The organism is Curtobacterium sp. NPDC086286 (assembly GCF_044746255.1).
Classification (GTDB): Bacteria; Actinomycetota; Actinomycetes; order Actinomycetales; family Microbacteriaceae; genus Curtobacterium.
This window is the reverse complement of the sequence record NZ_JBIVBW010000009.1, coordinates 1-55,813: the sequence shown is the minus strand read 5'-3', so window position 1 is coordinate 55,813 and position 55,813 is coordinate 1. Positions and strand designations below refer to the sequence as shown.

58 protein-coding genes (1 of these 58 cut by a window edge) are annotated in these 55,813 nt (G+C 72.0%); 34 read left to right on the top strand and 24 right to left on the bottom strand.

The annotated features are described in order from the left end of the window. From ACIPKM_RS16135 to ACIPKM_RS16115, 5 genes are all read right to left on the bottom strand, one after another. A protein-coding gene (locus tag ACIPKM_RS16135; RefSeq protein WP_402737109.1) for an NAD(P)/FAD-dependent oxidoreductase crosses the window boundary here: on the bottom strand, positions 1-142 show its 5' end (the start). Its footprint begins 1,052 nt before the window's first position; 142 of the gene's 1,194 nt are visible here — the first part of the coding sequence; its start codon is at positions 140-142; its stop codon lies off the left edge, out of view. An 8-nt stretch (positions 143-150) separates the two neighbouring features. Further along, a complete protein-coding gene (locus ACIPKM_RS16130) occupies positions 151-951 on the bottom strand; it encodes an SDR family NAD(P)-dependent oxidoreductase (RefSeq protein WP_402737108.1) in 801 nt (266 codons plus the stop codon). A gap of 10 nt (positions 952-961) precedes the next feature. Beyond that, positions 962-1,468, bottom strand: coding sequence for a Dps family protein (locus tag ACIPKM_RS16125; protein WP_070417172.1), 507 nt, complete (start codon positions 1,466-1,468; stop codon positions 962-964). Between the two features lie 92 nt (positions 1,469-1,560). Beyond that, the gene (locus ACIPKM_RS16120; RefSeq protein WP_070417171.1) at positions 1,561-2,073 is read right to left on the bottom strand and encodes a MarR family winged helix-turn-helix transcriptional regulator; all 513 of its coding nucleotides are present in this window, start codon (positions 2,071-2,073) and stop codon (positions 1,561-1,563) included. Positions 2,074-2,211: 138 nt separating this feature from the next. Next, positions 2,212-2,769 carry an NAD(P)H-dependent oxidoreductase gene (locus tag ACIPKM_RS16115; protein ID WP_309888339.1) on the bottom strand — a complete coding sequence of 186 codons (558 nt, stop codon included), beginning with the start codon at positions 2,767-2,769 and terminating at the stop codon, positions 2,212-2,214. Between the two features lie 103 nt (positions 2,770-2,872). Here ACIPKM_RS16115 and ACIPKM_RS16110 point away from each other — a divergent pair, with 103 nt between their 5' ends. From ACIPKM_RS16110 to ACIPKM_RS16080, 7 genes are all read left to right on the top strand, one after another. Continuing rightward, the gene (locus ACIPKM_RS16110; RefSeq protein ID WP_402737107.1) at positions 2,873-4,510 is read left to right on the top strand and encodes an alpha-amylase family glycosyl hydrolase; all 1,638 of its coding nucleotides are present in this window, start codon (positions 2,873-2,875) and stop codon (positions 4,508-4,510) included. Positions 4,511-4,608: 98 nt separating this feature from the next. Beyond that, positions 4,609-6,579, top strand: a complete 1,971-nt coding sequence (locus tag ACIPKM_RS16105) for a hypothetical protein (RefSeq protein WP_402737106.1) — start codon at positions 4,609-4,611, stop codon at positions 6,577-6,579. Positions 6,580-6,697: 118 nt separating this feature from the next. Beyond that, entirely contained in the window at positions 6,698-7,339 is a 642-nt protein-coding gene (locus ACIPKM_RS16100; protein ID WP_402737105.1) for a DUF308 domain-containing protein, read from the top strand. After that, entirely contained in the window at positions 7,336-7,599 is a 264-nt protein-coding gene (locus ACIPKM_RS16095; protein ID WP_070417166.1) for a hypothetical protein, read from the top strand. Before ACIPKM_RS16100 ends, ACIPKM_RS16095 begins: the two co-directional genes overlap by 4 nt. Then, complete coding sequence (locus ACIPKM_RS16090; protein WP_402737104.1) at positions 7,571-9,067, top strand: DHA2 family efflux MFS transporter permease subunit; 1,497 nt, start codon at positions 7,571-7,573, stop codon at positions 9,065-9,067. Before ACIPKM_RS16095 ends, ACIPKM_RS16090 begins: the two co-directional genes overlap by 29 nt. Before the next feature lie 104 nt (positions 9,068-9,171). Next, complete coding sequence (locus ACIPKM_RS16085; protein WP_083403343.1) at positions 9,172-9,711, top strand: RNA polymerase sigma factor; 540 nt, start codon at positions 9,172-9,174, stop codon at positions 9,709-9,711. Then, positions 9,701-10,477 (top strand): hypothetical protein, encoded by a 777-nt coding sequence (locus ACIPKM_RS16080; protein WP_139201927.1) that lies wholly within the window; start codon positions 9,701-9,703, stop codon positions 10,475-10,477. The genes ACIPKM_RS16085 and ACIPKM_RS16080 overlap by 11 nt, the downstream gene beginning before the upstream one ends. Positions 10,478-10,550: 73 nt before the next feature. On the opposite strand, the gene ACIPKM_RS16075 is transcribed toward ACIPKM_RS16080, so the two are convergent. Next, positions 10,551-11,480 carry a LysR family transcriptional regulator gene (locus ACIPKM_RS16075; RefSeq protein ID WP_175475792.1) on the bottom strand — a complete coding sequence of 310 codons (930 nt, stop codon included), beginning with the start codon at positions 11,478-11,480 and terminating at the stop codon, positions 10,551-10,553. Positions 11,481-11,528: 48 nt separating this feature from the next. Here ACIPKM_RS16075 and ACIPKM_RS16070 point away from each other — a divergent pair, with 48 nt between their 5' ends. Together ACIPKM_RS16070 and ACIPKM_RS16065 are read left to right on the top strand one after the other, a co-directional pair. After that, positions 11,529-12,803 carry an MFS transporter gene (locus ACIPKM_RS16070; RefSeq protein ID WP_071295547.1) on the top strand — a complete coding sequence of 425 codons (1,275 nt, stop codon included), beginning with the start codon at positions 11,529-11,531 and terminating at the stop codon, positions 12,801-12,803. Positions 12,804-12,975: 172 nt separating this feature from the next. Then, positions 12,976-13,587 carry a hypothetical protein gene (locus ACIPKM_RS16065; protein WP_071295546.1) on the top strand — a complete coding sequence of 204 codons (612 nt, stop codon included), beginning with the start codon at positions 12,976-12,978 and terminating at the stop codon, positions 13,585-13,587. Between the two features lie 37 nt (positions 13,588-13,624). On the opposite strand, the gene ACIPKM_RS16060 is transcribed toward ACIPKM_RS16065, so the two are convergent. Further along, entirely contained in the window at positions 13,625-14,545 is a 921-nt protein-coding gene (locus tag ACIPKM_RS16060; protein WP_402737103.1) for a cation diffusion facilitator family transporter, read from the bottom strand. 47 nt (positions 14,546-14,592) lie between these two features. Here ACIPKM_RS16060 and ACIPKM_RS16055 point away from each other — a divergent pair, with 47 nt between their 5' ends. Together ACIPKM_RS16055 and ACIPKM_RS16050 are read left to right on the top strand one after the other, a co-directional pair. Further along, positions 14,593-15,258: a DUF4166 domain-containing protein gene (locus tag ACIPKM_RS16055; protein WP_402737102.1), complete on the top strand. Its 666-nt coding sequence runs from the start codon at positions 14,593-14,595 to the stop codon at positions 15,256-15,258. Between the two features lies 1 nt (position 15,259). Next, the gene (locus ACIPKM_RS16050) at positions 15,260-16,237 is read left to right on the top strand and encodes an epimerase (protein WP_402737101.1); all 978 of its coding nucleotides are present in this window, start codon (positions 15,260-15,262) and stop codon (positions 16,235-16,237) included. Here the strand turns inward: ACIPKM_RS16050 and ACIPKM_RS16045 are convergent. Then, positions 16,206-17,303 carry an EamA family transporter gene (locus tag ACIPKM_RS16045; RefSeq protein WP_402737100.1) on the bottom strand — a complete coding sequence of 366 codons (1,098 nt, stop codon included), beginning with the start codon at positions 17,301-17,303 and terminating at the stop codon, positions 16,206-16,208. The two genes, ACIPKM_RS16050 and ACIPKM_RS16045, sit on opposite strands and share 32 nt — an antisense overlap. 72 nt (positions 17,304-17,375) lie before the next feature. Between ACIPKM_RS16045 and ACIPKM_RS16040 the strand changes: the two genes are divergently transcribed. After that, positions 17,376-18,290 carry a LysR family transcriptional regulator gene (locus ACIPKM_RS16040; RefSeq protein ID WP_402737099.1) on the top strand — a complete coding sequence of 305 codons (915 nt, stop codon included), beginning with the start codon at positions 17,376-17,378 and terminating at the stop codon, positions 18,288-18,290. 141 nt (positions 18,291-18,431) lie between these two features. On the opposite strand, the gene purB is transcribed toward ACIPKM_RS16040, so the two are convergent. The 3 genes from purB to ACIPKM_RS16025 all read right to left on the bottom strand — a co-directional run bounded on the left by purB (position 18,432) and on the right by ACIPKM_RS16025 (position 20,844). Beyond that, positions 18,432-19,817: an adenylosuccinate lyase gene (gene purB / locus ACIPKM_RS16035; RefSeq protein WP_402737098.1), complete on the bottom strand. Its 1,386-nt coding sequence runs from the start codon at positions 19,815-19,817 to the stop codon at positions 18,432-18,434. Then, complete coding sequence (locus ACIPKM_RS16030; protein WP_070419277.1) at positions 19,814-20,326, bottom strand: low molecular weight protein-tyrosine-phosphatase; 513 nt, start codon at positions 20,324-20,326, stop codon at positions 19,814-19,816. The genes purB and ACIPKM_RS16030 overlap by 4 nt, the downstream gene beginning before the upstream one ends. 119 nt (positions 20,327-20,445) lie before the next feature. Continuing rightward, positions 20,446-20,844: a phage holin family protein gene (locus ACIPKM_RS16025; protein WP_229086539.1), complete on the bottom strand. Its 399-nt coding sequence runs from the start codon at positions 20,842-20,844 to the stop codon at positions 20,446-20,448. A 50-nt stretch (positions 20,845-20,894) separates the two neighbouring features. Here ACIPKM_RS16025 and ACIPKM_RS16020 point away from each other — a divergent pair, with 50 nt between their 5' ends. From ACIPKM_RS16020 to ACIPKM_RS16005, 4 genes are all read left to right on the top strand, one after another. Next, complete coding sequence (locus tag ACIPKM_RS16020) at positions 20,895-21,974, top strand: histidinol-phosphate transaminase (RefSeq protein ID WP_071295538.1); 1,080 nt, start codon at positions 20,895-20,897, stop codon at positions 21,972-21,974. A gap of 23 nt (positions 21,975-21,997) precedes the next feature. Continuing rightward, complete coding sequence (locus ACIPKM_RS16015; protein ID WP_071295537.1) at positions 21,998-23,134, top strand: thiamine pyrophosphate-dependent dehydrogenase E1 component subunit alpha; 1,137 nt, start codon at positions 21,998-22,000, stop codon at positions 23,132-23,134. An 86-nt stretch (positions 23,135-23,220) separates the two neighbouring features. After that, positions 23,221-24,180: an alpha-ketoacid dehydrogenase subunit beta gene (locus tag ACIPKM_RS16010; RefSeq protein WP_070419276.1), complete on the top strand. Its 960-nt coding sequence runs from the start codon at positions 23,221-23,223 to the stop codon at positions 24,178-24,180. Positions 24,181-24,221: 41 nt separating this feature from the next. Next, positions 24,222-25,814: a dihydrolipoamide acetyltransferase family protein gene (locus ACIPKM_RS16005; RefSeq protein WP_071295536.1), complete on the top strand. Its 1,593-nt coding sequence runs from the start codon at positions 24,222-24,224 to the stop codon at positions 25,812-25,814. Here the strand turns inward: ACIPKM_RS16005 and ACIPKM_RS16000 are convergent. Beyond that, a complete protein-coding gene (locus ACIPKM_RS16000) occupies positions 25,811-26,641 on the bottom strand; it encodes a hypothetical protein (protein WP_402737097.1) in 831 nt (276 codons plus the stop codon). The two genes, ACIPKM_RS16005 and ACIPKM_RS16000, sit on opposite strands and share 4 nt — an antisense overlap. Then, positions 26,638-27,696: a type IV toxin-antitoxin system AbiEi family antitoxin gene (locus tag ACIPKM_RS15995; protein ID WP_402737096.1), complete on the bottom strand. Its 1,059-nt coding sequence runs from the start codon at positions 27,694-27,696 to the stop codon at positions 26,638-26,640. The genes ACIPKM_RS16000 and ACIPKM_RS15995 overlap by 4 nt, the downstream gene beginning before the upstream one ends. Before the next feature lie 113 nt (positions 27,697-27,809). Here ACIPKM_RS15995 and ACIPKM_RS15990 point away from each other — a divergent pair, with 113 nt between their 5' ends. Next, positions 27,810-28,385, top strand: a complete 576-nt coding sequence (locus tag ACIPKM_RS15990; protein WP_402737095.1) for a GNAT family N-acetyltransferase — start codon at positions 27,810-27,812, stop codon at positions 28,383-28,385. Between the two features lie 15 nt (positions 28,386-28,400). Here the strand turns inward: ACIPKM_RS15990 and ACIPKM_RS15985 are convergent, their stop codons facing one another. The 8 genes from ACIPKM_RS15985 to ACIPKM_RS15950 form a co-directional block, all read right to left on the bottom strand. Further along, complete coding sequence (locus ACIPKM_RS15985; protein ID WP_402737094.1) at positions 28,401-29,039, bottom strand: ABC transporter ATP-binding protein; 639 nt, start codon at positions 29,037-29,039, stop codon at positions 28,401-28,403. Next, positions 29,039-31,063: a hypothetical protein gene (locus ACIPKM_RS15980; RefSeq protein ID WP_402737093.1), complete on the bottom strand. Its 2,025-nt coding sequence runs from the start codon at positions 31,061-31,063 to the stop codon at positions 29,039-29,041. Before ACIPKM_RS15980 ends, ACIPKM_RS15985 begins: the two co-directional genes overlap by 1 nt. A gap of 25 nt (positions 31,064-31,088) precedes the next feature. Then, positions 31,089-31,481 (bottom strand): lactococcin 972 family bacteriocin, encoded by a 393-nt coding sequence (locus ACIPKM_RS15975; RefSeq protein ID WP_402737092.1) that lies wholly within the window; start codon positions 31,479-31,481, stop codon positions 31,089-31,091. 80 nt (positions 31,482-31,561) lie between these two features. Continuing rightward, a complete protein-coding gene (locus tag ACIPKM_RS15970; protein ID WP_402737091.1) occupies positions 31,562-31,729 on the bottom strand; it encodes a hypothetical protein in 168 nt (55 codons plus the stop codon). Next, positions 31,726-33,006 (bottom strand): alpha/beta hydrolase, encoded by a 1,281-nt coding sequence (locus ACIPKM_RS15965; RefSeq protein WP_402737090.1) that lies wholly within the window; start codon positions 33,004-33,006, stop codon positions 31,726-31,728. Before ACIPKM_RS15965 ends, ACIPKM_RS15970 begins: the two co-directional genes overlap by 4 nt. Further along, the gene (locus ACIPKM_RS15960; protein ID WP_402737089.1) at positions 33,003-35,042 is read right to left on the bottom strand and encodes a bifunctional lysylphosphatidylglycerol flippase/synthetase MprF; all 2,040 of its coding nucleotides are present in this window, start codon (positions 35,040-35,042) and stop codon (positions 33,003-33,005) included. Before ACIPKM_RS15960 ends, ACIPKM_RS15965 begins: the two co-directional genes overlap by 4 nt. A 97-nt stretch (positions 35,043-35,139) precedes the next feature. Then, positions 35,140-36,342 carry a sensor histidine kinase gene (locus ACIPKM_RS15955; protein ID WP_083403336.1) on the bottom strand — a complete coding sequence of 401 codons (1,203 nt, stop codon included), beginning with the start codon at positions 36,340-36,342 and terminating at the stop codon, positions 35,140-35,142. Continuing rightward, complete coding sequence (locus ACIPKM_RS15950) at positions 36,335-36,958, bottom strand: response regulator transcription factor (RefSeq protein ID WP_217647220.1); 624 nt, start codon at positions 36,956-36,958, stop codon at positions 36,335-36,337. Before ACIPKM_RS15950 ends, ACIPKM_RS15955 begins: the two co-directional genes overlap by 8 nt. 115 nt (positions 36,959-37,073) lie before the next feature. Here ACIPKM_RS15950 and ACIPKM_RS15945 point away from each other — a divergent pair, with 115 nt between their 5' ends. Beyond that, complete coding sequence (locus tag ACIPKM_RS15945; RefSeq protein ID WP_070417150.1) at positions 37,074-37,814, top strand: GntR family transcriptional regulator; 741 nt, start codon at positions 37,074-37,076, stop codon at positions 37,812-37,814. Between the two features lie 93 nt (positions 37,815-37,907). Here ACIPKM_RS15945 and ACIPKM_RS15940 read toward each other — a convergent pair whose 3' ends face one another. Together ACIPKM_RS15940 and ACIPKM_RS15935 are read right to left on the bottom strand one after the other, a co-directional pair. Further along, positions 37,908-38,360 carry a PTS glucose transporter subunit IIA gene (locus ACIPKM_RS15940; protein ID WP_402737088.1) on the bottom strand — a complete coding sequence of 151 codons (453 nt, stop codon included), beginning with the start codon at positions 38,358-38,360 and terminating at the stop codon, positions 37,908-37,910. After that, the gene (locus tag ACIPKM_RS15935) at positions 38,357-38,593 is read right to left on the bottom strand and encodes a PTS transporter subunit EIIB (RefSeq protein ID WP_022907163.1); all 237 of its coding nucleotides are present in this window, start codon (positions 38,591-38,593) and stop codon (positions 38,357-38,359) included. Before ACIPKM_RS15935 ends, ACIPKM_RS15940 begins: the two co-directional genes overlap by 4 nt. Positions 38,594-38,771: 178 nt before the next feature. Here ACIPKM_RS15935 and ACIPKM_RS15930 point away from each other — a divergent pair, with 178 nt between their 5' ends. The 12 genes from ACIPKM_RS15930 (at position 38,772) to ACIPKM_RS15875 (ending at position 49,141) form a co-directional block, all read left to right on the top strand. Beyond that, positions 38,772-40,037, top strand: a complete 1,266-nt coding sequence (locus ACIPKM_RS15930; RefSeq protein WP_071303396.1) for a PTS transporter subunit EIIC — start codon at positions 38,772-38,774, stop codon at positions 40,035-40,037. Positions 40,038-40,152: 115 nt separating this feature from the next. Continuing rightward, complete coding sequence (locus ACIPKM_RS15925; RefSeq protein ID WP_402737087.1) at positions 40,153-41,064, top strand: metal ABC transporter solute-binding protein, Zn/Mn family; 912 nt, start codon at positions 40,153-40,155, stop codon at positions 41,062-41,064. Continuing rightward, complete coding sequence (locus ACIPKM_RS15920; RefSeq protein ID WP_402737086.1) at positions 41,061-41,942, top strand: metal ABC transporter ATP-binding protein; 882 nt, start codon at positions 41,061-41,063, stop codon at positions 41,940-41,942. The genes ACIPKM_RS15925 and ACIPKM_RS15920 overlap by 4 nt, the downstream gene beginning before the upstream one ends. Continuing rightward, positions 41,942-42,889 (top strand): metal ABC transporter permease, encoded by a 948-nt coding sequence (locus ACIPKM_RS15915; RefSeq protein WP_071303398.1) that lies wholly within the window; start codon positions 41,942-41,944, stop codon positions 42,887-42,889. Before ACIPKM_RS15920 ends, ACIPKM_RS15915 begins: the two co-directional genes overlap by 1 nt. Beyond that, entirely contained in the window at positions 42,886-43,299 is a 414-nt protein-coding gene (locus tag ACIPKM_RS15910; RefSeq protein WP_070417146.1) for a Fur family transcriptional regulator, read from the top strand. Before ACIPKM_RS15915 ends, ACIPKM_RS15910 begins: the two co-directional genes overlap by 4 nt. 10 nt (positions 43,300-43,309) lie before the next feature. Then, on the top strand, positions 43,310-44,005 hold the full coding sequence (locus ACIPKM_RS15905) for an alpha/beta fold hydrolase (protein WP_402737085.1): 696 nt from the start codon (positions 43,310-43,312) through the stop codon (positions 44,003-44,005). A gap of 425 nt (positions 44,006-44,430) precedes the next feature. After that, the gene (gene rpmB, locus ACIPKM_RS15900; protein ID WP_022903747.1) at positions 44,431-44,667 is read left to right on the top strand and encodes a 50S ribosomal protein L28; all 237 of its coding nucleotides are present in this window, start codon (positions 44,431-44,433) and stop codon (positions 44,665-44,667) included. Then, complete coding sequence (gene rpmG / locus ACIPKM_RS15895) at positions 44,667-44,837, top strand: 50S ribosomal protein L33 (protein WP_022908193.1); 171 nt, start codon at positions 44,667-44,669, stop codon at positions 44,835-44,837. Before rpmB ends, rpmG begins: the two co-directional genes overlap by 1 nt. Positions 44,838-44,839: 2 nt before the next feature. Further along, a complete protein-coding gene (gene rpsN, locus ACIPKM_RS15890) occupies positions 44,840-45,145 on the top strand; it encodes a 30S ribosomal protein S14 (RefSeq protein ID WP_070417144.1) in 306 nt (101 codons plus the stop codon). A gap of 288 nt (positions 45,146-45,433) precedes the next feature. Beyond that, the gene (locus tag ACIPKM_RS15885; RefSeq protein ID WP_022908191.1) at positions 45,434-45,721 is read left to right on the top strand and encodes an HU family DNA-binding protein; all 288 of its coding nucleotides are present in this window, start codon (positions 45,434-45,436) and stop codon (positions 45,719-45,721) included. A gap of 166 nt (positions 45,722-45,887) precedes the next feature. After that, positions 45,888-47,822 carry a cytochrome c oxidase assembly protein gene (locus ACIPKM_RS15880; RefSeq protein ID WP_402737084.1) on the top strand — a complete coding sequence of 645 codons (1,935 nt, stop codon included), beginning with the start codon at positions 45,888-45,890 and terminating at the stop codon, positions 47,820-47,822. After that, positions 47,819-49,141, top strand: a complete 1,323-nt coding sequence (locus ACIPKM_RS15875) for an ATP-dependent RecD-like DNA helicase (protein ID WP_070417142.1) — start codon at positions 47,819-47,821, stop codon at positions 49,139-49,141. Before ACIPKM_RS15880 ends, ACIPKM_RS15875 begins: the two co-directional genes overlap by 4 nt. Before the next feature lie 189 nt (positions 49,142-49,330). On the opposite strand, the gene ACIPKM_RS15870 is transcribed toward ACIPKM_RS15875, so the two are convergent. Continuing rightward, positions 49,331-49,783, bottom strand: coding sequence for a DUF4383 domain-containing protein (locus ACIPKM_RS15870; RefSeq protein ID WP_175473751.1), 453 nt, complete (start codon positions 49,781-49,783; stop codon positions 49,331-49,333). A gap of 340 nt (positions 49,784-50,123) precedes the next feature. On the opposite strand from ACIPKM_RS15870, the gene ACIPKM_RS15865 reads away from it, so the two are divergent. The 4 genes from ACIPKM_RS15865 to ACIPKM_RS15850 all read left to right on the top strand — a co-directional run bounded on the left by ACIPKM_RS15865 (position 50,124) and on the right by ACIPKM_RS15850 (position 55,654). Then, positions 50,124-50,918 (top strand): phosphatase PAP2 family protein, encoded by a 795-nt coding sequence (locus ACIPKM_RS15865; protein ID WP_181015154.1) that lies wholly within the window; start codon positions 50,124-50,126, stop codon positions 50,916-50,918. Between the two features lie 96 nt (positions 50,919-51,014). Continuing rightward, positions 51,015-53,456 (top strand): Ig-like domain-containing protein, encoded by a 2,442-nt coding sequence (locus ACIPKM_RS15860; protein WP_402737083.1) that lies wholly within the window; start codon positions 51,015-51,017, stop codon positions 53,454-53,456. Further along, positions 53,453-54,409 (top strand): DUF4436 family protein, encoded by a 957-nt coding sequence (locus ACIPKM_RS15855; RefSeq protein ID WP_071303403.1) that lies wholly within the window; start codon positions 53,453-53,455, stop codon positions 54,407-54,409. The genes ACIPKM_RS15860 and ACIPKM_RS15855 overlap by 4 nt, the downstream gene beginning before the upstream one ends. Before the next feature lie 105 nt (positions 54,410-54,514). Further along, on the top strand, positions 54,515-55,654 hold the full coding sequence (locus ACIPKM_RS15850) for a CE1758 family FMN-dependent luciferase-like monooxygenase (protein WP_402737082.1): 1,140 nt from the start codon (positions 54,515-54,517) through the stop codon (positions 55,652-55,654). The last annotated feature ends 159 nt before the right edge of the window (positions 55,655-55,813 follow it).

Here is a 55,813-nt window from a genome sequence, read left to right as displayed (position 1 = left end):
AGAGCGCCGGCCGGGCGTACGGCCGGTCGACGTCCTCGCTGATGATGCCGATCGAGCCGTCGGCATCGAGTTCGCGGACACCGCGGGCAGCGGCGTCGGCGACCATCCCGCCGCCGACGACGAGGTAGCGGAAGTCGGTCATGGCGTCTCCTAGATCGTTGCGACCGAGCCGGAGTCGACCCGGTAGTTCGAGCCGTTCACGAAGCTGGCGAGGTCGGAGCAGAGGAACGCGATGACGTTCGCGACCTCCTCCGGCTCGCCGCGACGTTGCAGCTCCATGTACGGGCGCTCGTCGTCGAGGAACGACGCGATCGCCTCGTCGAAGGTCTGGCCGGTCTCCTCAGCGCGCTTCTTCATCATCGCGTCGGTCATCGGCGTGTGGATGAACGCCGGCGACACGGTGTTCACGAGCAGGCCCTCCTTCGCGTAGGTGCGGGAGAGGCCCTTCGCGAAGGACAGCACCCCGGCCTTGGCCGCGCAGTAGGGGAGCTCGTCGTCGTACGGCTGCGACGCGTCCTCGGACACGAGGTAGACGATGCGACCCCAGCCGCCCTGGCGCAGGTCGCCGATGAACTCACGCGTGATCCGCACCGGCCCCATCAGGTCGACGTCGATGGTGTCGAGCCATCCCTGTTCGTCGATCTCGTGGAACAGGCCCTGGGCGCCCGTGACGCCGGAGGACTGCACGAGGACGTCTATCTCGCCGACGGCGTCGCGCACCCTGGTGTGCAGGTCGGCCAGGCTCGCGGCGCTCGTGACGTCCGCGGCGAAGGCGTGCAGCCTGCCGTACGGCGCCTCGAGCTGGTCGGCGCTGTTGTCGAGCTGCGACTGGTCGAGGTCCGACACGACCACGGTCGCACCCTCCGCGAGGAGGATGCGAGCCGTGTTCCAGCCGATGCCGGAGTCCGCGCCGAAGACCAGGGCGGTCTTGCCCTGGATCCCGAGGTCCACCTGGTGGCCGCTACGCGTGCGCCGAGGCGTCCGCGACCGCGGGCGTGGTGGCCGAGGCGAGCGGCGTGCTCGGTGCGCGGTTCTCGGCCGAGACCATCCACGCGAGCTGCTCGAGGCGCTCGATGAAGCCGTGCAGCAGGTCGGCCGTCGTCGGGTCTTCCTCGTCGACCTCGTCGTGGACGTCGCGCATGGTGCCGGTCGCCTGGTAGAGGCGGAGCGTCACCTGGTCGATGGCGTCGTGCGTGGTGATCTCGCCCTCGGGGAACTGGTCGAGGTGGCTCGACGCCGCGACGGTGCTCGAGCGGCCGTCCGGGACCGCGTACAGGGCGCGCATGCGCTCGGCGGTGTCGTCGGCGAACTCACGTGCGGCGTCGACGATCTCGTCGAGCTGGAGGTGGAGGTCCCGGAAGTTGGTCCCGAGGATGTTCCAGTGGGCCTGCTTGCCCTGCAGGTGCAGGTCGATGAGGTCCACGAGGACCGCCTGGAGGTTCTTGGCGAGCTTGTCCGATGCGTGCATGATCGGTTCCTTCCGCGTTGGTGACCGGTACCAGACCGGTCTACGCGGTGCGGCAGGACGTCCGCTCAGAGGACGCGTCCCCCGTGGTCCGATCAGTGCGTGACGGCGGGGTCGACCTGGTCGACGGCGGAGCGCATCTGCTCGAGGAACACGGCGACGACGCGGGCGTCCTCGGGGGAGAGCCCCTCGGCGATGCCCATCATCCGACGGTGCATGATGCCGAGGGTCGCGCGGACCTCTTCGTCGGTCTCGGTGGTCGGGGTGATCACGAGCGCGCGGCGGTCGGTCGGGTGCGGGTCGCGGCGGACGTGGTTCGACTTCACGAGGCGGTCGATGAGGATCGTGGTCGAGGCCGACGAGATCTTGAGGTACGCCGCCAGGTCCTTCGGCTTCACGGTGCGCCCGGCGCGCTGCGCCTGCAGCAGGAAGCGCACCGCGAGCAGGTCGGTCTCGCCCATGCCCATCGAGTCGCGGGTGCGTCGACGCATCGCGGTCTCGGCGGCGCGGTAGCGGCGGAGGGCGTTCAGGACGGTGACGCCCCGCTGGGTCGCGTCGTCATCGGGGAACCAGTACCCGGACGCTTCCGTGATCTCCTGCGTGGACATGGCGTTCAGGGTAGCCCGTCTCGTTGCTAGAGCGTCTAGGGATCTCACGGGATGCGGTCTCCCGCACCCGTGGACGGACGGGAGGCGCGGTGCGGGCCCGCACCGCGCCTCCCGTCCGTCGTCACGCGCGTGACGTCGTCAGGCTGCGGCCTGCTCCTCGGTCGCCTCGGCGAGCGCGGTGAGGGCGCCCTGGACGAGCGTGGTGACCTCGGCGTCCTCGCGCGGGTGGGTCTCGGCGAACCGGACCACCGACTGCGGGATGGCGACCTTGACGTCCTCGAGGACCTTCGCGCCGGCGATCCCGGCGACCTTGCGGGCGTCGTCGTGCGCCCAGACGCCGCCGAACTGGCCGAAGGCCGAGCCGATGACGGCGAGCGGCTTGCCGGACAGCGGCGAGGCGCCGAACGGACGCGAACCCCAGTCCAGTGCGTTCTTCAGGACGGCCGGGATGGTGCCGTTGTACTCGGGGGTGACGAGCAGGACGGCGTCGGCGGCGGCGATGGCGTCGCGGAAGGCGACGGCCGAGGCGGGCGGGGTGTCGCCGTCGATGTCCTCGTTGTAGAAGGGCAGGTCGACGATGCCGTCGAAGGTCGACAGCTCGATGCCCTCCGGGGCGTGGTGCGCAGCCGCCTCGGCGAGCTTGCGGTTGATGGACTCGGCGCGGAGGCTGCCGACGAGGGCGAGGACGTTCGTCATCGGGGATCCTTACTGGTTCTGTGACGGAAAGGTGTCATCGACAACCAATGCGTGCGCGTGGACCCCTATTCCCGGTCCGCTGGATCGTCGGTACGTTGGCGACGTGAGCACGCTTCGGACGCCGGCCAGCACGCCCCGCACGACCGACCCGGACTGGTGGCGGAACGCCGTCGTCTACCAGGTCTACCCGCGGAGCTTCGCGGACACGGACGCCGACGGGCTCGGCGACCTCGGGGGCGTGACGAGTCGCGTGCCCTACCTGGCGTCGCTCGGCGTCGACGCGGTCTGGCTGTCGCCGTTCTTCCCCTCCCCACTGGCGGACGGGGGCTACGACGTCGCCGACTACCGGGACGTCGACGATCGCCTGGGCACGCTCGACGACTTCGACGCACTGGTCCGTGCGCTCCACGAGCACGACATCCGGCTGATCGCGGACATCGTCCCGAACCACACCTCGGACGAGCACGCGTGGTTCCGTGCCGCGCTCGCCGCGGGCCCCGGCTCGCCCGAGCGCGCTCGGTACGTGTTCCGGGACGGTGCCGGTGCCGACGGTTCGCTCCCGCCGAGCGACTGGGTGTCGAACTTCGGCGGCAGCGCCTGGACCCGCGTGCCCGACGGCCAGTGGTACCTGCACCTGTTCGCGCCCGAGCAGCCGGACCTCGACTGGTCGAACCCGGAGGTCCGTGGCGACTTCGAGGACACGCTGCGCTTCTGGTCCGACCGCGGGGTCGACGGCTTCCGGGTGGACGTCGCGCACGGCCTGGCGAAGGACCTGTCGACCCCGTACCGTCCGTCCGACGAGCACCACCTGCCGCTGGACGGCTCCGACCCGCTCTACGACCGCGACGAGGTGCACGAGATCTTCGCGGCGTGGCGCCGGGTGCTCGACGAGTACGACCCGCCGCGAGCCGCCGTGGCGGAGGCCTGGGCGCCCGCGCCGCGCCGCGTGCTCTACGCCCGGCCGACCGAGCTCGGGCAGGCGTTCAACTTCGACCTGCTCGAGGCGCCGTTCGACGCCGCGGCGTTCCGGGGCATCATCGACCGGAACCTGTCGGCGTCGGCGCAGTCCGGGGCATCGAGCACGTGGGTGCTGTCGAACCACGACGTCGTCCGGCACGCGACCCGGTACGGCCTGCCGGACGGCACGGACACCGACGCGTGGCTCATGACCGACGGCACGACACCGTCGCTCGATCGTGCACGGGGGCTCCGGCGGGCGCGGGCGGCGACGCTGCTGATGCTGGCGCTGCCCGGTTCGTCGTACGTCTACCAGGGCGAGGAGCTCGGGCTGCAAGAAGCGGCGGCGATCCCGCACGAGGCGCTGCAGGACCCGAAGTGGATCCGCACCGGGCACACCGTGAAGGGGCGGGACGGGTGTCGCGTGCCGATCCCGTGGACCACGTCCGGGCCGTCGTTCGGGTTCGGGGCGGTCGCACCGCACCTGCCGCAACCGGCCGACTTCGGGGCGTCCTCGGTCGAGGCGGAGGACGGCGACCCCGGGTCGACCCTCTCCCTGTACCGCACGGCGACCGCCGCCCGACGGGACCTGCAGCGGGGCGAGGACCTCGCGTGGATCGAGACGCCGGACGGGGTCGTGGCGTTCGCGCGGCACGACGGGTGGCGTTCCGTCACGAACTTCGGGACCGAGCCGGTGGAGCTGCCCGCCGGCGAGGTCGTCGTCTCGTCCGGTCCGCTCGGCCACGGGGTGCTCCCCGGGGAGACCACCGTCTGGTTGCGCTGAGCCGGACTCTTCCTCCACAGCCAGGAGGCGCGGGGACGCGTTCCACAGATCGGCCGACGCCCGCCTGACGGGGACCCTCCGGTCGCGACGATCGGGGCATGACAGCTCCCAACACCCCGCCGGGCGGTCGACCGCCCGCCAGGTCACGCCGGCTCCGCCGCGTCGCGGCCGTCGCGTCCGTCCTGACCGCGCTCGGTGTCCTCGCGGCACCCGGCCTCGTGCCGTCGGCCTCCTCGGCCGACGAGCTCGCCTTCCCCTACGAGAACCAGTTCTCCACCGCTGCCGGCGGCGCCCTGCACGGTGACGCGGCGATCGTCGACGGGCGGCTCCGGCTGACCGACGACGTCAAGGACCAGGCGGGGGCGTGGTCGATGCAGGACACGTTCCCGTCCGACCTCGGGCTCGAGATCGAGTTCAGCTACGCGATGTACCGCGACGTGGACGACCCGGGTGCCGACGGCCTGCTGCTGTTCCTCGCGGACGGCGCCGCCGAGCAGGGCGTCGGGTCGTTCGGGGCCGGGCTCGGGTACGCGTGCCGACGCGAGACGTCCCAGGGCGGTGGCCTCTCCTGCGACCTGCCCGGGGTGCCCGGCGGCTTCGCGGGCATCGCGGTCGACCACTACGGCAACTTCTCGACGCCGATCAACTACTCCGGTCCCGGGGCGCGGCCGGACACCGTGTCGATCCGCGGCTCCGGCGACGGGGTGCTCGGCTACCGCTGGGTCGGTGCCGCCCCGGCGCCCGGTGGCACGGAGACCGCCGGGGCAGCGCTCCGGAAGGTCCGTGTGACCCTGCTCCCCGGGGACGCCGGGGAACTCGCGGTCACCGTCCGGCTGCAGGACGGGGACCGGATGCGGACCGTGCTCGACCGGGTCCCCCTGCACGGCGACGGCCAGGCACCGCTGCCGAGCACGCTCCGCCTCGGGTTCGCGGGGGCGACGGGCAGCCACGTCAACGTGCACGAGGTCGACGCCCTGCGCGTCTGGACCCCGACGGACGTCGCCGTCACGCACGACCTCGCGCCGAGCGTCCCGGCGGGTGCCGACGTCGAGTACACGGTGACCGCACGGAACGCCGGCGTGAACGCGTCGGACCCGAGCGCGCTCGAGGTCGACGTGCCCGACACCCTGCGCGACGTCACGTGGACCTGCTCGGCGGCCGCTGGGTCGTCGTGCGGGACCGAATCGGGCACCGGCGACGTCGCCACCGATCTCGGCCTGCCGCGCGACGGGACGGCCACGGTGACGATCCGCGGCCGCACCGCCGACGACGCCGAGGGCACGCTCGAGAGCGTCGCCACGGTCCGACCGGCGCCCCGGACGGCCGACACGAACGAGGACGACAACACCTCGGCGGCGAGCACAACGGTCGCCGCCCGGGTGGACGCGCACGTCGAGACGGACAAGTCCGTGTCCCCCTCGACCGCGGTCGAGCCCGGTGACGAGGTCGAGTACACGATCACCGCCCGCAACCGGGGCCCGGGCACCGCCGAGGACGTCGGGGCGGTCGACGAGCTGCCGAGCGCGATGCGGTTCGTCGGGTCGCCGGACGACTGCACGGCCGAGGGGCAGGACGTGACCTGCCGCTCCGGTGCCGCGCTCGCCGCGGGGGAGACCGTGTCGTTCCGGATCCGGGCGCAGCTCGACCCGGCGTACTCCGGGGACGGGTCGGACGTGGTGAACGTCGCGACCGCGACGTCGCCGAGCGATCCGGACGGCGGCGACCCCTCGCCGGGCGTCGGGATCGTGGTGGTCCTCGGCGGCGACGGCGGTGGTGACGGCGGCGACGGCGGCCCCGACGGGCCGGGTGACGGCGGGGACGCTGACACGGGTCCGCGCGACCGGGCGCCCGACGACCGCGGGGCCCGTCCCGTCGGGAACGGTGGAGACGGCGGGGACGCCGGGCCGGCCCGGACCGGAGCGCTCGCCTACACCGGCACGGAGGACCTCGGCGTGGTCGCGGCGGTGGCCGCCGTCGGTGTGGCGGCCGGGGCGACGTGCTGGTGGCTCGCGCGGCGGCGTGCGCGCCGACGTGCGGCGGAGGACGAGGTCGGGTCGACGCCCCGCTGACCCCTCGCTGACGCCTGCTGGTTCGAGCATCCTCAGCGGCCGATCGCCCCGCGCGGTCGGCCGCTGCACCGTGCGGCGGTAGGATCGAACCACGATCCGCATGCCCGAAAGAGGTCTCGTGTCCGACTCCGTGGACGACTCCGGCCAGCGCGCGCGGTACTGGCCGATCCCCGTCCTCCGGGCCGTGCCAGCCGCGATCGTGGCCATCGTCATCACCTTCTCGTCCAACCACGCGGCGGGCTACGGCCTGCTGCTGTTCGGTGGGTTCGCGGCGGTGGACGGACTCGTGCTGCTGCTCGCGGGCACGACGCGGCTCCCTGCGGACGGACGGTCGCGCCGGACGACCCTCCTGCAGGCGGTGATCACCCTCGTCGCCGCGGGCGCCGCGTTCGCGTGCAACGGCCTCGGCCTGCCGGCGTTCATCGCGGTCGTCGTCGCCTTCGCCGTCCTCACGGGGGCGCTCGAGCTCACGCAGGGGCTCCGCGCCCGTGGGCGTTCGCCGTTCGCGCGCGACTGGACGACCGTCGGCGGCCTGACGCTGCTGCTCGCCGTCGCCTTCCTGGTGACGCCGCCCGACTACTCGCAGGAGCTCGGCGGTGTCGAGCGGGTCACCGGCACGCTGGACGCCTCGATCGTCCTCGTCGGCCTGCTCGGCGCCTACCTCGCCATCACCGCGGTCTTCCACGTGATCGCCGGCCTCTCGCACAAGTGGGGAACGGCGGCCCCGGCCGCAACCCCGGACGGAGCACCACACGCATGACCACCCCCAGCCGTCGCGACCGCCTGCGCCCGGTCGAGCTCCTCGGGATCTCCGCGATCGTCGCGGTCTTCACCGGGCTCGTCGTGCTGCTCGCCACGCGTGAGCTCCAGCTCGCCGCGATCTTCCTCGGCATCGCGTTCATCGTCGTCGTGGTCGTCCTCGCGATGCTGCAGCTCGCGTCGACGAGCGACCAGGACGACAACGACATGCTCGGTGGTCACAAGACCCCGGGTGAAGGAGACGGCAACGACTTCCACTGAGTCGGAGACCGCCCCCGCGGTGCCGTCACGGCGGCCCTTCCAGGGCGACCCGGGCCTGCCGCAGCGGTACCGGCACCGGTACCTCATCCTCGCGGTCTGCTGCATGAGCCTCTTCATCGTCTCGATGGACGCCACCGTGGTGAACGTCGCACTGCCCTCGATCGGGCGGGAACTCGGCAGCTCGATCTCCGGGCTGCAGTGGACGATCGACGCCTACACGCTCGTCCTCGCCAGCCTGCTGCTGCTCTCCGGCTCCACCGCCGACCGCATCGGCCGCCGCGCCACCTTCCAGATCGGGCTCGCGCTCTTCACGGTCGGATCGCTGCTCTGCTCGCTCGCGCCCGGGGTGGGCTGGCTCGTCGTCTTCCGCATGGTCCAGGCGGTGGGCGGTTCGATGATGAACCCGGTCGCGATGTCGATCATCACGGCCACCTTCGACGACGCGAAGGAGCGTGCCCGTGCCGTCGGCGTCTGGGGTGCCGTCGTCGGTGTGTCGATGGGGCTCGGTCCGCTGGTCGGCGGCGCGCTGACCGACACCGTCGGCTGGCGCGCGATCTTCTGGATCAACGTGCCGATCGGCATCGCGGCGATCGTGCTGACGTTCCTGTTCGTCCCCGAGTCGAAGTCGCCGAAGCCCCGACGGCTCGACCCCGTCGGCCAGGTGCTCGTCATCGTGCTCCTGGCGACGCTCGTCGGCGGGCTCATCGAGGGGCCGCGGCTCGGCTGGACGTCACCGGCCGCTCTCGGGCTGTTCGTCCTCGCCGCGGCGTCCCTCGTCGTGCTCGTCGCCGTCGAGCGCCGTCGCCGCGAACCGCTCATCGACGTCCGGTTCTTCCGGAGCATCCCGTTCTCGGCCGCGGTCGTCACCGCGATCGGCGCGTTCGGCGCCAACGGGGCGTTCCTCTTCCTCAACGCGCTCTACCTGCAGGAGGTCCGGGGCATGTCGCCGTTCCAGGCCGGCCTGTGGACGCTGCCCGCGGCGGTCGCGACGATGCTCGTCTCGCCGCTGTCCGGGCGGCTCGTCGGCTCGATCGGCACCCGGGTCCCGCTCGTCCTCGCCGGCATCGGCGTCGGCGGCGCCGGGGCGATCCTCACGACGATCGACGCCACGACACCGATGTGGGTGCTCGTCGTCGCCTTCGTGCTGTTCGGGTTCGGGTTCGGCATGGTGAACGCGCCGATCACGAACACGGCCGTCTCGGGCATGCCCCGCGCGCAGTCCGGGTCCGCTGCGGCCGTCGCGTCCACGAGCCGGCAGACCGGGGTGTTGCTCGGGGTCGCACTCGCCGGCACCGTGACCGGCGCGAGTGCGGTCGCGACCGTCGGCGCCGGGTTCGCGGTGGCCACGCACGCGATGTGGTGGATCGTCGTCGGGATCGGAGCGGGGATCGTCCTCGTCGGGTACCTGTCGACCTCGGCTGCGGCGAAGCGCTCGGTCGCCGGCATCGCGCACCTGCTCGACGCCTGACCCGCTCGGGCGACCGACACGCCCGGGATCACGTTTTCGCCACGGTCCTGTCACGATCGCGCGTGCAGCCGACACCTCTGGAGTGAAGGAGGTGGGATGTGGACGTGACGACCGGCACCGACACGGACGAGGCGATCGTCCGTGCGATGGCACGGGGCGACAAGAGCGCGCTCGCCCGGGCGTTCGACCGGTACGCCGCGACCCTCACCCGCTACGCCTGGGCACTCGTCGATGACCGCCAGGACGTCGAGGAGATCGTGCAGGACGCCTTCCTGACGCTCTGGCAGCGTGCCGAGACCCTCGAGCTCCCCGCGGACACGATGCTCCCGTGGCTGCTCGTCGTCTGCCGGAACCACGCGTTCAACACCGGCCGGAAGCAGGCCCGCCGTCGCGCCGACGAGCTCCCGGAGCAGCTCGCCGCACCCGAGGACCACGCCGAGGCCCGTGAGCGCCTCCGCTGGGTCCGCGACGAGATCGCCGCGCTCCCCGAGACCGACCGACGCATCTGCGAACTGTGCCTCCTCGAGGGGCACTCCTACGCCGAGGCCGCCGAGATGCTGGGCCTCAGCGTCGGTGCGGTCACCCAGCGGGTCTCCCGCTCCCGACGCCGACTCAAGAAGGTGGTGATGCACGATGAACACTGAGCCCCCCGAGGGAGACGACCTGCAACGCATGCTCGTCTCGATGAAGCAGAACGTCCTCGAACGTGCCACCCCCCGTCCGAAGCGGCGTCGGTTCCGCCCGGGCATCGCGCTCGGCGTCATCGGCCTGCTGGCGATCGGGACCGCGACCGGTGCCGTGGCCCTGTCGCTGTCCCAGCAGGAGACGCCCGTCGCCGCACCCACCTGGACGCAGCAGCCGGAGCCGTCGCCCTCCGCGACGACCCCGACGTCCGCGCCGATCACCCAGCGCCCGACACCGCGCCCGACCCCGGTCAACACAGCAGCGACGATCCCGACCGACTGCCGTGCACTCGTCCCGGCGTCCGACTACGACCGTTTCTTCGGCGACGTCCCCTTGCAGCGGGTGCTCCCGGTCGCGGAAGGGCTGCCCGCTGAAGCGACGCCTCCGCCGGTGGTGGATACCGGCTCGGGACTGCCGGAGACCGACCTGTACTGCCTGTGGCGTGATCCGGCTGCGGACATCACGGGGCTCGCCGTGACGATGGGCCACGGCACGCCGGAGGAGCTCGCGAACGGAGAGCGCAGCTACTACGAGGGGTGGTCGCCGACGTGCGAGGAGTCCGACGGCATCCGGATCTGCCGGCAGACCAGGCCCGATCCGCAGTACGGCACGGACTGGAGCAGAACCCGCTACGTCCGCGGCGACACCTGGTTGGAGATCGACCAGGCCAACTTCCCGACCGACAACCTGCTGGGTGCGATCGTCGGGGAGATCTGGGGGGACTGACGGCCTGGAGGCGCGTGGCGGGGACGACCCGCGCCTCCAGTCCGTCGGTGGGGTACGACCGGGATCCGGCCGCTCAGCCCGGCTGCGCAGCGACGTCGACGCGCGCCGCCACGATGTCGCGCGCCAGCGCGCGCACCGCTCGGTTCGGCTCCGGACTCGTCCGCATCGCGAGTCCGATGCGCAGGGGGGCGACCTCGTCCTCGAGTTCGAGCACCGCACCGTCGTGGCGCACCCCGGAGTCCGGGACGACGCCGACGCCGAGGCCGGCCGACGCGAACCGGATCACTGCGGGCATGTCGTTCATCTCCGCGACGATCCGCCGCCGGATCCCGAGCCGCTCCAGCGCGGTGTCGAGGATGATCCGGTTGCCGAAGCCCTGCGCGGTGTCGATGAACGGCTCGTCGGCGAGCTCCGCGAGCGAGACCGAACGACGACCGGCGAACCGGTGGTCGGCGGCGGTGAAGACCCGGAACGGCATCTCCCGGAGCGGCGCCATCTCGACCCCGGCCGGGACCGCCGGGAGGCCCGTGTAGGCGATGTCGAGCCGCCCGGCGACCAGGTCCTGCACGAGCCCGGTCGTCCCGGAGGGCGAGGTCATGAGCTCCACCGCGACCAGCGGGTGCCGCTGCCGGAACCGTCGCAGCACGCCCGTGAGGTCGACGATGTCCATGCTCGTGAAGATGCCGAGCCGGACCCGTCCCCGCAGGTCGGCGTCGTCGACGGTCGCGAGGTCGTGCATCCGGTCGAGGGACTCCAGCACGGCGCGGGCGTGGGGGAGCAGGTCCTCGCCAGCGGTCGTCAGCACGAGGTGCCGTCCGGTGCGGTCGAACAGCCGGACCCCGAAGCTCCGCTCGAGTGACGCGATCCCCGCGGACACCGTGGACTGCGCCGCCCAGAGCCGTTCGGCGGCGCGGGTGACGCTGCCCTCGGCGGCGACGGTGACGAACTGTTCGAGCAGGCGGGTCTCCACCGGCTCAGTATCGATCAGGTCGATGGACGACATCAAGAGCATCCGTTGGACTCGATGGGTGTTCGGCGGCACGATCGGAGCATGTCAACCGCCACCGCATCCGCTCCCACGTCGTCGACCGTCGCCACCGCGAGCGAGCGCGTCGCCGCCCCGCGTGGACGACGAGCGCACACGCGCCGTCGGCACGGCGTCGGGTTCTGGGCCGTGGCGTTCGCGTTCCTCGCGGTGATGGCGTTCGCGACCGTGCCCGCACCGCTCTACGTCATCTACCAGGCACGCGACGGCTTCCCGACCTTCACGACGACCGTGGTCTTCGCGGCGTACGGCGTGGGCGTCGTCGGGTCCCTGTACCTCGCCGGACACCTCAGCGACGTGCACGGACGGCGTCCGCTCATCCTCGTGTCGGTGGCGCTCGAGCTCGTCGCAGCGGTGCTCTTCCTGCTCTGGAACGACGTCAGCGGCCTCATCGTCGCCCGGCTCGTGACCGGCCTCGGGGTCGGGCTCCTGACGGCGACGGCGACCGCGCACCTCGGCGAGCTGCGGGTCCGGGCGACGGGCTCGCAGTCGTCGGCCGACGGGGCGGGCGTGGTCGCGGGGGTCGTGAACCTCGGCGGGCTGTCGCTCGGAGCCCTCGTCGGAGGAGCGCTCGCGGAGTTCGTCGGGCAGCCGCTCATGGTGCCGTACGTCGTGTTCGTCGTGGCGCTGGCCGTCGCGTTCGTGGTGGTGCTCGCCGCCCCGGAGACCGTCGACCGTCCCACGTCGCCCGTGCCCTACCGCCCGCAGCGACTGCAGGCGCCGGAGGGGCAGGCCGGAGCGTTCTGGACCGCCGGCACCGCCGCGTTCGCCGCGCTCGCGGTGCAGGGACTCTTCACCTCGGTCGCGCCGACCTTCCTCGGGACGACCTTCCACGTGACCGACCGGCTCGCCGCCGGAGCCACGACGTTCGGGGTGTTCGCCGCGAGCGCGGTGTCGCAGATCGTCTTCGCCCGGCTGTCGCAGCGGGCGCAGATCCGCCTCGGGATGGTCCTGCTCGTCGGTGGTCTGGTCGTCCTGGCCGGTGCCGCGGTGGTGCTGCAGGTGGCCGGGTTCATCGGCGGCGGGGTCGTCGCGGGAGCCGGCGTCGGGCTGCTGTTCCGCGCGTCGATCGGCAGCGCCGGCGCCCTCGTCGGCCCGGAACGTCGCGGCGGTGTCCTCGCCGCGACCTTCCTCATCGCCTACGCCGGGCTGACCGTGCCGGTGGTGGCGGTCGGGGCTGCGCTCCTCGTGCTGCCGACGCTGCCCGTGCTGCTCGGGTACGTCGTGTTCGTGGTCGTGCTGGCCGTCGTCGCCGGCACCCGCCTGGCGGCGCGGGCCTGAGCGCTGGTCCGCGTCCGCGTTGAGCGTTCGGCCATGCTGCGCGTTCGGCCACGTCGAACCACGTTTCCGACATCGCACCACCGCTGGGGCGCGGCGCGATGTCGGGAACGTGGTTCGACTGCCTCCCGCGGCCGGTCCAGGAGGCGCGACACCCGTCCGGCATACTGGGCGCGTGTCCCAGAAGCGCAACCGTTCCGTCATCACCGGGGTCGCCGCCGTGCTGGCCGCCGGCCTCGTGGCCGGTGGCGTCGCACTGACGGCGCAGCGCGGTGCGGACGACCCGGTGCTCGGGGGCACGGCGGCCAGCGTCGTCCCGAGCGCGACCGCCGGCGGGGACGCGACGAAGGACGGCACGGTGACGATCACCCGCACCGGCCCGGACCTGCCCGGCGACGCCGTCCTCGACCGCTGCGACCGGAGCACCCGCGAGACCGTGGCCCGGTACGACACCGATGCGCTCGGCACGGTCGTGCTGCAGTGCGGGAACTCCGGCCAGGGCTACGAGCACATCCGCGTCCGCCACACCGCGGACTGGGAGGACGTCGTGACCGGCCACGGCTCCCGGGACTGGGACGACGCGATGCTCACCGCGGTGCAGTCCGCCCTCGAGGCACCGGCGACCGGGTACCCGCAGGACGCCGGCGACGGCAAGGTCTGCTTCGCCGCTCCCGTGCGGTTCGACGACGGGTCCCGCCCCGCGGCCGAGCCGTTCGTCCGCGTGATCGTGTCGGCCACCACCGACCGCGTGATCACGGCGTTCCCCACGAGCGACGGCGGCTGCTGACCTCGTCCCCGGGCGACGGTGGTGCGCTCGGCACCGCCTAGGCGTGCACCTCGTGCTCGTGCCGCCGGTGCGACGCCGGCTCCAGCTGGAACGTCGAGTGCTCCACGGGGACGTCGAAGTGCTCCGCCACGCACTGCTGCAGCTCGTCGAGGATCCGCGGGGCGTGCGCCGTCGAGAAGCACTCGTCGTCCACCACCACGTGCGCGGTCAGGTTGGGCACCCCGGTCGCCACGAGGGTCGCGTGCAGGTCGTGCACGGCGATGACGTGGTCGAGCTCGAGGATGTGCCCCCGGACGTCGTCGAGGTCGAGCCCCGGGGGCGTCGACTCGAGCAGCACGTTGGCGGTCTCGCGCAGCAGCCGGATCGCCCGCGGCAGGATGAGCAGGCCGATCAGGATCGCCGCGACCGAGTCCGCCCGCTCCCACCCGGTCAGCATGAGGACGACCGCGGCGCCGATGACCGCGACGGAGCCGAGGGTGTCGTTGAGGACCTCGAGCCGGGCGGCCCGCGAGGTGAACCCCTCGCCGGAGGCCCGGAGCAGCACGGCGTACGCCACGAGGTTGCCGACGAGTCCGATGACCCCGAACACGAGCAGCGGCCCGGAGTGGATCTCGGCCGGCACGAACAGCCGCTGGATCGCCGAGATGATCACGTAGACGCCGACGGCGAGCAGGATCGCCGCCTGCGCCGTGGCCCCGAGCACCTCGGCACGCTGGAAGCCCCACGTGCGCTGCGCGGTCGGCGAGCGTCGTGCGAGCCGCGTCGCCACGAGGCCGATGCCGAGCCCGCCGGTGTCGACGACCATGTGCCCGGCGTCGACGAGCAGGGCGAGCGATCCGGTCACGACGGCGCCGACGACCTCGGCCAGCAGGATCGTCGCCGAGATGCAGAACGCGATGAGCAGTGCGCGCTCGGACGCGTGCCCGTGCGAGTGCCCTGCTCCGTGGTCGTGTCCCATGCGCATCATCGTAGGGATCCGTACCGACGACATGCCAGGATCGGGACGTGACCCGGTCGCCCTACGAGCTGTCCACACCGCCCGACGTGCTGGCCCGGTTGCACCCGCGACTGTCGACCTACTTCGGTGCGATCCCGCCCGGACACGTCGGCCGTGGCGAGGGCGTCTTCGACGTCGTCGGCACACCCCGCCGCTGGCTCTGGCCGGTGCTCGCGTGGTTCGCCCGAGACGCCGTCATGTTCCCGGTCTGGGAGCGGGACGTCCCCTTCACGGTCGAGAACCGCCCGGCTCGCGTCGGTCGCGGGCAGGCGGTCCGGGAGGGTCGGGTCGCCGTCCGCGCGCACCGCACCTTCCGCTTCCGCTCCGGTACCCGCACGATGGTCGACGCCATCACCGCCGGACCCGACGGGCTCGTCGACCACCTCGGTCGCCGTGGGCGCGTCAGTGCCCTGCTCCGGGCGGAGGTCGACGCGCAGGGCCCGGACGCGGGCGCCCTGCGCCTGGTCTCCACCCGTGTGTCGTTCCGTGCGCTGGGACGCGAGGTGCGCCTCCCGAGCCGCATCGCACCGCGTGTGACGCTCGTGGAACGATTCGATGACGATGCCGACCAGCAGCGCGTGTCCCTGGTGCTCTCGGCCCCGCTGGTCGGCACGCTGTACCGGTACGAGGGGGCGTTCCGGTACGAGATCGCGCCGGACACAGGACGGGGATGAGATGAGCGACCACAAGGGCCGCGCCGTGATCGCGGGGGCGAGCGGTTTCGTCGGGCAGCACCTGCAGGAGGCCTTCCGCGACGAGGGCTACGAGGTCGTCACGATCGGCCGCTCCGGGGACGCCGTGTGGGGCAACACCATGCGGATCCGCGAGCTCGTGGACGGGGCCGCACTCGTCGTGAACATGGCCGGCAAGAGCGTCAACTGCCGGTACGGGCGCCGGAACCGGGCGGAGATCATCCGCTCCCGGGTCGACACCACGCTCGAACTGGCCGAGGCGATCCGCACGAGCGAGCACCCGCCGCCGCTGTGGGTGAACGCCTCGACGGCGACGATCTACCGGCACGCCGACGACCGCCCCCAGGACGAGGCGACGGGCGAGCTCGGCGAGGGGTTCTCGGTGTCCGTGGCGACCGCGTGGGAGGACGCCCTGTCCGCGGTCGACCTGCCCGGCACCCGCCGCGTGGCGCTCCGGATGGCGATCGTGTTCGGCGACGGCAGCGCCCTCGTGCCGTTGCTCCGGCTGGCGCAGGCGGGACTCGGCGGGCCGCAGTACGACGGCCCGTGGTTCCCGACGCGCTCCCGGCTCCGTGCCGGCACCTACCACGTGAACCGGCACACCCGGGGCCGGCAGCGGTTCAGCTGGGTGCACATCGCGGACGTCCTCGGGGCGATCCGCTTCGTCCGCGACCACGAGGACATCGACGGCGCGGTCAACGAGTCCAGCCCGAACCCGTCGGACAACCGCACCGTGATGGCCACCATCCGGGACGCCGTCGGGCGACGCTTCGGGATCCCGACGTGGCGGTGGATGCTCGAGCTCGGGTCGTTCGCGATCCGGACCGAGACGGAGCTCGTGCTGAAGAGCCGGTGGGTGGTGCCGACGCGCCTGGTCGAGGCCGGGTACGAGTTCCGCTACCCGCACCTGCGCGGCGCACTCGCCGGGATCATCGCGGAGCGTCGGCAGCACCGAGGCTGAGCGCCGGCGCCGGCGCCGGCGTCGGCGGGGGCGGGGGCGGGTCGCCGAGGTCGCTCGAACTGCCGCCCAGCCCGTCGGCGGGCGGCACGTCGTGCGACCTCGGCGGAGCGTCCGCGGCGTGTGGTGCGACCTCGACCGGCGACGACGCCGGGCGGACCCGCGCAGGCCGGGCCCGCACCGGGCGGACCCGTGCCGGGCGGGACCGCGCGGGCCGGGACGACCACAGCACGGCGGCCACCACGACGACCCCGGCCGCGATCTCCACCGCGTCCGGCACCTCCCCGAACGCCACCCACGAGGCGAACACCCCGACCACGGGCACGAGCATCGAGAACGGCGCGACGGTACTCGACGGGTACGCCGCCAGCAGCCGCGACCAGATGCCGTACCCGACGAGGGTCGCCACCAGCACGATGTAGAGCAGTCCGAGGTCCGCCGGCAGCGCCTCCGCGGTGAACGCCGTCCCGAGCGCGCTCCCGATGCGCGACGGCCCCTCGACGACGAACGACAGGACGGCCATCGGCACCGGCGGCACGATCGACCACCACAGCGTCAGGTGCAGCGGGTTGGCCGCCCCGGCCCGACGAGTCGCGACGTTGCCGATCGCCCACCCGAGGGCCCCGCACAGCGCGAGCACGACGGGCAGCAGCGCGGCCGCCTGCGCCCGGTGCACGGCGATCGCCGCCAGGGCCGCCACCGCGATCGTGACCCCGATCACCTGCCGGCCGGTGAGCCGCTCGCGCAGGAACACCCCGGCGAGCACGACCGTGAACGGCGCCGACGCCTGCAGGACGAGCGACGCCAGCCCGGACGGGAGCCCCGCGGCCATGCCGAGGTACAGGAACGCGAACTGCAGAACGCCGAGCCCGAAGCCGACGAGCAGGAGCCGGCCGAACGGGATCCTCGGGCGCGGGACGAGCAGCACGGTCGGGACCGCGAGCAGCGTGAACCGCAGCGCGGCGAGCAGGAACGGCGGGAAGTGCTCGAGGGCGAGGGCCGTCGCGGGGAAGTTGAGCCCCCACACGACGGCGACGACCACGGCGAGGAGACGGTCACGGGTGCGCACGGGTCGATCGTGACCCAGCCGCACCGTTCAGCACCAGCGAAGAGTTCCGTACCGACGTTGTAGGCTCCCTGAATGGTCGGCTTCGACGTGCCGCTCCTCGCCGTCCTCCGCGAACTCGCCGAGCGGGGGAGCGTCACCGCCGTCGCCGAGGCCACGCACCGCACGCCCAGCGCCGTCTCGCAGCAGCTCCAGACCCTGCAGCGACAGGTCGGCGTCCCCCTCGTCGAACGGGTCGGACGCGGGGTCCGGCTGACCGAGCACGGCCGGGTACTCGCCGGGCTGGCGAGCGGCGTCGCGACGGCGATCGCCACGGTGGACGCGGCGTGGCAGGAGCACCTCGGCGGCGCGACCGGGCGGGTGGACCTCGCCGTGTTCCCGTCGGCCGCGGAACTCCTGCTGCCCGGCCTGCTCACCCGGATGCGCGAGCACCCCGGCATCGACCTGGTGCTCGTCGACGTCGACGTCAGCGAGGACGCGTTCGGCCCCCTCGCCGCCGACCACGACGTCGTCATCGGGCACCGGCCGGACGGCGCCCCACCGGCTGGCAGGGAATCGCTCGAGACCGTCCCGCTCCTCCGCGAGCCGCTCGACGTCGCGCTCCCGCTCGACCACCGGCTGGCCGCCCGCGAGCGGGTCCGCATCGACGACGTCGTCGGGGAGTCCTGGATCGGGGTGCCGGAGGGCTACCCGATCGACCGCGTGCTCACGGCCATGGCGGCGGCGACGGACACGCCGCCGAGCGTCGGCTTCCGGACGATCCACCTGCCCGTCATCGAGAACCTCGTCGCCGCCGGACACGGGGTGGCGCTCGTGCCGCGGTACACCTCGGGGACCCGGGCGTCCGGGCGCTTCCACCTCGCCGAGCTCGCCGACGTCCGCGCAGGGCGGCGGATCGAGGCGCTCGTCCGGCCGGACCGTGCGGTCCGCCCCGTGGTCCGGACGGTCCTGGAGGCGCTGGTCGCCGAGGCCCTGGACGTCACCACCTGAGGCGGTGACGCTGCCGGCGGGGCCGCCCCGCGCCTCCAGGCCGGCACTTGGTGAGCAGAAATGGTCGGGTCCCTACTCGGGACCCGACCATTTCTGCTCACGAAGCGAGCGCCGAGCGCCGCGCGCGACGCGCGCGACGCGCTACACGTCGAGGTGGTCGACGAGCTCGTCGGCGAGGCCCGTGTAGGTCGCCGGGGTGAGGTTCGTCAGCCGGGCCTTCGCGCCGGACGAGATGTCCAGGCCGTTCACGAACGCGACGAGCTCCGCCTGCCCGATGCGCTTCCCGCGCGTGAGCTCCTTGAGCATCGCGTACGGGTCCTCGATGTTCGACTGCCCGGCGGTGACCTCGGCGCGGATGACCGTCTGGATGGCCTCGGCCAGTACCTCCCAGTTGCGGTCGAGGTCCTCGGCGAGACGGACGTCGTTCACGGCGATCTCACCCAGGCCACGGCGCAGGTTGTCGAGCGCGAGCAGCGAGTGCCCGAACGCGACGCCGATGTTCCGCTGCGTGGTCGAGTCGGTGAGGTCACGCTGGAGCCGCGACGTCACGAGCGTCTCGGACAGCGTGGAGAACAGCGCCGACGAGATCTCGAGGTTCGCCTCGGCGTTCTCGAACCGGATCGGGTTGATCTTGTGCGGCATCGTCGACGAGCCCGTGGCACCCGCCACCGGGATCTGCGTGAAGTACCCCATCGAGATGTAGGTCCACACGTCGGTCGCGAGGTTGTGCAGGATCCGGTTCGCGTGGCGCACCCGGTCGTACAGCTCGGCCTGCCAGTCGTGCGACTCGATCTGCGTCGTGAGCGGGTTCCACGTGAGCCCGAGACCCTCGACGAACTCGCGGGACAGTGCGGGCCAGTCGGCTTCGGGGTCGGCCGCGAGGTGCGCCGAGAACGTCCCGGTCGCGCCGGAGAACTTGCCGAGGTACTCGCCGCCCTCGATCTGGGACAGCACGCGCTCGAGGCGGTACACGACCACGGCGAGCTCCTTGCCGAGCGTCGTCGGCGTCGCCGGCTGCCCGTGCGTGTGCGAGAGCATCGGGACGCTCTTCAGCTCGTCGGCGAGCTCGCGGAGCCTCGCCACGACGGCGCGGTAGGCCGGCAGCCACACCTGGTCGACGGTGTCGCGGACGGTCAGCGCGTACGAGAGGTTGTTGACGTCCTCGCTCGTCGCGGCGAAGTGCGTGAGCTCGGCGATCGCGTCGAGCCCGAGCTCGGACAGGCGACGACGGACGAAGTACTCGACCGCCTTGACGTCGTGCCGCGTCGTGGCCTCGATCTCGGCGAGCTCGGCGATCTGCTCCTGGCCGAAGGTCTCCACGACCCGGCGGAGCGCGGCCTTGTCGTCGACGCTGAGCGGCGACGTGGTGAACATCGCGTGGTCGGTCAGGAAGATGAGCCACTCGACCTCGACCACGATGCGCGCGCGGTTGAGCCCGGCCTCGGAGAGGTGCTCGCCCACCGTGTGCACGATCGGGTAGTAGCGCCCGTCGAGCGGGCTGATCGGCTGCGGGGGAAGGGGGGTCATGGGGCTCCCTGACGGACTGCCGGCTCGAGTTGGCGGAAGAGCGCCCGGCAGGCCCGTTCGACGGTCGAGAGCACTCGGTCGAACTCGTGCCGGTCCGCGTAGTACGGATCCGGTACGTCGGTCTGCTGGGGCCAGGCGTCGTCGTACCGCAACAGGAGCGTCACCTTCGCGGCGTCGTCCATGGTCGGTGCCCACGAGCGCAGGATGCGTTCGTGGGAGCGGTCGAGTGCGACCACCAGATCGAGGTCCGGGAACCGGTCCGGATCGAACTGACGGGCGCGATGCCTGCTGCCATCGTATCCGCGCGCTGCGAGTGCTGCGATCGTGCGCTCGTCGGCGGGCTCGCCGACGTGCCAGTCGCCGGTGCCGGCGGACTCGACCTGGAACCGGTCGGCCATGCCGGCGTCCGCCGCGAGCTGGGCGAAGACGATGCCGGCCATGGGGGAGCGGCAGATGTTGCCGCTGCAGACGAACGAGACCCGGAAGGGGGCGTCGGCGTCCGGGGTCATGGGGACATCATGGCGCAGGGAGCGTCCGTCCGCGACGCTGCTGCTGTCGGGAGGCACGGTGCCGGTCCGGTCGTCGGCCCACCCCGACGGGGTGCTCGCCGACGGGTCGTCGGCCAGCGTCACGCGCGCGGGCGGTTCAGCACCGGCCGCACGAACAGCCCGATCAGCCACGCGAACACCGCGAGCACGAAGGCGCCGACGATGCCCCAGCCGAACGAGTCGACGTGCAGCCCGAAGCCGAAGGCGTCCGAGATCCCGGCGACGATGAGCAGCAGGATCGCGTTCACGACGAACGAGATGAGCCCGAGCGTGAGGATGTAGATCGGGAAGGCCACGATCCGGATGAGCGTGCCGATGACCGCGTTCACGAGGCCGAACACGAACGCCACGAGCAGGTAGGTGAGCACGGTGGCCGTGGTGCCGCCGTCGCCGAAGGGCGTGACGGAGACGCCGCTGACGATCAGCGTGGTGAGCCAGAGGGCGACGGCGTTGACGACGAGGCGGACGAGGAATCGCATGCGTCCATGATGCCCTCCGGTACCCGCGGACGGGCCGGTAGCCTGATCCCGTGACTGACGAGCGCGTGCACATCCGGCCCGAGATCGCCGTTCTCCCCGCCTACAAGCAGGGGCGCCAGGCCGCGGCCGACGCCTTCAAGCTGTCGAGCAACGAGAACCCGTTCCCGCCGCTGCCCGGCGTCGTCGAGGCCGTGCAGGCGCAGACCGCGTTCAACCGCTACCCCGACGCCACCGCCCTCGCCGTCCGGGCCGTGCTCGCGAACCGCTTCGGCACCACCGTCGACGAGGTCCACGTCGCCCCCGGCAGCGTCGCGATCCTCCACGAACTCGCCAAGGCCACCTCCGGCCCCGGCGACGAGATCGTCTACGCGTGGCGCTCCTTCGAGGCCTACCCGGGCGTCGTCACGGTCGCGGGTGCCACGAGCGTGCAGGTGCCGAACCGCCCCGACGGCGGTCACGACCTCGACGCGATGGCCGCCGCGGTCACGGAGCGCACCCGCCTCGTGATCGTCTGCACGCCGAACAACCCGACCGGCCCGATCGTGACCGGCACCGAGTTCGAGGCGTTCATGGCCCAGGTGCCCGCCACCGTGCTCGTGGTCCTCGACGAGGCCTACGCCGAGTTCGTCACCGAGCCGACCGCCGTCCGTGGCGCCCCGCTGCTCAAGCGGTACCCGAACCTCGTCGTGCTCCGCACCTTCTCGAAGGCGTACGGGCTGGCCGGACTCCGTGTCGGGTACGCCCTCGGCCCGGCGTACGTGCTCGATGCCGTACGCGCCTGCGCCATCCCGCTCTCGGTCACGGCGCAGGGCCAGGCGGCGGCGCTCGCGAGCCTCGAGCGCGAGTCCGAACTGCTCGAGCGCGTGTCCGAGATCGCCGTCCTGCGGGACCACGTCGTCACGTCGCTCCGCGAGCAGGGCTGGGACGCACCCGACGCCCAGGGCAACTTCGTGTGGCTGCCGACCGGCGAGCTGACGGCGCACGCGACGGAGCGCTTCGAGCAGGCCGGCATCATCGTCCGGGCCTTCGGGAACGAGGGCATCCGCATCTCGATCGGGGAGCACGAGGCTGTGGGAACGCTCCTCGAAACAGCACGGTCGCTTGTGGGGGACCTCCAGGCAGCCGAGTAGTCGCTGCCGCTACGCTGGCCCGCATGTCATTCCGCGCCGCGGCCCCCGCGACGACCACCGTCCGGCTCCTCGACCCCGAGGGCCGGTTCGTGGAGACCGACGAGAACGCCGAGTTCGCCGCCGCCGCGCGGGCGATCCCGGACGAGACCCTGCTGGCGATGCACCGTCGCATGGTCCTCACCCGTCGGTTCGACCACGCCGGTCACAACCTCCAGCGCACCGGTCAGCTCGGCCTCTGGGTGCCGAGTCACGGGCAGGAAGCCGCACAGACCGGCTCCGCCTTCGCCCTCCGCGCGCAGGACCACGTCTTCCCGTCCTACCGCGAGCACGCGGTCACGATGCACCGCGGCGTCGAGCCGATGGAGATCATCGCGATGTACCGCGGCCAGACGCACGGCGGGTGGGACCCGGACGAGCGCGGCAACACCCACATCTCCACCCTGGTGATCGGCTCGCAGACCCTGCACGCCACCGGCTACGCGCTCGGGCAGAAGCTCGACGGCGACGTCGGCACGGGTGACCCCGACCGCGACGCGTGCTCGATCGTCTACTTCGGCGACGGCGCGACGAGTCAGGGCGACGTGAACGAGGCGTACGTGTTCTCGGCCTCGACGAAGGCCCCCGTCGTCTTCTTCCTGCAGAACAACCACTGGGCGATCTCGGTACCGGTGTCGGTCCAGTCGCCGACCCCGCTCGTCGACCGTCCGCGCGGCTTCGGGATCCCGAGCGTCCTCATCGACGGCAACGACATCCTCGCCTCCTACACGGCCTCGGTCGTCGCCACCGACCACGCCCGCAGCGGCCAGGGCCCGGCGTTCATCGAGGCCGACACGTACCGCATCGGCGCGCACACCAGCTCCGACGACCCGAGCCGCTACCGCGCCGAGGGCGAGCTCGAGGACTGGGTCCGCCGCGACCCGATCGTCCGGTCCGAGGCGTACCTGCGCTCCAAGGGCGCGACCGACGAGCAGTTCGCCGCGTTCGACGAAGAGGGCGAGGACATCGCCGCCGACGTCCGCCGCCGCACCGTGGCCCTGACACCGCCGTCCGTCGACGTCATGTTCGACAACGTCTACCGCGAGCCGCACCCGCTGATCGCCGAGCAGAAGGCCTGGCTCGAACAGTACGAGGCCGGCTTCGAAGGGGGCGCCCACGCATGAGCACCACCGAGCAGCTCTTCGACTACACCCTGCGCTCCCACCCGGGTGCCGGCGAGGTCCCGAGCGACCCCACCCCGACCCTGACGATGGCCAAGGCGCTCAACGCCGGGCTCGCCGCCGCGATGCAGGCGGACGACAAGGTCCTGCTGATGGGCGAGGACATCGGCGCACTCGGCGGTGTGTTCCGCATCACCGAGGGCCTGCAGGAGAAGTTCGGCCCCGAGCGCGTGCGGGACACCCCGCTCGCCGAGGCCGGCATCATCGGCACCGCGATCGGCCTGGCCCTGCGCGGCTACCGCCCGGTCGTCGAGATCCAGTTCGACGGCTTCGTCTGGCCGGGCTTCGACCAGATCACCTCGCAGCTCGCGAAGATGGCGAACCGGCTGCCGGCGCACATGTCGCTGCCCGTCGTCATCCGCATCCCCTACGGCGGCCACATCGGCGCCGTGGAGCACCACCAGGAGTCGCCCGAGGCGTACTTCGCGCACACCCCGGGTCTCCGCGTGGTCAGCCCGAGTACGCCGAACGACGCCTACTGGATGATCCAGGAAGCAGTGGCCTCGAAGGACCCGGTCGTCTTCCTCGAGCCGAAGTCGCGCTACTGGCCGAAGGGCCAGGTGGACCTCGTCGACGGGCACGTCCCGATGCACACGACGCGCGTCGCCCGCACCGGCACCGAGGTCACCCTCGTCGGCCACGGCGCGATGGTCGCCACGCTCATGCAGGCGGCGGAGATCGCCGAGGGCGAGGGCACGAGCTGCGAGGTCATCGACCTCCGCTCGATCTCGCCGATCGACTGGGAGCCGCTCCTGGCGTCGGTCCGGAAGACCGGTCGTCTCGTCATCGCGCAAGAGGCCTCCGGCTTCGTCAGCGTCGGCAGCGAGATCGCCGCGACCGTCGCCGAGAAGGCGTTCTACACGATGCAGGCACCCCCGCTCCGCGTCTCCGGGTTCGACGTCCCGTTCCCGGTGTCGAAGCTGGAGCACCTGCACCTGCCGGACGCCGACCGCGTCCTCGAGGCCGTCGACCGCGCCCTCGCCTACTGACCTCCCTGTCCGAGCTCGACCAGAACGCCGAAGGAGCCGTAGTGGCCGTCGCCGAATTCCCCCTGCCCGACGTGGGTGAAGGCCTCACCGAGGCCGAGATCGTGCAGTGGCGCGTCGCGATCGGTGACGAGATCACCGTCGACCAGGTCCTCGTCGAGATCGAGACGGCGAAGTCCCTCGTCGAGCTCCCGTCGCCGTTCTCCGGCACCGTCACCGGCCTGCTCGTCTCCGAGGGCGACACCGTCGAGGTCGGCAAGCCGATCATCCGCGTGGAGTCCGACGCGCAGGTCGCGTCCGGTGCGCCGGTCGCCGGCCCAGGAGGCGCGGCACACGTCGACCAGAGCGTCCCGACCTCGCCGGACGTCACCGCCACCCCGCCGGCACCGGCCGCTCCCGCCGCCCCGGTCACGCAGACCCCCGCCGCACCCGCGCCGGTGAGCGCGCCGACCCCGCCGATGGCCGCCGCGGCGCCCGCCGCCGCTCCCGCGCAGCCCGCAGCCGCGCCTGCCCAGCCGGTCGCCGTCGACGCCTCCGTCGTCGGCACGGACGAGTCCTCCGGCGCCGTCCTCGTCGGCTACGGCTCCGCGACCTCGTCGCCGTCCCGCCGGAAGCCGGGCGCCCGCCGGGCCGCAGCGCTCGCGGCCGAGGCGAGCCGCGCCTCCAGTGCCGACGCCGCTGCAGCGGCCGAAGCCGCCACCGACCCCGGCGAGGAGACCACCGCCGAGGCGATCTCCGCCCTCGGGTCCGGCTCCGCGCGCAAGCACGGTGTGGCGACGAACGTCCTCGCGAAGCCCCCGATCCGGAAGCTCGCGAAGGACCTCGGCGTCGAGCTGAGCGAGATCGTCGCGACCGGCCTCGCGGGCGAGGTCACCCGCGACGACGTCATCCGGCACGCGAAGCAGGCCAGCGTCTTCCGCAACATCGAGACCCCCGAGTGGGGCGACGTCCGCAGCGAGACGATCCCGGTCAAGGGCGTCCGCAAGGCCATCGCGACCGCGATGACCACGTCGGCGTTCACCGCACCGCACGTCTCGCTGTTCGTCGACGTCGACGCCACCCGCACGATGGAGTTCGTCAAGCGGCTGAAGTCCTCGCCGACGTTCGCGGGCGTGAAGGTGTCGCCGCTGCTCCTCGTGGCGAAGGCCGTGATCTGGGCGGTCCGCCGCAACCGTTCGGTGAACTCCACCTGGACCGACCGCGAGATCATCGTCCACCACTTCGTGAACCTCGGCATCGCCGCGGCCACCCCGCGCGGCCTCATCGTGCCGAACATCAAGGACGCGCAGGACATGTCCCTGCTCGAGCTCGCCCAGGCCCTCGAGCAGCTCACCCTGACCGCCCGCGACGGCAAGACCACCCCGGCGCAGATGGCGAACGGCACGGTGTCGATCACGAACATCGGCGTGTTCGGCATGGACACCGGCACCCCGATCCTCAACCCGGGCGAGGTCGCGATCGTGGCGATGGGCACGATCAAGCCGAAGCCCTGGGTCGTCGACGGCGAGGTCCGGTCACGCATGGTGACGACGATCGGCGCCTCGTTCGACCACCGGGTCGTCGACGGCGACGTGGCGTCGCGCTTCGTGCACGACGTGGCCTCGGTGCTCGAGGAGCCGGCGCTGCTGCTCGACTAGCCGTCACGCTCCTCCGCAGCGCGCAACAGGCCCGCTCGGAACATCCGCACGGCCAGGACCGCGTCGAGCGCGAGCGCGTCGTGGTCGCGTTGGTCGCCCGCGGCGATCGAAGTGTTCGCGAAGACGACCGCACCGACGCTGGCCGCTGTCTCGAACGAGGCGCATGCTCCCAGCACGGCGCCGAACCGATCGCGGTCGACACCTGCGTCGAGCACCGCTGTGACGGCGTTCACAGCGCGATCGGCGTCCATCCTCGCGGCGTTCACCAGCACCCACGCGAAGTCGTACAGGTCCTTCTCCGCGCCCCGCCAGTACGCGGCGGCACCTTTCGCCGACAGGTAGCCCCCGATGTCGGTCATCCGTACCGGGTGACCGTGCACGACGGCATCGTGCGCGTCTCGGAGTGCGGGCCCGGGTCCGCGGAGGTTCTTCGCGCCGAGGACGGATGCACCCGGCAGGGCGATCTCACGGTCGAGGTTGTCGGCGACGTCGGCGAGGAACTCCACGAGCACGGGGTGGCCGCGGACCTCGGCGACCCATCGCCACCCGACGTTCGGTGACGCGGGGACGAAGCCGGCAGCGACGAGCGCACGCTCCAGCCAGCCGTAGTCGTGCTCGTCTCGGTCGTACTCCAACCCGAGGTCGAGCAGGAGATCGACGTCGTTGGTTCCCTGGTGCGGATCCGTGGTCTCGACGAGGTACTCGGGAACGAGGCCGCCGATGAGGACCAGTTCGGTCGATCTGGGACCGGCTGCCCGGAGGAGCGCGGCGAGCGCCTCCTCAGCGAGCGCCCGCGCGGCGTGGTCTCGCGACGCGTCGGCGCTCACGGCAACTTCCCCAGTGCGGAGTCGCGGATGATGTCCGCAGCTTCCCGCTCCCGCTCCGACCCGGTCAGGAGATCGGCGTAGATGCGGGCCGGGGAGGCGATCCGGACGTCCGCAGCGACCCGCGTCGTGTTCGCGATCGCGCGCGGTGCCACCGCGACCCGGACCTGCCCCGTCGGAGCAGGCAGCATGGCCGCCCGCTCGCCGAGGTCGCGGATGTGGTCGTCGTCCGCATCGACCACGTACGCGCTCACGCTCCTCGCCCCGGTGAGGAACGGACGGAGACGCTCGCTGCCCGAAGCGCCGGTGAGGACGAGGTCCGTCCCGAACGTCGTGAGCAAGACCCGCTCGACCCTCGCGGGGTCGCGGTCGAGGGTGTGGAAGGAGATCCAGTTCCGTGGCTGTCGGCGACTCCACTCCGACCACGAGTCGAGCATGCCCGACCCGTCGACGAGCACACGACTCCTCGGTTCCGGTCCGGGTCCGGTCCATCCGTTCTGGTCGAAGCCCCTCAGGGCGTTCGAGACCGAACCGAGCGATCGGTCTGAGAGCGTCGCGAGGCTCTCCACCTCGGGGACCCGTGTCCGTCCGTCGCCCCACCGACTGCCGTCCGCCACGATCGCGAACAACGCCTCCGCGACGTCCGCCCGCGCAGCTGACCAGCGGAACCCGACCTCCTCGGCGACGAGACCGGGAGTCGGAGCTCGCTCCACCCAGACGGTCCCGATGTGCAGGGACGCCGACCCGTCGAGTGCGACCCAGGACGCACCGACGGCTTCGATGACCCGTCGTGACCCGTCGGAGACGGACTGCGCGAAGACGACCTCGTGATGTGCGTCGACCCCTGCGTCTGCCGACGGGGACAGCGGCTCGTTCTCGAACGCCCGGGCGACGTCCCGTGGGAACCCTGCTCCGGCCCAGCGCATCACGAGTGCCACCTCGGAGCCGTCGGGGAGCACCGCCACCGGAGCGACCCCGTCACGCGAGATGATGTCGATCGACCCTGGAGGCAGTGCGCGCCGAAGCGCCTGCACGAGGGTCTTTTCAGTGATCGGCATGTTTTCACTGTACAGTGAAACAGACGTCTTGGCTGAAAATCCCTGCTTGCGGACTCCCGCATTCGTCGCGTGGTGTTCACACGGATGTCGGTGGGCGGCGGGATGATCGAGGCATGGTCCACCAGCTCCTGATGCCCTCGCAGGAGATCCGAACGGATCGCCTCCTGCTCACCCCGCTGTCGCCGGCGGACATCGACGACGTGCACGCGGTCTTCTCCGACGCCCGGACGTGGACCCACCTCCCCGCGGGACGGCACGCGGTGCGGGCCTCGACGGTCGACCTCGTCCAGCGCAAGATCGGCGGTCGGGCACGACACGGGCTCGGCTCGTGGGCGGTCCGCGCTGCGGCCGACCATGCGTTCCTCGGCGTCGGCGGCGTGGACATGACCGCGGCCGGGGTGTGGAACCTCGGCTACCGGTTGGCACCGGCGGCGTGGGGCAACGGCTACGCGACGGAGATCGCGCTCGCGGCGGTGGCTGCCGCGGCGGACGTCGCTCCCGACGTCGCGATCACCGGGCGGGTGCTGACGAACAACCCCGCCTCGGCGGCCGTGCTGGACCGCGCGGGGCTGCAGCTGGTGTGGCAGGGCTCGACGTCGTCGACGCTGCCGGACGGTGTCGAGCGGCAGGTCTGGGCCGACCGGGCGCTGTCGCGGACGCAGCGGGCCTGGCTCGTCGCGAACGCCTGACCCGCACCGGTCCCGTCACCGGTCGGGGTCGAACAGCGAGAGCGTCGTCGTCGCTCGTGCCTCCACCTCGGCCGCATGCGTCGCGATGACCACCGCGGCACCCGAAGCCGCGAACTCGTCGAGCAGGTCGAGCACCATCGACGCGTTCGTCCCGTCGAGCGCACTCGTCGGTTCGTCGGCCAGGATCACGTCCGGCTGCTTGACCAGCAGGCGTGCAAGGGCCACGCGCTGCTGTTCGCCGCCGCTGAGTTCGTGCGCACGATCCGTCGCCCGCCCAGCGAGTCCGACCCGTTCCAAGGCCGCTGCGGTCCGGACCGGTGTGCCACGGTGCTCGCGGGCCGGCACCCGTGCGATGTCGATGTTGGCCTGGACGGTCATGTCGGGTACCAGCCCGAAGTCCTGGAAGAGGTACCCCAGGTGTCGTCGGCGGACGAGCCGTGCGCTCCGACCGCCACCGCCGACCGTGACGCCGTCGATCAGGATCGATCCGGCATCGAACGTTTCGATGTGGCCGATGCAGTCGAGGAGCGTCGACTTGCCGGAGCCGCTCGGTCCCACCAGTGCCACGATCTCACCACGATCGACGTCGAACGTCAGACCCTGCCAGAGCACGCGTCGCCCACGGCGCTTGCTGGCACTGCGTACCTCGATCATCAGGATCCGTTCCCTCGTGTTCGTGCAACGGTCTTCGCTGTCGTCGCGATCGCCGTGGCGCTGACCGTGCCGACCAGCACGAGCATCCCGGCCGCGAAGGCGACGGCGACCCCCGCAGTCTGCGCGACCGGGTCGAGTGCGGAGCGCATACCGGCCCCGTCCGGGTGGAGGTCCCACCAGGTGTTGATCGCGGCCACGGTGGCGACAGTGACGAGCACGACCTCGATCACCAAGAGGCTGGCGTTCGCCCGCAAGAAGGGCGTTCCTGCCGTGATCCTCGCGAAGTGCGCGCGGCCGTACCGCCGTCGGTGTGCGGCCGCACCGAGTCCGGCGAGCACCGCGCTGACGATGAAGGCGCTCACCACGCCGGCGACCCCGATCCCGACCGTGCGCGCTGCCTGCCGAGCTGCTTCCGCGGCCACCTGGCCGACGTCGACGACAGCACTGAACTCGCGGCCGACGTCGGACGTCCGGATCGCGCGCTCCGCAGCCGAGCGCGACCCGAACACGACATCCCCGCTCGACAACCACGAGCCGAGTTGGTCTGCGGAGAAGGCTGCAGCGGGATCCGGTACGACGACCAGGACCGCGTCGTCGAGCCACGTGCGCGACGTGGAATCGCCGGGGTAGGAGTACACCTCTTGTGCTGCGAGCCGGCCGACGGTGACGTTCGAGCGTACGGCAGCGGGAGCATCGCGGAGTTCCCACTCGGAGAGCGCCTGGACGAGTCTGCTGGCATCCACGGTGCTGCGCGGTGGCAGCCAGACGGAGACGCCCAGGTCATCAGCGGTGAGACGCGTGCCGCCCTCCGCGCGCACGTCCTGTCGGTCCAGGTAGCCAGCGTCGACGAACAGCGCGGGTGCGGTCGCGTCGCCCTGCCCGGTGGACACCTCGACCGGCGCCGCGAGCAGTGCGTCCCCGCGGTCGAGCGCCCGTCCTGCGAACGCTCCGATCCGGTCCCAGTAGGGCTGCGTGTCCACCGGGCGCGGGTCCGGAGTGACCCAGAGTTGCACCGTCTCTCCTGCCGCTCGGAGGTCGCGTTCGGCGCTGCCCGATCGGACGACCGCGACGGCGCCGACGAGGTCGAATGATGCAGCGACCAGGACGAGGAGCGCCGGGAGCCGTGCAGCGTGCACCATGACCAGCAGCGCCCCGGCGGGCCGGGCACCCCGGAGCGCATCGACCATCGGCACCCGACAGGCTCCGATCGTGCCGAGTGCGTGGGCGACCGCGACCGGAGCGAGGAGTGCTCCGCAGAGGATGACGAACGCCGTACCGAACGTCGTCACGTCCGCCAGCCCGTTGTGCATCCCGAGCCAGATCGCCGCGCAGGGGGCCGCGATCACGATGGCGAGCACGGACGTTCGGGCTTCCGCGAGCTCTGAGCGCAGGATCGACGCCGTGCTGCGACCGTGCAACCTCCGGACTGCGCTCCGACGGGGAGACCCGCTGGTCCCCATCACGCACAGCGTCGAGCACCCGAGCGTCAGGGTGACGATGAGTCCGGCTGTCCGATCGACACCGTCGACGACCCCGACCCGCTGGAGCAGGGGGACCCGTTCGGACGTCACCGCGTAGCCGACCTCGGTGAGCGCTTGCACGGCCGCTCGTCGAGCTCGGTCGTCGCCGAAGACGTCGTAGGTCCCGGTCGGGTCGAACTGGTCGAGGTCCTGCATCGGCCGCACGTGCGTGGTCATCGACCTCGAGAAGTCCGCGTAGCCGTCCTGGAGCCACCGTTCACCGCGACTCTCCGGAGCATCGGTGACGAGCGCCACGCGTCGTGTGGTGGGTGCCGCCCGGTCTGCCACGACGCGGACGATGGTCGCGTCCGCAACGCGTGCCACGCGGTCGAGTGCCGCAGCGACACGCTGGTTCGAGCCGGTCTCGGGACCGGCGGTGGCGGTGACCGTCGACGACGCGCCGATGAGTCCTGCTTCGCTGACCTGCGTCACCCCGATGAACGCCAGGACCAGAGCGAGGACCGGCGGGACGACGTAGGCGAGCGTCACCGATCGGATCGTCATGCCGCACCTCCCGGGAACGGCACGATCAGCAGTTGTGGTAGTACGCCTTGTTCCCGCTGCTCGCCTTCGGCGTCTTCGCCATCGCGTACTTGCCGCCCGGGACGTTCGACACTCGTTTGGACTTCTTCCCGACAGCCGTCGCGCCGTGGCACCGCTTCTCGCGGAAGTAGTTCGACCACGTGTCGTCCTTGCCGACACCCCACTGCCAGAAGCTCCCGCCCCCGCCGTCGTTCCGGGTGCCGACACCCGTGGTCGCTCCGGTCGAACCGTCTCCGGAGTCGGCGATGCTCACCCCGCCGGCCACGGGCCCCGATCCCATGACCTCGAACGGCGTGGCCGACGCCGTCGAGGCGGTCCCGGTGACCAGGCCGATCGACAGCCCGAGGCCGACGAGGATCTTCGTCTTCGTGTTCTGCATCGTTCCCCTTGTCTCTGCCCCTCCATGGAGCAGGCCACATCGTGACAGCGACCGAACGGCAATGTCAAACACCCAACATGTCAATATTTGCCACGACGATCACCCGAGCCATCGTCCCCGGTCGCGAGTGCAGCCGCACCCACGCAGAGCAGCAGGAGCACGGCGGCGACCGGCGCCACGGCGACCGGCCCCACCGTCAGCAGCAGGACAGCCACGAGGGCGACCACCGCCAGCACGACGGGCCTCACCCGAGGGCCCCGAACAGGGTGTCGGCCTCGTGCGGCAGCTCCGTGCGCAGCGACCACTGCACGGTGTTCCAGTCGTGCCCGCTCCCGGGCGCGAACGCGACCTCGGTGTCCGCGCCCGCCGTTCGGGCCGCACTGCCGAGTGCCCGGGCGTTCCGACTGAACTGGTGGTCGGCGGACCCGGCCGTGAGCCAGAGCGCGTGACCGCCGAGCCCGTTCGCCCGCATCTGCGCGATCGGGGCGGCGGCCTTCCACCGGGCCACCGACCCACCGAACGCCTGGTCAGCACTGTGCCGTGGGTTCTGGTCGATCGGCTGCAGTTCGCTGGAGATCGCCAGCGCGGCGCCGAACGACCCCGGGTGGGCGGTGACGAACTGCATCGCGCAGGTCGCCCCCTGCGAGAACCCGACGAGGCCCCAGGCGTGCCGGTCCGGCGTCGCGGGGAGGTGTGCTGCGATCCAGGCGGGCACGTCCTCGGTGACGTAGGTCGCGGACTTCCCGAGCGTCGAGTCGACGCACATCGGGTTCCGACCGGGAGACGACAGCTGGTCGACGGACACGACGATCGGTGCCGATCCGTGGTGCGCGGCCGCGTAGGCGTCGAGCACGGTCCCCATCTGCCCGGCGGTGAACATGTCGCTCGGCGCACCGGGCTGCCCGGCGAACGCGAGGACGACCGGCAGGCGTGCCGGGTCCCGGACGAGCGCGGCCGGCGGGAGGTAGACGACCGCGGGGCGGGCCGGGAAGCCGGAGCGGGTCCCGGGGATGTCCACCGTCCGGACCTCGCCGTGCGCCGGGAGCGCGGCTGCTGGGGCCGCGTGCAGGTCGAGCGCCGGGTACGGGTCGCTCTGCACCACGGTGCCGAGGGTCGGGTACTTGGCGAACTCGACGTTCACCCCGAGCGCGGGGACGAGCAGCGCCGCCGGGACGAGCACGGCGGCGAGCACCCGGCGTCCGCGACCGCCCTGCACGATGCCGGTGACCGCCAGGGCGAGTGCGGCGGTGGCGATCGCGACCCACATCCGCGTGACCGGACTCAGGGCGACGCCGAACAGGTTCAGGACGTCGCTCAGGACCCAGCAGACGAGGAGCACGGCGACGGCGGCCCCGACGGCGACCACGGCGCGCAGCCGGACGGCCCGCCAGGCGGACCCGGACCGGGTGTGCCTGAGACCGGGAAGCAGCACCGCGACGGCGAGCACCGCGAACGCGATGTCCACCGGGACGAGCTTCGACGGCGCCTGCAGCTGGGTGGCGAGCAGCCACTCGGTCGGGCTCACGAGCGTGCCGCACCCGCGGCACGGGCCTCGGCCACCGCTCGGGCGTCCGCCGCCGCACGGTGCGCCTGCCGGAGCGCCCACAGGTGCTTCGGCCGCAGGCCCGGCACGTACGCCGACGCCAGGGCCCGGGCGACCCGCGGCACGTGCAACGGCGTCGGGACGACCAACCACAGGGGCTCGTGCCGCGCGCCGAACTTCTCCTTGAAGCGTTGCAGCGACCGGAACCCGTACACCGGCTCGAGCACGCGGGCGAGGAGCACCGACCCACGGACGACCAGCGACCGGGCCCCGGCGTGGGCGGCCAGCGGCGTGCCGGAGAGGCTGATCGTGGTGAGGCCGGCCTCGCGGGCACGGAGCGCGGTCCGTGCGATGAGGAACTCCATCACCCCGGGCATCCCGTCGTCACCGCGGCGCATGACGTCGAGCGTGTAGCCGGTCAGCGCTCCCCGCTCGTGGACGGGCAGCCAGCTCGTGACCGCGGTGACGTGCCCGTCGGCGTCGACGGCGAGCATGAGCCGGACGTCCGGGTCGTCGAGCTCGCGGAACCCGCCGAGCGTGAAGCCCATCTCCGGCAGGCGCCGATCGGCGGCCCACCGCGTGCAGATCGCCTCGACCTCGGCACGACGGCCGGCGTCGAGCGCGTCCAGGGTGGTCCACTCGTCGCGGACGCCCTCGCGGTCGGCCCGGTTCGACGCGGTCCGGAGGTCCTGCCGCTTCTTGCCGCGCAGGTCGAACGTCGTCACGTCGAGCACGCACTCGACGCCCACCGGCAGCGCGGTCCACCCCTCCGCACCGAGGATCGCGCGGACGGGTTCGTGCACGCTCGTGAAGGCGGGCACCCAGCCGTTGCGCTCGCAGAACGCGGTGAAGCCGGCGAGGACCTCGGCACGGTCGGCGGTGGCGCACGCCGGGTCCGAGACGGCGAGGGCGACCTCGCCGCGCACCCGGTAGGCCACGGCGCCGCGTCCGTCCGGGTGGGTCCAGGTCGCGTTCCCGCGCCAGGTGCCCATGTGCCCGAGGGTCCCGGCGTCGCCGTCGCGGAGCATCTCGACGAGGTCGTCACGGCGGGTACCGGCGGCCCGGAACCGCGCCCGGACGAGCCGCGGTCGGAGGAGGAGTACGGCGAGCAGCACGGCGGCTGGCACGATCCACGCGCCGAGCAGGGTGACCTGCCACTCGATCGCGTCGAGTCCGAGCCCCTGCCACTGCACCGCGTCGTCCTTGACCGGCTCGATGAGGAACACGTCGGCGAGCACGGCCGTGAGCGTCAGGAGCACGCCGATCGCCAGCGCGATGCCCGTCCGGCGACCGCGGTGCACGAGCCAGGCGGCCAGGAGCAGCAGCACCCCGACGACGACCACGGAACGGTCCGGCATCGCGTCGGCGAACGGCGAGAGCACGCCGTCCGGGTCCGGCACGATCGGGGTCACCAGGGTGCCGGCACCGAGCGCGATGAGGGCGCTCACCACGACCGTCCGTGCGGTGACGCGGGTGGTGCGGCTCTGGGGCCTGGAGGCGCGGCGCACGATCCACGCGCCGGCTGCGGTCCCGAGCAGGGTCGCCAGGGCGCGGGCCAGGTCCGACCCGTGGCCCGCGAAGAGCACGAGGGTCAGCACCACGGTCCAGAGGGCGGCGCGCGTCCGCCAGCGTCGCTGCGCGGGCATCGCCGCCGATGCGGCCCCGAGCAACGCGGCGGCGACGACGGAGGGGGCGAAGAGCGGCTGTCCGACGGCGAACTCGGCGTGTGCCTCGCCCAGCGCCGAACCGATCGTGACGGTGAGGAGGGTCGCGAGGACCCCGAACAGCGGCGCGCCGACCCCGATCACGAGGGTCCGGATCGATCCGAGGGAGCGCTCGGCGAGGACGGTCGTCAGGACCACCGCCACGAGGGCGAGACACGCGACGGGCGGGTGGTGCGGGAAGTCCGGCTCGGAGTGCGCCATCCGTGCGGTCACGACGAGCGCGACCGCGACCACCGCCACGGCGACGGAGACGGGGGATCGACGGAGTCGTCCGAGGAGCGCTGCTGGTGCCACGGTCCCATCCCAGCCGATCGCCCCCGCCGGGGCATCGCTCCACGGCGTGAACCGCGATGGCCGATCGGCCAGGCCGGGCTGGCTCCGAGGATGACCGTCAGACCGCCCGGGCAGCCGGCACGTGCTCCACCGGCAGCCGCAGGTGCAGCGCGAACCCGTCGTCCGGCTGCGGGCCCGACTCCATGCTCCCGCCGAGGAGCGACGCCCGCTCCCCGAGCCCGATCAGCCCGAGCCCGGACCCCGGCAGTTCGAGGCGTTCGGATCGCGCCGGGCCGTTCACGACGTCGACGAGGACGTGCTCGCCGTGGATCCGACCACTCACCCGCACGGTCGCGTCGGGGGCGTGCTTGCGGACGTTCGTCAGCCCCTCCTGCACGAACCGGTAGACCGCGCGCTGGAGTGGCTGGGCGAGGGTGTCCGGCAGGTCGACGGTCGTGCTCGTCTCGAGCCCGCTCTCGGCGATGAGCCGGGGGAGGTCGGTGAGCACCGGCTGGGGCGCGATCTCGCGGTCGGTGCCGCCGGAGGCGCGGAGCACCTGCACCATCTCGCGGAGCTCCTGCAGGGTGATCACGCACAGCTGCCGGATCGTCCGGGCGAACCCGCGCTCGGCCTCGTCGCGGCCGGCCATCTGCATCGCGCCGGCCTGCACCGCGATCAGGGTCACCTGGTGCGAGACGACGTCGTGCATCTCCCGCGCGAGCAGCGCCCGCTCGCGGGACAGGGCGACGGCCGCGGCCTGCCGGCGTTCGTCCTCGCGGGCCCGTCGGGACTCGACGAGCTGGTCGGTCAGCCGCGCACGGGTCTGCACGAGCAGCCCGACGGCGAGCGGTCCGAGCGCGAAGATGAGCGCGTAGACGACGGAGACGACGATCTCGTCGAGGGTCTGCGGCGGCCCGACGAACCCGCTGAAGCCGACGAACTGCACCAGCGCGGCGAGGAGCATCAGCCACCGGCGGCTCGTGCGCTCCCCGAGGGTGAACAGCGCCACGCTCGCCGCCACCACCGCGGAACCGACGAACAACCCGGGCACCGTCAGGGCGAACGCGAGCACGGGGAAGCGACGTCGGAGCAACAGGGCGGCCGCCGCGAGCAGCGACAACCAGGTCTCGAGAGCGGTCGCCCCGGAGATGTCGAGCACGGCGTCGGCGACGGCGGCGGCGATGAACAGGGCGTCGACCAGCCACCACGGTGCACGGTGGGTGCGCGCCCACCGCAGGCCGACGTCGACGAGGCGGTCGAGCCTCCCGTCGGTCGCCGCGAGCACCCGCCGGACGCGCCCCGACCGCTGTGTGTCAGCCATCCAGCAGTCCTGCCTCGGCCGCACGCAGCGCGAGCTGGACGCGCGTCGGGACGCCGAACGCGGCGAGCAGCGACCGGATGTCCTCCTTGACGGTCCCGGTGCTCACGCCGAGCCGTCGGCCGATGTCCGGGTTGCTCACGCCGTCCGCGACGAGCCGGAGCACCGCGTGCTCCCGGTCGCTGACGGACGGCGCGGGGGCTGCCGGACGTGCCGCGAACAGCCGGGTCCGGTCGACGCCCGGTGCCAGGACGACCCCGCCGCGGGCGAGGACCCGGACGTACTCGGCGAGGCCCTCGGGGTCGGTGTCCTTGAGCAGGAACCCGGCGGCGCCCAGCTCCATCGCCCGGCCGACGTACTCGTCGGTGTCGAAGGTCGTGAGCATCGCGACCGCCGGTGGTTCGGGGAAGGCCTGCAGCTCGCGGAGGACCTCGAGGCCGTTCACCCGCGGCATCCGCACGTCGAGGAGCACGACGTCGGGCGCGTGCGACCGGATGACCTGCACGGCGTCCACGTCCCCGGTGGTGGCGACGACGTCGATGTCCGGTGCGGCGCCGAGGATCAGCTCGAAGCCGTAGCGGACGAGCGTCTCGTCGTCGACGATCACCACGGTTGTCACGCGCGTCATCTTGTCATGCACGTTGGCGTTCCGAGGGGGACTCGCTACTGTGGCAGGCACTGGTCATGTCCGCGCATGACCACCCGCACGACCAGCGACGGAGCACGAGGACCGCATGACGAGCCGGATCACCGAGGGTGCCGAACCGAAGCACCAGCAGCTGCGGCGCATCCTCCTCGAGCTCGCTACGGTCCGGCTCGCACCCGGGGCGGCGATCCCCTCGGAACGCCAGCTCATCGCCGAGTACGGGGTGTCCCGGATCACCGTGCGCGAGGCCCTCGGCCAGCTCGTGAACGAGGGCTACCTCGAACGCGTGCGCGGCAAGGGCACCTTCGTGGCGCACCGCCCCGTGCAGTCGACGCTGCACCTGGCGTCCTTCACCGAGGAGATGCGGGCGATGGGGCACGTGCCGACGACCGTCGTGCTCGTGCGCGAGGAGCGGGTCCCGCCGTCCGACACCGCCGCGGCCCTGCGACTCGACCCCGACGTCGCAGCCTTCCACGTGAAGCGCCTGCGGATGGCCGACGGGGCGCCGGTGTCGATCGACGACGCCTGGCTCGTCGCGGACGCGTTCCCCGGGTTGCTCGAGCACGACCTGTCCGGGTCGGTCTACTCGATCATCGCGACCGAGTACGGCACGCCGATCGACCGCGCGCAGCAGACCGTCGCGGCGAACCCGGCGGCGGACGACGTGGCGACGCTGCTCGGCACGAAGACCGGGGCGCCGCTGCTGGAGTTCGACCGGGTGTCGTACGCGGGGGAGCGCCCCGTCGAACACACGCGGAGCTGGTACCGCTCGGACCGGTACCGGGTGCAGATGGAGGTCACGGCGACGGCGGCGCACGCGGTCGCGTAGCCGCTCGCCGAGACTCGGCCCGGCGGACGCATTCGCGACCGATCGGGCCGGAAAGTGTCCGCGGAGCCGAGTCTCGCGGCAGGGTGCTGCGTGCTACGCCTCGAACAGGGTGTCGCCGTCGCGCACCGTGGTGCCGACCGCGTCCTGCGCGATCGAGTCCGGCGCGGAGCCGAGCACGACCACGGGGCAGATCGGCGAGTAGCCGGCGGCCGAGATCACCGAGGGGGTGAACCGGACGACCGGGTCGCCCGCGACGACGGTGTCACCCTCGGCCGCGACGAGCTCGAAGCCCTCGCCCGAGAGCTTCACGGTGTCGATGCCCACGTGCACGAGCACGTCGGTGCCAGCGGCGCCCTGCAGCGCGAACGCGTGCGGGTGCAGCTTCACGATCGTGCCGTCGACCGGCGCGACCGCCGTGACGGCACCCTCGACCCCGGTCGGGTCCACCGCGACGCCGGCGCCGACGAGCTGCCCGGCGAAGACCGGGTCCGGCACGTCGGCCAGCGAGACGACCGGGCCCTGGAACGGGGTCCGGACGGCGGTCACAGCTCGTCCTGGATGTCCTGCGCGAGGTTGTCGGCGATCGGGCCGACGATGACCTGCCAGCCCGTGCCGCCACCGACGACGGCCTGCGCGCCGGCGGCCTTCAGTGCGTCCTTGTCGACGAGGTCCCCGTCCTCGACCTCGACGCGCAGGCGCGTGATGCAGCCCTCGACCTCGTCGATGTTCTCGGCGCCACCCAGCGCGGCGATGATGTCAGCGGCCTTGATGTCAGCCATCGTTTCCTCCTCGTTACGAAAACGCGTGCCGGGTTGACAGGCGTGTGGTCGCGGTTCAGACTACGGAACTGGTCATGACCGGACAGGACCGGACCTGGCGACACCGCCGAGGTTACCTGCGCTGACTGTACGACTCAACTCACCCCGACAGCTCCACCCAACGACGAGAGGACCTCCGATGAGCACCACCACTGCCACGGATGTGCCGGAGAAGAAGACCCCGAAGAAGCAGTCGCGCGTCTTCGCCAACGCCCAGCGCCTCGGCCGGAGCCTGCTCCTGCCGATCGCGGTCATGCCGGCGGCGGGCATCCTGCTCCGCCTCGGCCAGGCCGACATGCTCGGAGCGATCCCCGGCTTCGAGCAGGGCGCGACGATCATCGCCGCCGCCGGCAACGGTGTCTTCACCTGGCTGCCGCTGCTCTTCGCCGTCGGCATCGCGATCGGCTGGGCGAAGAAGTCGGACGGCACCACGGCGCTCGCCGCGGTCGTCGGCTACATGGTCATGTACCAGGTGTTCGCGGCCATGTCCCCGATCGTGCTCGACGGGGTGAAGGACGCGAACGGCAACCAGGCCACGATCAACTTCGGTGTCCTCGGCGGCATCGTGATGGGGCTCGTGTCGGCGTTCCTGTGGGAGAAGTTCCACCGGACGAAGATGCCCGACTTCCTCGGCTTCTTCTCCGGGCGCCGCCTGGTGCCGATCCTCACCGCGGTCGCCGGTCTCCTCATCGCCGTCGTGATGTCGTTCTTCTACCGGTACTTCGACATCGCCCTGACCGCTGCCGGCCAGGCCGTGGCGGACAACGCCGTCATCGGCGGCGGCATCTTCGGGTTCGTCAACCGCATGCTCATCCCGATCGGGCTGCACCAGCTGCTGAACTTCTTCCCGTGGTTCCAGCTCGGCAGCTTCACCACCGGCGGCACGACCTACCACGGCGACATCGCCCGCTTCCTCGCCGGCGACCCGACCGCCGGCATCTTCCAGACCGGCTTCTTCCCGATCATGATGTTCGCCCTGCCGGCCGGTGCCCTGGCGATCTGGCGCAACGCCAAGCCGCAGAACCGCAAGCTCGTCGGCGGCATCATGCTCTCGGCCGCGCTCACCTCGTTCGTGACCGGCATCACCGAGCCCCTCGAGTACTCGTTCATGTTCGTCGCGTTCCCGCTCTACATCATCCACGCGGTCCTCACGGGCACCTCGCTGGCGCTGGTGAACGCGCTCGGGATCCACGACGGCTTCTCGTTCTCGGCCGGCGCGATCGACTTCGTGCTGAACTTCGGCAAGGCGGACGGGGCCATCTGGCTCATCCCGATCGGCCTCGGCTACGCGGTGATCTACTACTTCCTGTTCAGTTTCGTGATCAAGAAGTGGAACCTCCGCACGCCCGGGCGTGAGGACGACACGATCGCGGAGAACACGATCGAGGCGGCCACGAAGCCGTAGCCGTCACCATGTGACGGACTGGAGGCGCGGTGCCGGCTGGCACCGCGCCTCCCGTCCGTCATCCGGCTGATACTGGTTTTGACAACCGTTATCAACTAGCCCTACGCTCGTCGACATGCACAACCGTCTCCTCGCCCTGCCGCTCGTCGTCGGCGCCGCCGCGCTCGCCCTGACGGGCTGCGCGACGTCCTCCGCCTCCGGCGACGCCTCGGGCGACGGCACCGTCCGGGTCGTCGCCTCCACCAACGTCTACGGCTCGATCGTCGAGGCGATCGGCGGCGACCACGTCTCCGTCACGAGCATCCTGGACGACCCGTCGCAGGACCCCCACTCGTTCGAGTCGAGCGCCACGACACAGCTCGCCGTGTCCAAGGCCGACCTCCTCATCGAGAACGGCGGCGGGTACGACGACTTCATGACGACCCTCGCCGACGCGTCCAGCACGAAGGCGGACACGATCAACGTCGTCGAGCTCTCCGGTCTCGACAAGGGTGGCGACGCCGAGTTCAACGAGCACGTGTTCTACAGCTACCCGACGATGGTGAAGCTCGCCGACGACGTGGCGAAGCGCCTCGGCGACCTCGACCGGGCGGACGCGGACACCTTCACGAAGAACGCCGACGCCCTGACGACGAAGCTCGAGGGGCTCGAGGCGAAGACGGCCGAGCTCGAGAAGACGTACGGCGGCGAGAAGGTCGCGTACACCGAGCCGGTCCCGGGGTACCTCTTCGACGCGATCGGCCTCGACAACGTCACGCCCGACGCTTTCTCCGAGGCGATCGAGGAAGGCGACGACGTGCCGCCGGCGGCGCTCAACGACACGCTGAAGCTGTTCACGAACAAGACCGTGAAGCTCCTCGCCTACAACGACCAGACCTCCAGCCCGGAGACGGAGGAGGTCAAGAAGGCCGCCGACGAGAACGGCGTCCCGGTCGTCGGTGTCACGGAGACGCTCCCGAAGGGGGAGGATTACGTCTCGTGGCAGCAGGCGAACATCGACCAGGTGCAGGCGGCGCTCCAGAAGTGACGACCGTCTCCCACCCGACGACCGAGCGGACCGCCACTGCCCCGGGCAGTGGCGGTTCCGCCGTGCTCGAACTCCGCGGCGCCGGGCTGTCGTACGGCTCCCGTGCACTCTGGTCGCACCTCGACCTCGACCTGGCGCCGGGCGAGTTCGTCGCGGTGCTCGGGCCGAACGGAGCGGGCAAGACCTCGCTCCTCCGCACGGTCCTCGGGCAGCAGCGGCTGACGAGCGGCACGATGTCGTTCCTCGGCCAGCCCGTCCGGCGCGGGCACCGCAAGATCGGGTACATCCCGCAGCAGCGCCTGATGGACGCGGGGACCCCGCTCCGGGCGCGGGACATGATCGCCCAGGGCGTGACCGGCTCCCGGTGGGGCATCAAGCCCGCGAGCCGTGCCGAACGGTCCCGGGTCGATCGCATCCTCGACGAGGTCGGGGCCACCGCGTTCGCGGACGCCCCGGTCGCCGAGCTGTCCGGCGGCGAGCAGCAGCGCACCCGCGTCGGGCAGGCCATCGCCGCCGACCCCGCGCTGCTCCTCTGTGACGAGCCGCTCATCTCGCTCGACCTCCGGCACCAGCGCGGCGTCACCGAGCTCATCGACCGGCAGCGTCGGCAGCAGGACGCTGCCGTGCTGTTCGTCACCCACGACGTGAACCCGATCCTCGACGTCGTCGACCGGGTGCTCTACATCGCCGGCGGGCGGTTCCGGATCGGATCCCCCGACGAGGTCCTCCGCACGGACGTGCTCTCCGACCTGTACGGCACCCCCGTCGACGTCGTCCGCACGATGGGGCGGATCGTCATCGTCGGCGCGAACGACGCGCACGACCACCACTGCGACGCGGACCCGAACGCCGTGACGCCGGACGACGGGCGGATCTGATGGACATCTGGTCGCAGGTCTTCTCCTTCCAGGACTACGGCGAGCTCGTCGTGCTCGTGCAGAACTCGATCTGGGCCGGCGCGGTGCTCGGCATCGTCGGCGGGCTCATCGGGCCGTTCGTCGTCGCCCGGAACATGCCCTTCGCCGTGCACGGCATCTCGGAGCTCTCGTTCGCCGGCGCCTCGGCATCGCTGCTGCTCGGGGTGAACGTGGTGACCGGGTCGCTCGTCGGGTCGGTGATCGCGGCGCTGCTCATCGGGCTGCTCGGGTCGAGGGCGCGGGACCGCAACTCGATCATCGCCGTGCTCATGCCGTTCGGCCTCGGCCTCGGCATCCTCTGCCTCGCGCTCTACAAGGGCCGCGCCGCGAACAAGTTCGGCCTGCTCACCGGGCAGATCGTCTCGGTCGACAACCCCCAGCTGACGTTCCTCGTCGTCGTCGCGGCGATCGTCGTCGTGACGCTGCTCGTGATCTGGCGCCCGCTGATGTTCTCGTCGGTCGACCCCGACGTGGCCGCTGCCGCCGGGGTGCCGGTCCGGACGCTGGCGCTCGTGTTCATGCTCGTGCTCGGACTCGCGACCGCGGTGTCGGTGCAGATCGTCGGCGCGCTGCTCGTGCTCTCGCTGCTCGTCACCCCCGCGGCAGCTGCCCTGCGCCTCAGCTCACACCCGGTCGTCGTCCCGGTCCTGTCGACGGTGTTCGCCGTCGTCTCGGTCGTCGGCGGCATCCTGCTCGCCCTCGGCGGGGGGCTCCCCATCAGCCCGTACGTCACGACGATCTCGTTCGTGATCTGGGTGGTCTGCCGGATCGTCGGCGGACGCAAGGACAAGCGCGGACGCGACCGGATCGTGCGCCGCGACCAGCGTGACGGAGGCGCACCGCGCCTCCAGGCCGACGATGCGGACCACCGGTCCGCCGCCGGCCGGAAGGAAGGAGCGACCGCATGAACGCCGTGCAGAAGCCGAAGCGGAACACGTGGCAGCGCGAAGCGGTGCGCACCGCGTTGTCCAGCACCGAGGGGTTCGTCAGCGCGCAGGCGTTGCACCAGCACCTGCGGGACGACGGCTCGACGATCGGACTCGCGACCGTCTACCGGGCGCTCTCCGACCTGGCGACCGAGGGTGACGCCGACTCGCTGCAGCAGGACGGCGAATCGCTGTACCGCGCGTGCACGACCGACGCGCACCACCACCACCTGATCTGCCGGAACTGCGGCCGCACGGTCGAGATCGAGGCGGACCCGGTGGAGCGGTGGGCGCAGGAGGTCGCGGCGGCGAACGGGTTCACGAACGCCAGCCACGTGGTGGACATCTTCGGGGAGTGCGCGTCCTGCACGGCCGCGCGCACCGGCGCGTAGTCTCCGCGTCATGCACGTGATCCTGGTGCCCGGCTTCTGGCTCGACGCGAGCGCCTGGGACGAGGTGGCCCCGGTGCTCCGAGCAGCGGGCCACTCGGTCGAGGCGGTCACCCGCGACGGCGACACGCTCGACGAGCAGGTGGCCGCCCTGGTCGAGAAGCTCGACGACGTCGCGACGCCGGACGAGCCCGTGGTGCTGGCGGGACACTCCGGCGCGGGGCCGATCGCGTACATGGCCGCCGACCAGCGGCCCTCGCTCGTCGCGCACCTGCTCTACGTCGACACTTTCCCGGGGCCCGAGGGCGGCTGCGTCAACGACGAGCTGCCCGTGGTGGACGGAGTCGTGCCGCTGCCCTCGTGGGACGTGTGGGAGCCGGCGACCGTGCGGGGGATGACACCGGCACTGCGGTCGGAGTTCGAGCACCGCGCGATCCCGGAGCCCGCTGCGGTGCCGTCCGACCGGTTCCACTACGCCGACGCCGCGCGGCACACGATCCCGGCGACGGTGATCACGTGCGAGATCCCGGCGGCGGACCTCGCGACGATGGTGGCCGACCACCAGGCCTGGGCAGCGGAGCTCGTGGCGACGGAGGAGCTCGCGATCCTCGGGCTCGAGACGGGGCACTGGCCGATGTTCACGGCGCCGCGGGAGCTCGGCGAGCTCATGGTGCAGGCGCTGGCGCCGAGGCCGGCCGAGGCGCCGTAGCGCGGGGCGGGCGGGCGCCCGGGCCGGGGCGCCCGCGCGCCGGCGCGCTCGCGCTCACTTGGTGAGCAGAAGGTGTCGGGTGGCCGACCGTGACCCGACCATTTCTGCTCACGAACGCGCCCGCCGGAGGTGGGGCGCGCCTCCAGGGCGACCCACGCAGCTGCGGCAGTTTGCGACACGCCCGGTCGTCGCGTACTCTTGACCCTTGGTTCTCCGCGTCCGCGCGGCGAGCCCAGTTGTTCCAAGCCCTCCGACCGTCGCGTACGCCGCGGTCGCGCGGTGTCCACGGCCCCTTTGACAGGGATCGCGGGCCTGGGCGGTGCGCACAACCCCCTCGCTCCGTCGCTCGGCGACGCAGCGCGTGCGCGCCAGGCAAGTGACCTTGGGTGCGGCCGTCCGGTCGCACGGTACCTCAGGAGGAAACCATGGCAGCAGTGTGCCAGGTGACCGGAGCCACCCCCGGCTTCGGACACAACATCTCGCACTCGCACCGCCGGACGAAGCGTCGCTTCGACCCGAACGTGCAGAAGAAGACGTACTACGTGCCCTCGCTTCGTCGTAACGTCACGCTCACGCTCAGCGCGAAGGGCATCAAGGTGATCGACGCACGCGGCATCGAGTCCGTCGTCAAGGATCTCCTCGCCCGTGGGGAGAAGATCTGATGGCCAAGAAGGGTCAGGACGTTCGTCCGATCATCAAGCTCCGCTCCACGGCGGGCACCGGGTTCACCTACGTGACCAAGAAGAACCGTCGCAACAACCCGGACCGCCTCGTGCTCAAGAAGTACGACCCGGTGATCCGCAAGCACGTCGACTTCCGTGAGGAGCGCTAAGCATGGCGAAGAAGAGCAAGATCGCGAAGAACAACCAGCGCGCCGAGATCATCGCGCGCTACGCCGAGCGTCGTCTCGAGCTGAAGAAGGCCCTCGTGGACCCGAACGGCTCCGACGAGTCGCGTGAGGCCGCCCGCGTCGGCCTGCAGAAGCTCCCGCGCGACGCGTCGCCGGTCCGCTACCGCAACCGCGACGCCATCGACGGTCGCCCCCGTGGCCACCTCGGTGAGTTCGGCATCAGCCGTGTCCGCTTCCGCGACATGGCCCACCGTGGCGAGCTGCCGGGCATCACGAAGAGCTCCTGGTAAGCACCAGCTTCCGCAGACGCCCCGTCACCCCAGTGGTGGCGGGGCGTTCGCCGTTCCCGGGCCGTTTCGGGGGACATCTTCGTCACATCGGTCACTTCCACCCCTCCAGTACCCCGACAACCCCGGAAATCCGGGCGAGTCGGCAGGTTTCGTCCCTGGTGGCTGGTACGTTCGACTCCGGTTCCGCAGGGTCTCGCGCCCACCGGCACCGTGGCACGGAGCACCCGCTCCGGGCGCCGGACGAGAAGTCGTCCGACCGATACTGCAAGAAGTCCGAGGAGGACATCCATGGCTGACAAGTCCCTGAACCGCACCGAGCTCGTCGCTGCCGTCGCCGCTGAGTCCGGCCAGAGCCAGGCCACCGTCAACGGCGTCGTCGACGCGCTCTTCTCCGTCGTCTCCGGCTCGGTCGCCGACGGCACCAAGGTCACGATCCCCGGTTGGATCGCCTTCGAGAAGACCCACCGTGCCGCCCGCACCGGCCGCAACCCGCAGACCGGCGAGGCCATCGAGATCGCCGCGAGCGACTCGGTCAAGGTCAGCGCCGGCTCGAAGCTCAAGGCTGCCGTCAAGTAAGACTGCTCCCGCGCCACGAAAGGGACGGCTTCGGCCGTCCCTTTCGTCGTTCCCGGCCTGCGATGGGTCCGTGGTCGGTCCTCCACATCCAGGAGGCGCGGATCGCCCTCCACAGGTCGCCCCGCTCGATTCCGTGGCCGGGTGGGGCAGCGCCTAGGCTTGACGGGTGAATCGGATCGCGCGCATCGCCGGCCCCGCCGTGCTGCTGCTCGTCGGGTTCGTGTCACTCCTCGTCGCCCTCGTCATCGGGGGCGGCGCGAACGCCGCGCTCATCGCCGACCCCGGCGCCGTCGTCCGGTTCGGCTTGCCGATCGCCCGACTGGTGGTCGACCTCTCCGCCGCGGCCGCGATCGGTGGTCTGGCACTCGCGACCGTCGGGCTGTCCCGCACCGCGCCCGAGTGGAACCGCGCGATCGACGTGGCCGCCGGTGCAGCGGGCGTCTGGACCGTGTCGTCGGCCGTGACGACGTTCTTCACCTTCCTCAGCGTCGCCGGCTCGAGGATCAGCATCGACGAGCAGTTCGGGCAGTCGATGGGGGTGTTCCTCACCGGGACGGACCTCGGCCTCGCGTGGCTCGTCACCGTCCTCGTCGCCGCGGCCGTCACGGTGCTGTGCTTCGCCGTGCGCTCCCGCGGGATGGTCGCACTGACCGCGGGCGTCGCGATGATCGGGCTCGTCCCGCTCGCTCAGCAGGGGCACGCCGCGGGCACGGCGAGCCACGACGCGGCCGTCACCGCACTCGGGCTGCACCTGGTCGGCGCCGCACTCTGGGTCGGCGGACTCGTGATGCTCGTGCTGCTGCGCGCTGTGATCGACGGCGACCGCCTGGCCGTCGTCGTCGGGCGCTACTCGAGCATCGCGCTCGGGTGCTTCGTGCTCGTCGCCGTGTCCGGTGTGGCCTCGGCGCAGATCCGGGTCGGGGCGCTCTCGAACCTCTTCACCGCGTACGGGGTCCTGGTGCTCGTGAAGATCGCGGCCATCGTCGCGATGGGTGTGCTCGGGGTCGTGCAGCGTCGACGGGCGATCCGCGCGCTCGGCACCGCCCCCGAGCGCCGTCGTCCGTTCTGGTTCCTGATCGTGGCGGAGCTCGCCGTGATGGGCGTCGCCAGCGGGTTCGCCGCGGCGCTCGGCCGCACCGCGACCCCCGTCGACCAGGTCGCGCTGAGCAAGACCACGAACCCGTCGCCGGCCGAGTTGCTGACCGACGACGCCTTGCCGCACGCTCCGGGTGCCTGGGGATGGCTGACGGCGTGGAACATCGACCTGTTCTGGCTGATGGCCGCTGTCCTGCTCGCAGCGACCTACACCGCCGGCATCGTGCGCCTGCGTCGCGCCGGTGTGCGCTGGCCCGTGCGCCGGACGGTCGCCGCCGGCATCGCGATCGTCTCGCTCGTCGTCGCGACCTCGGGCTCGCTGCACACCTACGACCGCTTCCTCGTGTCCGCCAACGTCGGGTCGCACGTGCTCCTCGGGCTCGTCGTGCCGGCGCTCGTCTGGGCGTCGGCACCCGTGCAGCTCATCCGTGCCGCCGTGCACCCCCGCGACGACGGCAGCACCGGTGTCCGCGAGTGGACGGGCGTCCTGGTCGACAACCAGGCGGTGCGGTACCTCGTGCAGCCGTTCCCGGCGTTCCTGTTCCTGGCGGCGGCGTGGTGGGCGTTCTTCGTGACCGACGCACTCCGGTGGTCGGTCAGCGACTCGACGGGCCGCACCGTCATCGACGTCGGGTTCCTGCTCGTCGGGCTCCTCGCCGTCCCCACCCTGCTCACACCGATCGCGGTCGGTGCCCGGCGCGCTTCGATGCCCGCGGCGCTCGTCCGGATCGCCGGGGCGGTCGTCGTCGCGGCCGGTCTGGTGTCGCTCGGCATCGCGATGCGCGGGCCGCTCGGGCTCCTGCAGGCGTCGTGGTTCGGTGCGATGGGCCGGACGTGGGGACCGGATCCGCTCGTCGACCAGGCCCGCGCGGGCACGCTGCTCGTGGTCGCCGGTGTCGTCGTCGTCGTGACCGTCGTCGTGGTGGTGCTGGTCCGCGTGCGCCGCGCCGTGGCGGAGCCCGCCGTCGACGGACCGCGCAGCGACGACCGGGTGGCGACCCGATGAGCGTCGAGCTCAGTGCCGAGCAGCGGGCCGTCTTCGAGTACATCGAGCACACCCGCGACCACGTGTTCATCACCGGTCGTGCGGGGACGGGCAAGTCGACGCTCCTGAACCACCTGTCGTGGAACACCGAGAAGCAGGTCGTGATCTGCGCGCCGACCGGTGTCGCGGCGCTGAACGTCGGTGGGCAGACGATCCACTCGCTCTTCCGCCTGCCGATCGGGCTCATCGCCGACGCCGAACTCCGGCAGGGGCCGGACACCCGCAAGCTCCTCAACACGATCGACACCCTCGTGATCGACGAGGTCTCGATGGTGAACGCCGACCTCCTCGACGCGATGGACCGCTCGCTGCGCAAGGCCCGCGGGCGTCAGTTCGAGGCGTTCGGCGGCGTGCAGGTGGTCATGTTCGGCGACCCGTACCAGCTGCCGCCGGTGCCGGGCGACGGGGACGAGCGCGCGTACTTCACCGACCACTACCGCTCGATGTGGTTCTTCGACGCCAAGGTCTGGCTCGAGGCGGAGCTCAACATCGTCGAGCTCGCGACCGTCCACCGGCAGCGCGACGACGCCTTCGCCGCGATGCTGACGGCCGTGCGGCACGGGCGCGTGACGGCCGACGTCGCCGGGCAGCTCAACGCGGCGGGCGCCCGACCCGCCCCGGACGACGCGATCACCCTGGCGACCCGGAACGACACCGTGGCGCGCATCAACAAGGCCGCGCTCGACCGGCTGCCCGGCAAGGTGCGGACCGCGCGGGCCGACGTCAACGGCGACTTCGGCGGACGGAACTTCCCGGCGGACGAAGCCCTCGAGCTGAAGCCCGGCGCGCACGTGATGTTCCTGCGCAATGACCCCGACCAGCGCTGGGTGAACGGCACCCTGGGGGTCGTGCAGACGATCCGCGACACCGTGTGGGTGGACGTCGACGGGGAGTCGTTCGAGGTCCAGCCGTCGGTGTGGGAGAAGTTCAAGTACTCCTACGACGCCGACAAGAAGGAACTCAAGAAGGACACCGTCGGCGAGTTCCAGCAGTTCCCGCTCCGGCTCGCGTGGGCGGTGACGATCCACAAGTCGCAGGGCAGCACCTACGACCGGGCGGTGGTCGACCTCGGCAACCGGGTGTTCAGCGCCGGGCAGACGTACGTGGCGCTGTCACGGCTGACCTCGCTCGAGGGGCTGTACCTCACGCGTCCGCTGCGGCCGCAGGACATCATCGTTGATCTCGACGTCCGGCGGTTCATGTCCGAGGCGCCGCGGGTGGTGGCGACGGAGCTCGAGGCGGCTCCCGCTCCCGCCCCGGACGCCGACGACGGCGACTGACCCGCCCCCGCGCGACGGCGCGGGCGTGCGACGGCCCGGGCGTGCGACGGCCAGGGCGCGCGCCGGCCAGTACGTGCGCCGGCTCGGACGCACGACGCCCGGGACGCGCGACGGCGAGGCGTGCGGCGGCCCGGACGCACGACGCCCCGCCGGCCACGAGGGGCGGGCGGGGCGTCGGGATGCGCTGGATCAGGCGCGAGCGGTGTCCGCACGGAGCGCGCGGAGGTTCTCTTTGTCGGCGCCGAACGCCGTGAGGAGCAGGATGACACCGACGATCGCGTGGAAGACGTTGTCGGTCGTGTTGAGCGCGAACACGTTCGCCGAGGTGTTCACGAACACGAAGCCGTAGACCGCGAGCACGACGAGGACGGCGCCCACGAGGACGTTCGCGTTCCGCGACCCGATCGTGTTGCCGAGCCCGACGATGAGCAGCACGGCCGCGAGCAGGACCCACAGCAGTGCCAGCGGCGGGTTGACGCCGAACGCGTTCCAGAGCATGCCGCCCTTGCGGCTGAAGAAGCCGGGGTCGCCGTCGGCGGCGAAGAAGAACCCGAGGATGCCCCAGATGAGGAGCAGCGCGCCCACGGTGAGCGCGAGACCGCGGTTCGGGGAAGCGGTGATGCTCGGTTCCTTGATGGCCACTTCGGTTTCCTCCTCGTACGCAGCCGACGCCGTGTACGTCGGTCCGGCGATGCGCGCCGGTGCGTTCGCCCGCGCGCGGCCGGTCGGTGCGTTGCCGGATCCGAAGGTCGCTGTCCCGCGGTTCCCAGGCTCCGACCGGCGTCCCAACGGTATCGTGTCGGACCCCGACCGTCCGAATCGCACGCGCGTGAACAGGCGTGCGACGACACCGACGACCAGCACCCCGAGGAGGACCAGCCCGGTGACCCGAACGCCCGAACGCAGCGCACCCGAGTCGCGTGGACCGAGCGTCTCACGGCGGTTGCGGTGGGGACTGTTGTCGGCTCTGGGGTTCGTGATCGTGCCTCTCGTCTACGCGGTGGCGGTGCTGACGCCGGTGGGGCAGCGGGTCGAGGACGCCGCACTCGGCGGGGTCCGGGAATCCGACCTGTTCTCGTCGGACACTGCCCTGAACGTCATCTCGGTACCGGTGATCTTGTTGCTCGTGGTCGTGATCGCGGCCGTCGCGCTCGCTCGGCGCCGGCTCGCAGTGGGGCTCGGAGCCGGTGTCGTCGTGCTCGCTTCGGCGGCCACCTCGACGCTCGTCAAGCGTATCGCCGAGCGCCCGGAGATCGCCCAGTCGACCACGCCGAACTCGTTCCCGTCCGGTCACGCCACGATCGCCCTCGCCGCCCTGTTCGCCGTGCTCATGGTCACGCCGCGTCGGTTCCGCCCGCTCGTCGTGATCGTCGGCGCCGCCTACGCGGTCTTCGTCGCGAACCAGACCGTGGTCTACGGCTGGCACCGGGTCAGCGACATCATCGGCGCGTGCGCGATCGCGCTCTTCTGGGTCGGGGCCGTCCGGGCGTTCGGACCACGGGTCGACCGTGGCGCGCGCGGCGACCGCGACGGACACCGTGGTCCGCGTCGGTTGGTGACCTGGGTCCTCCTCGTCGCCACCGGGGTGACGTTCCTGGTCGGTGTCGCGGCGCTCGTGTACGGCATCTCGGGCGGGGCACACGACCACGGTGCGATCCTCGTCGCGGGCCGGATGGCGTCGAGCGCGAGCGTGCTGGCCGTCGTGACGATCGTGTGGATCGCCGACGGCATGCACCACGCGGCGCGGACGGACTCCGAGGCGCTCCCGGGCCGGTAGCCATCGCATCCTCAAGGGTTACAGGCCTGTAACGCCTCCGGACCCGACGGCCGTTGGCCGACTAGCGTCGTCCACACGCCGGCCTCGGGAGCCGGCGTGGACGGGGAACACATGCGGGTGGAGCACACCCCGACGCGGGCACGTCGGGTCCGTGGCACCGTGGCCGCTGCCCTCGGGGCGCTCCTCGTCGCCACCGGGGTGCTCGTCCCCGCGACCTCCGCATCCGCCATGACCCAGGTCGGCGCGCCACCGACCGGCGTCCCCGGGAGCTCCGTGCAAGCCGTCGTGCAGAACCAGGCCGCCGGCACCGGGACCTGGACGATCACCGCGCCGCCCAACACGACGATCACGGCTGCGCAGTCGGTCCCGGCACCCGGGCTCGGACAGTTCACCTGCGTGCCCACGAACGGCGGGACGCAGGCGGCGTGCGGCGCCAGCACGTGGGGGACCGGCAACCAGGTCGCCATCACGATGACGATCGATCCGGCTTCGCCGCTCGGGACCGTCGCCGGTTCGTCCGAGATCAGCCCGTTCGAGGCCGCCGCGCCCTACTCGATCACGGTCGTCGCACCCCCGGCCCCCGCTGCCCCCACCATCACCGCCCCGCCCGCGGGCGACGAGTCGATCGCGACCCAGCCGACGATCACCGGCACGAAGGTGGCCGGTGCGGCGGACACGACGGGAACGACCCTCACGGCCACGATCGACGGCGAGCCGCTGTGCACGGTCGACCCGGCGGCGACCCCGGACTGGTCGTGTACGCCGACCGAACCGCTCGCGGTCGGACAGCACACCGTCAGTGCGACGCAGACGGACCGCTTCGGGCAGGTCTCCCCGGCGGCGACGAGCACGTTCACGGTCCTGGCGCCCGCCGGCCTCAGCGTGACCCAGGCCGGTGCGACGCAGCTCTACGCGGGCTTCCCGGCGATCCGGACGGTCACACTGGCCAACACCGGCGAGGGCGAGGCGCGAGGCGTCCTCCTCACCGCCGACACCGGCGGCCTGCAGGTCCCCGTGTGCGAGCTCGACGGCGCCACGATCGACTGCGCCGGCCTCGCCGCCGGGGTCGACCTCGGCACGATCGCTCCCGGCGACCGGCACGTCCTCCGGCTGACGGTCGCCGCCCGGTCCGGGACCGCCCCCGCGTCGGCGTTCACCATCACGGCGCGGGCGTCCTCCACCACCGCGGCCGTCTCGCCCGTGGAGTCCGGCAGCACCCTCCGCACGATCGCTCCCGGAGCGCCGGTGATCACCGCTCCGGGCAACCGCACGTCGACGACGGACCGCACACCCGAGGTCCGCGGCCGCGGCGTCATTCCGAACGCGGTCGTGACCGTCCGGCAGGGCGAGACCGTGGTCTGCACGGCCACCGCGACGCGGGCCACCTCCTTCGCCTGCACGCCGGAGCGCGCATTCGCCCTCGGCGCGGTCGCCCTGACGGCGACCCAGACGTACGGGGGCGTCGAGTCCGCGCGCGCGTCGACCGCCTTCACGGTGACGGTCGCGACACCGGCCCCTCCAGGAGGCGCGGGTGGCCTCCCCGGCACGGGCGGAGGTTCCACGGGCGGTCCCGGCGGCGCCGGTGGCGGGACCGCGCCGACCGCGCCGAGCACGCCCGGCAGCCCGAGCACGGGAGCCGGGAGCGGTTCCGGCGCCGGCCAGGGGGTCGGGTCGGGAGACGCGGGCGGCAGCACCGGCCCGTCGTCGTCGCCCTCGGCCACACCGCCCGCGCCGGGGGAGAGCGCCGGCAACGGCAACGGCAACGGCAGCGGGGGCGGCAGCGGCGGTGCTGGCGCGGGCAGCGGCGGCACGGACGACGGTCCCCTCGCGATGGACCTCCGCTTCGGCACGCAGCGCATCGTGCCCGGCACCGCGGCCGACATGCGGGGCACGCTCGGCCCGAACGCCTCCGGGGCGACCGTCGCGATCACGTTCGAGGCCCGGATCACCACCGGCATGGTCTACCGGAACGTGAACGTCGAGGTCGACGACTCCCCGCTCGACTGCACCGTCGCCACGAGCTCGTTCTCGTGCATGATCCCGCTCGACCCCGGGCAGCAGGCGGACGTTGACGTCCGGGTGTTCGCCGACCCGGTGAACGCGCCGGACACCGCCGTCCAGCAGATCTCGCTCGCGTCGAACCGGGCGTCGCAGTCCAACGCGATGACGGTGACCACGGCCGTGGCGAAGGGCGAGACCGAGGCGTCGCAGCTGGCCGACCAGATCACGACCTTCAACGCGACGGAGTTCCCCGGTGCGATGGTGCCACTCCTCGCGATGCTGCTCTTCGCGCTCGCCGCGACCGTCGTCGGCCGGCGGGCGACGAGCGGCCCCGCCGCAGCGGCGACCGCCTCGCCGACCGGGGCCGGTCCGTCGGACCCGAGCCGCGCCTCCAGTCCGACCGCCGCAACGAACGGTCCGACCGCCGCACCGAACAGTCCGACCGCCGCAACGAACGGTCCGACCGCCGCACCGAACGGCCCCACCACCGACCCGAGCCGACCCACCACCGACCCACCGTCCGGGAGCAACCGATGACCCACACGACCGACGCCCCGACCGACGCACCCGGCGCCCCAGGTACCCCGACCGCGAAGCGCACCCGCAGGAACCCCGCGCCGGTCATCCTGCTCGTGGCGGTGGTGCTCCTGGCCGTGTACTACGTCGTGATCGGCCTCTCCGGAGCGCTCAAGACGACGACCGCCGTCCCGGTGAGCGGGTCGAACAGTCAGTCCGGCGACTACATGACGCTGCGGATGAGCGTGCAGGACGTCGACCTCTCGAACCGGGTGATGCAGGCGAACGTCCTGCCGATCCCGCACGGCTCGTTCGAGGGCGAGAAGGCCGGCGAGATCTCGCAGCCGCTCCGCATCGAGGTATCGAGCGGCGGGGTGACGACGAGCGTCGTGACGTTCCCGGGGCAGTCGGTGGTGGACGCGACCTCGTTGACGTTGACGCTCGACCGCGGCGACACCTCGTACCCGTTCGACCAGCCGTTCGCGAACTTCCAGCTGAGCGTGCAGGACGACGACTCCGGGGACGCCGTGCCGTTCGAGGTCGACATGTCGAACTCCGCCCGGCCGTGGGTGATGAACGCCGAGCGGAGCGCCGCCGAGGTGCAGAGCGACCGCACCCTCGTCCCGATGCAGATCGACGGGCACCGGGACACCCTGAGCGTCGTGATCGTGTCGTTCTACATCATGGCGATCCTCTTCACGACGCTGATGGCCGTCGTGACGATCGGCAGCGCGATCCTCCGGCGGAAGCTCGAGTTCGCGAACGTGATCTGGCTGAGCGCCACGCTGCTGTCGTTCCCGGCGCTCCGGTCGGCGATGCCCGGCGCCCCGCCGATCGGGACGACGCTCGACTTCGTCTTCCTCTTCCCCTGTCTGGCGCTGGTGGCGATCATGTTCGTGTGGACCGGCGCGTACATGCTGTGGCGGGAGTCGAAGGTGCTGCGGAACCGCGTGCTGGACGACGACGCCGCGTAGTCGCCGCTGGCGGGAATGCCTCGGCCTGCGCTACGTTGTACCGAGCAAGTCGATGCAAACGCATCGAAATCGCAGGCGGAGGGACTCCGCGGAAGGCGGCGCATCATGCAGTTCGGCATCTTCACGGTCAGTGACGTCACGACCGACCCGGTCACCGGCCGGACCCCCGACGACACCCAGCGGGTCCGCGACATCCTGACGATCGCCGAGCACGCCGACCAGGCCGGACTCGACGTCTTCGCCACCGGTGAGCACCACAACCCGCCGTTCGTCGCGTCGAGCCCGACGACGATGCTCGGCTACCTCGCCGGACGCACGAAGCACATCACGCTCTCGACGTCGACGACCCTCATCACCACGAACGACCCGGTGCGCATCGCCGAGGAGTACGCGATGCTCCAGGTCATCTCCGACGGCCGCATGGACCTCATGATGGGCCGCGGCAACACCGGGCCGGTCTACCCGTGGTTCGGGCAGGACATCCGCCAGGGCGTCAACCTCGCGATCGAGAAGTACGCGCTCGTCCGCCAGCTCTGGGAGAACGACGTCGTCAACTGGCAGGGGAAGTTCCGCACGCCGCTGCAGGGCTTCACCTCGACCCCGCGTCCGCTCGACGGTGTCGCGCCCTTCGTGTGGCACGGGTCGATCCGCACGCCGGAGATCGCGGAGCAGGCCGCCTACTACGGCGACGGATTCCTCCACAACAACATCTTCTGGCCGATCCAGCACACCGAGCAGATGGTGGGTCTGTACCGCCAGCGCTTCGAGCACTACGGGCACGGCCGCGCCGACCAGGCGATCGTGGGCCTCGGTGGCCAGTTCTTCGCGCGGAAGAACTCGCAGGACGCGATCGACGAGTTCCGCCCGTACTTCGACAACGCGCCGGTCTACGGGCACGGCCCCTCGATGGAGGACTTCACCGAGCAGACCCCGCTCACGGTCGGTTCGCCGCAGCAGGTGATCGACCGGTACGCCGCCATGAAGGACCACGTCGGGCACTACCAGCGCCAGCTGTTCCTCGTCGACCACGCCGGGCTGCCGCTCAAGACGGTGCTCGAGCAGATCGACATCCTGGCCGAGGACATCGTCCCCGAGCTGCGCAAGATCAACGAGGAGGGCCGCCCGGAAGGCGTCCCCTCGAACCCGCCGTCGCACGCCGACCGCGTGGCCGCGGCGATGGCCGCCGGCACCCTGGGCAGCGACCACGTCGCCGCCGAGGACGAGTGGACGGGTGCGTCCGTCTGATCGCGTGACCGCCTGACGGACTGGAGGCGGGGGGGCCGCGGGGCCCCCGCCCCCCCCGCGGGGGGGGGGGGGGCCCCCCCCCCCCCCCCCGCGGGGGGCGGGGAAATTTTTGCCGGGGTGTAGCCCACCACGACCGCCTAGCGGGTGGGGGCGCGGGCG

Bases quoted from the DNA above. Each gene is read 5' to 3' on its own strand.
- ACIPKM_RS16125 (WP_070417172.1), bottom strand. From the start codon at position 1,468: ATGCACGCATCGGACAAGCTCGCCAAGAACCTCCAGGCGGTCCTCGTG.
- ACIPKM_RS16120 (WP_070417171.1), bottom strand. From the start codon at position 2,073: ATGTCCACGCAGGAGATCACGGAAGCGTCCGGGTACTGGTTCCCCGAT.
- ACIPKM_RS16115 (WP_309888339.1), bottom strand. From the start codon at position 2,769: ATGACGAACGTCCTCGCCCTCGTCGGCAGCCTCCGCGCCGAGTCCATC.
- ACIPKM_RS16105 (WP_402737106.1), top strand. From the start codon at position 4,609: ATGACAGCTCCCAACACCCCGCCGGGCGGTCGACCGCCCGCCAGGTCA.
- ACIPKM_RS16095 (WP_070417166.1), top strand. From the start codon at position 7,336: ATGACCACCCCCAGCCGTCGCGACCGCCTGCGCCCGGTCGAGCTCCTC.
- ACIPKM_RS16080 (WP_139201927.1), top strand. From the start codon at position 9,701: ATGAACACTGAGCCCCCCGAGGGAGACGACCTGCAACGCATGCTCGTC.
- ACIPKM_RS16075 (WP_175475792.1), bottom strand. From the start codon at position 11,480: ATGTCGTCCATCGACCTGATCGATACTGAGCCGGTGGAGACCCGCCTG.
- ACIPKM_RS16070 (WP_071295547.1), top strand. From the start codon at position 11,529: ATGTCAACCGCCACCGCATCCGCTCCCACGTCGTCGACCGTCGCCACC.
- ACIPKM_RS16060 (WP_402737103.1), bottom strand. From the start codon at position 14,545: ATGGGACACGACCACGGAGCAGGGCACTCGCACGGGCACGCGTCCGAG.
- ACIPKM_RS16050 (WP_402737101.1), top strand. From the start codon at position 15,260: ATGAGCGACCACAAGGGCCGCGCCGTGATCGCGGGGGCGAGCGGTTTC.
- ACIPKM_RS16040 (WP_402737099.1), top strand. From the start codon at position 17,376: ATGGTCGGCTTCGACGTGCCGCTCCTCGCCGTCCTCCGCGAACTCGCC.
- purB (WP_402737098.1), bottom strand. From the start codon at position 19,817: ATGACCCCCCTTCCCCCGCAGCCGATCAGCCCGCTCGACGGGCGCTAC.
- ACIPKM_RS16030 (WP_070419277.1), bottom strand. From the start codon at position 20,326: ATGACCCCGGACGCCGACGCCCCCTTCCGGGTCTCGTTCGTCTGCAGC.
- ACIPKM_RS16025 (WP_229086539.1), bottom strand. From the start codon at position 20,844: ATGCGATTCCTCGTCCGCCTCGTCGTCAACGCCGTCGCCCTCTGGCTC.
- ACIPKM_RS16015 (WP_071295537.1), top strand. From the start codon at position 21,998: ATGTCATTCCGCGCCGCGGCCCCCGCGACGACCACCGTCCGGCTCCTC.
- ACIPKM_RS16010 (WP_070419276.1), top strand. From the start codon at position 23,221: ATGGCCAAGGCGCTCAACGCCGGGCTCGCCGCCGCGATGCAGGCGGAC.
- ACIPKM_RS15995 (WP_402737096.1), bottom strand. From the start codon at position 27,696: ATGCCGATCACTGAAAAGACCCTCGTGCAGGCGCTTCGGCGCGCACTG.
- ACIPKM_RS15990 (WP_402737095.1), top strand. From the start codon at position 27,810: ATGGTCCACCAGCTCCTGATGCCCTCGCAGGAGATCCGAACGGATCGC.
- ACIPKM_RS15985 (WP_402737094.1), bottom strand. From the start codon at position 29,039: ATGATCGAGGTACGCAGTGCCAGCAAGCGCCGTGGGCGACGCGTGCTC.
- ACIPKM_RS15980 (WP_402737093.1), bottom strand. From the start codon at position 31,063: ATGACGATCCGATCGGTGACGCTCGCCTACGTCGTCCCGCCGGTCCTC.
- ACIPKM_RS15975 (WP_402737092.1), bottom strand. From the start codon at position 31,481: ATGCAGAACACGAAGACGAAGATCCTCGTCGGCCTCGGGCTGTCGATC.
- ACIPKM_RS15955 (WP_083403336.1), bottom strand. From the start codon at position 36,342: ATGGCTGACACACAGCGGTCGGGGCGCGTCCGGCGGGTGCTCGCGGCG.
- ACIPKM_RS15945 (WP_070417150.1), top strand. From the start codon at position 37,074: ATGACGAGCCGGATCACCGAGGGTGCCGAACCGAAGCACCAGCAGCTG.
- ACIPKM_RS15935 (WP_022907163.1), bottom strand. From the start codon at position 38,593: ATGGCTGACATCAAGGCCGCTGACATCATCGCCGCGCTGGGTGGCGCC.
- ACIPKM_RS15930 (WP_071303396.1), top strand. From the start codon at position 38,772: ATGAGCACCACCACTGCCACGGATGTGCCGGAGAAGAAGACCCCGAAG.
- ACIPKM_RS15925 (WP_402737087.1), top strand. From the start codon at position 40,153: ATGCACAACCGTCTCCTCGCCCTGCCGCTCGTCGTCGGCGCCGCCGCG.
- ACIPKM_RS15915 (WP_071303398.1), top strand. From the start codon at position 41,942: ATGGACATCTGGTCGCAGGTCTTCTCCTTCCAGGACTACGGCGAGCTC.
- ACIPKM_RS15910 (WP_070417146.1), top strand. From the start codon at position 42,886: ATGAACGCCGTGCAGAAGCCGAAGCGGAACACGTGGCAGCGCGAAGCG.
- ACIPKM_RS15905 (WP_402737085.1), top strand. From the start codon at position 43,310: ATGCACGTGATCCTGGTGCCCGGCTTCTGGCTCGACGCGAGCGCCTGG.
- rpmB (WP_022903747.1), top strand. From the start codon at position 44,431: ATGGCAGCAGTGTGCCAGGTGACCGGAGCCACCCCCGGCTTCGGACAC.
- rpmG (WP_022908193.1), top strand. From the start codon at position 44,667: ATGGCCAAGAAGGGTCAGGACGTTCGTCCGATCATCAAGCTCCGCTCC.
- rpsN (WP_070417144.1), top strand. From the start codon at position 44,840: ATGGCGAAGAAGAGCAAGATCGCGAAGAACAACCAGCGCGCCGAGATC.
- ACIPKM_RS15885 (WP_022908191.1), top strand. From the start codon at position 45,434: ATGGCTGACAAGTCCCTGAACCGCACCGAGCTCGTCGCTGCCGTCGCC.
- ACIPKM_RS15875 (WP_070417142.1), top strand. From the start codon at position 47,819: ATGAGCGTCGAGCTCAGTGCCGAGCAGCGGGCCGTCTTCGAGTACATC.
- ACIPKM_RS15855 (WP_071303403.1), top strand. From the start codon at position 53,453: ATGACCCACACGACCGACGCCCCGACCGACGCACCCGGCGCCCCAGGT.
- ACIPKM_RS15850 (WP_402737082.1), top strand. From the start codon at position 54,515: ATGCAGTTCGGCATCTTCACGGTCAGTGACGTCACGACCGACCCGGTC.